Here is a 55,946-nt window from a genome sequence, read left to right as displayed (position 1 = left end):
ACGCACCACACGCGCGTCGGCCCCGGTACCCGATTCGGGTACCGGGGCCGACGCGTGCCCCGGACGGTCGCCGATCAGAAGGAGAAGTCGGCGGACCCGGAACTCTGGCCACCGGCGCAGTAGATGTCGTTGGTCGTTCCGGGAATCGGGTTCTTGAACCGCAGCGACCAGTTCGTGGTGCTCGGCAGGGCCCCGGAGGTCTCCTTGAACCGAATCGTCGTACCCGCGGCGATCCGCGCGGACGTCGGAGCCGGGCCGAAGGTGGTCGGCCCCAGTCCGAGGGCCGGGTGGTTCGAGCCCGCAAAGTCCCATACGGTGCCGACTCCCGACCCGCCCGCGCTGGTCTGGACGGTGCGGAACACGAACGGCAACGTGTTGGGGGCGACGCTGAGCGGCGGGAGCCAGGTCGTGGCCAGCTTCATCTTTTGTGCCGCGGTGCCACCCGGGTCACTGGTGGTCAGCGTCCCGGTGAAGGGCGAGGTGATCGAGCCGTAGAGAGTGCCGCTGGGGTCGAAGCAGCGGAACGAGACCGCGCGCGACTCGGGCGGGAGCGCGTAGGCCGAGGTGGACAGCGCGGTCACCGCGACCAAAGCCGCGGCAGCGCAGGTCAGGGTCCCGGTGATGAGCTTGCCGGCTTGCATGAGAAATCCTTTCGCCGTGCCGGCCGAGGCTGGGGATCGGCCGATCGCTGGGCCGTCTGCGGACCCGACGCGTGGAAAACGCCCGTCGCGGCGACCCGAAGGTCGCCACGACGGGCGCTTGGCCACCCGGATCCGAGCGTTCCGGCTCCCTGGTCGAGAGCCGGACCGATCAGAAGGTGAAGGGGTTCGGAGTGGTGGCGGGCGGAACGATGTCCTGGCTGCCGGCGCAACGGATGTCGGCCGCGGTACCCGCGAAGGTGGCCTGGATACGCACCGAGTAGTTCGTCGCGCTGGGCGCGGCGGCGGAGGTGTCCTTCAGGATCAATTGGAGGGGAGTGCTGAGACGACCGCCCACGGCGGGAACCGGCCCGAGGGTGATCGGGTTGCCCGCGTTCATCGGCAGGTTGGCCGTCCCGGAGAAACTGTAGGAGCCGGGCCCGTTCACCTGCTGCATCAGGATCGTGGTGGTCAGCGAGTTCGCCGGAATGTTGAGCGGCGCCGTGATCGACGAGGTGAGCTTCATCTTCTGCGCGTTCGGCGCGCCCGGGTCGCTGGAGGAAAGGGTGCCTGCGCCGTTGGTGGAGTACGTGATGTTGGAGTTGATGTCGACACACGTCAGATGCACACCGCGCGACTCCGGCGGAAGCGCGTTGGCGGTGCCCGACATGGCCAGCACGGCCGCGAAGGCACCCGCCGTACAGGCGATGCCGACCGATGCGACTTTGGAACGAGACATGAGGGGTGGTGCTCCTTTCACGGCTTTCCGAATGAAGACGTGCTCGCCCGAGTAACCCGAAGCAGGCAAGACGCTGCTACTGCCGGCCGGTATCTCGACATCGACAGGAGCACCGAAGCGAGCCTTACCGCGAAGGGCCCGCATTGCTCCGACCTCGGGCCTTCCGGCATAGAGAGAGTGAAGCGGCAGCAAGAAAAGAAGTCAATGCCTAATGTCCACGTATACCAGCTAAGTGATCTTCGAGAAGCTTCCAACCATTTCGACCGAGAACACTTCTCCAATCCTCATGATCATCAAATAGATATCTTTGATCATGGTGACACGCGTCACTATGACGGCGTGATTACTTAACGTGAGTATCGGCAGGAATTCCCGGTAAAGACAAACGTTCCCCCGGACCCGGAGAGGTCGCGGGGGAACGTTCGGATACGAATCTCCGACCGAAAGCGAAATCCACGGTTCCGGTGGTTTATCGCCGATCGGGCCGATCAGAAGGTGAAGTCGTCCGTCCCGGTCGCCTGCCCACCGGCGCAGTAGGTGAAGACCGTGACTCCACCCAGGTGCGATTCGATCTTCACGGACCAGTTCGTCGCGCTCGGCGCCGCGCCGGAGGTGTCCACGAGCCGCACCTTCGTACCGGCGGCCAAGCGCGATGCGGCCGGAACCGGGCCCAGCCGAATGGGATTGCCGATGTTCATCGGCGGGTTGAGCGTCCCGGAGAAGTCCCACGCGGTACCCGCGCCCGCGCCGCTGGTCTGCACCGTGCGCATCGTCGTGGTCAGCGCGTTCGGCGGAATCTGGATGGGCGCGGTCATCGGCGTGGTCAGCTTCATCTTCTGCGCCGCCGTACCCCCCGGATCGCTGGAGCCGAGTTCACCGGCACCGTTCGTCGCCCACGTGTTCCCGATGCTGTCCTGGCAGGTGAGGACGACACCCCGAAACTCCGGGGCCGCCGCGTGGGCCGTACCCGACAATGCCGCGGAGGCCGCGAGCGCACCCGCCACACACACGATGCCGGCGGACGCGAACCTGGTACGAGTCATGAGAGAACTCCTTCTCGATCGATTTCGAGGATCCGACCCACACGTGGTCGCGGGTCCGTACACCAAGGGAATGCGCTCACCTGCGCCGAGCGGACCGATAATCGATGACAGGACCGCTCAACCCCAAGCTTCGGGCCCATTTCGACAGGCCCGAGTAAAACCGTACGGTCGGCAAAAGTCAATCGAGTTTAGTTTTCCCGGAATCCGGGAAAGAATCGAAAGCAGCAGACGAAGTCGAGTTTATCGAATTCGATCTTGGTGACACGTGACACCGGCATCGGACACCATTTCGCCCTTTTATCCGGGCCCGTTTCGTCCTGCCCGCACGGTTCACATCACCGTTGTCCGGACATGCGTACGCCTGCCCGGGCGGCACGAGGCCGCCCGGGCAGGCGCGTAACGTCACCACGATCCGGATCGGATCCCATAGGGCGGGATCCGATCCGGAACCGATCAGAACGAGTAGTCGGCCGAGGCCGCGTCCTGCTTGCCGGAACACCAGATGTCGACCGGCGAGCCGGAGATGCTCGTGGTGATCTTCACCGACCAGTTCGTGGCGCTCGGGCCGGCGGCCGAGGTGTCCTTCAGACGCACGGTGGTGCCCGCGGCCAGTCGCGAAGTGCCCGCGACCGGGCCCAGGTTGATCTGGTTGCCGGTGTTCATCGGCAGGTTGACCGTGCCGGTGAAGTCGCGCACCGTGCCCGCGCCCGCACCGGTCTGGATGGTGCGGATCGTGGTGGTCAGCGAGTTGGCCGGGATGTTGATCGGCGCGGTCAGCGGCGAGACCAGCTTCATCTTCTGCGCCGCGGTACCACCCGGGTCGCTGGAGGTCAGGGTGCCGGTGCCCCCGGTGGTCCAGGTGGTGCCCGTGCTGTCCTGGCAGGTGAGGGTCACGCTGCGCGAATCGGGAACCGCGTTCGCGGTCCCGGACAGGGCCATGACCGCGGCGAACGCGGCGGCCGAGCAGGCGATTCCGGCACTGGCGAGCTTGGTGCGAGACATGGTGGAGCTCCTTTTCATCGCTTCCGAGTACCTGGTGGTGGCGCACGTTCTTCCCGGCCTGCACGCCGCAGGCGAAAACGGTGGAGCAACCGGTGGGCATCCCGAACAAGCCGATCGACGCTGCACATCGCCGACCGACACGAACGACTATCGGGATCCGGGGCGGGCCCGCTTCTTCCCCACGTCGGGACCCTCCGGCACAGCCAAGAGTGAAACTGTGGAAGCGGAAGAAGTCAATACGGTTTTGTAGATGAAGTCACCGGGCTGCGATCGTGAATCGACCGCCCTTCCTATTGACTCGGTCAAGCTCGGAAACAGGAGGTCAGGGCAGGTTTATCAAAGTTGATCATGGTGACACGTGACACCAAGATCAGCATGTTTTACGCATTGCTTCCTGTGCCTTTATTCGCTAGATGTTCGGGCAGACCGGCGACGTTCGGAGTTCACCCATCCAGGCCATTTCACCCAGCTCCCGGCCAACGTCCCGGACAACCGTCGCCGCGCACCACGAGCCACCAGCCACCTCCCACCCGGCTAGGAGAAACGTGTCCCGAATGCGAAGAATCGCTCCGCGCAGGCTGATCGCGGCCTCGGTCGTCGGCGCCATCGCGAGCACCGGCGCCCTCGTCCTCGCCCCCGCGGCGCAGGCCGCCACCGTCGACTACGGCACGCACTGCACCAACCCGTACTCGACGCCGCCGGACGGCAACGTCAAGATCGACTTGGTCGTCACCCCCGCCAAGAGCACCTACCAGGTGGGCGACGTGGTCTCGGTCGAATGGCAGTGGAAGCTCTACCCGAAGGCGCCGACGTCGATCCCGGTCGTCGGGAAGGTCCCGAAGGACTCGACCTACGCGGTCGGCACGGTGAAGTTGACGGGCGCGCAGACCGGCAACTTCGCCATCCAGGGCCCGCAGATCAACCCCGAGGCGCTGCCCGGCCAGGACCTGATCCTGAGCAACCCGGTCGGCAACTTCACGCTGACCCAGGCCGGCCAGGTCAACCTGACCCCGGACATCTACTCGACCTTCACCACGGCGGTCGGGCAGAAGGTCGAGACCAAGTGCTCGCCGATCAACCCCATCGCGGTCTCGCGCACCCTCACCGTGGACGGCCCCTCGACGGGAGCGCCCACCCTCAGCGCGAACCCCGGTGAGTTCAACGCCGGTTCCACCGTGGCGCTGTCCGGCGCCAACTGGACCGCGGGCACCCCCTCGGTCGAGCTGTGCGACGCCAACGGCGCCGCGTGCACCGCGACCAGGATCGCGGCGAACAGCCTGGTGGTGGCCAACGGCGCGCTGTCCGGCAGCATCAACACCATCGCCACCGTGCCGACCGGCAACTACAAGATCAAGGTCAAGGTCGGTGCCGGCGAGGCGCTCACCCCGGTCAAGATCAACGCGGTCGCCCGACAGGCCACGCTCAGCCCGAACCGCGGCCCCGTGGGCACCACCGTCAAGGTGACGGGCAAGAACTTCAACCCGAACCTCACCGTCATCGCGCGCGGCCAGACCGCGACCGGGTACGTGCTCGACGAGACCGCCGCATACGCGGACTCGGCCGCCGACGGCACGGTCACCATCCCCGACTTCGTGGTGAGCGACCCGAGCATCACCGCCGTCTGGATCACCGAGGGAGTGGACGAGGCGACCGGCTTCGCGCTGCCGTTCACCATCGGCGCGGCCCTGCCGGCCACCCTGTCGGCGTCGCCCGCCGCCACGCACGCCGGTGGTTCGGTTGCGGTGTCCGGCAACAACTGGACCCCGAACGGCTCCGCCACCGCGTCCCTGTGCGCGGCCGACGGCTCGGCGTGCAGCGCGGCTCGGATCAGCTCCGGCCCGATCACCATCGCGGCCGACGGCACCCTCGCCGGCAACGTGACCATCGCCGGCAACGTCGGCGAGGGTACCTACAAGCTCAAGCTGAGCGACGGCAGCAACAGCGCGCTGGCCTCGGTCACCGTGCAGCGCCGCTGGCTGGAGCTGAACAAGACCTCCGGTGCCCCGTGCACCTTCGTTCTGGTCACCGGACACGGTTATGGATCGCTCGCGTGGGTCAACGTCAACGGTCTGGCGGGCGACTCCAAGACCAGCGACTGGGCCGGCGCCTGGGCGAACGCGAACGGCGACTTCAGCATCTGGATCCTGATCACGAAGTCGAACACCACCGGCATCATCGCGTCGGAGACCTTCCACTCCGACCGCAACGCGTCGACCCCGTTCACCGTTACGGGCTGACATAGCTGCGAACCTCCCCGCCGGAGGCCGCCGTCCCTTGTGGGCGGCGGCCTTCGCCGTGCCGACAACGCCCATCACCAGCGGAAGATCGCATTCCGCTTCGGCCTTCGCGCGGTATGTCGATCATGTTGACACGTGACACCTGAACCGCCGCGAAATAGTCATTGACTTCGTCAGCAATTAACGGATGAATACGGTGTCGGACCATCTATTGCCGACTGCCACCGCATCCGTCGCATTCCGACCGGCGGCCCGCCCCGCCCCGAGAGGTGGAGGCCGCAGTGCAATTCCCGGATCGCACGATGCCGCTCCACGGCGGTAGGCATATTTCCATCCCCGCGAGGAGAATAGTGTCCCGAATGCGAAGAATCGCTCCACGCAGGCTGCTCGCCTCGACAGCCGTCGTCGCCGTCGCGTCCGCCGGCGGTCTCGTGGTCCTCGCACCGTCCGCCCAGGCGGCCCCGGTCGACTACACGACGCACTGTGTCAACAAGTACTCGCCGAACCTGCCCAATGGTCAGGTCCAGGTCGATCTGCAGGTCACCCCGGACAAGCCGACCTACGCCGTGGGCGACGAGATCACGGTCAAGTGGCACTTCACCGTGTTCCCCAAGGCCCCGCCGACCATCCCGGTGATCGGCAAGGTGCCCGCGAACTCGACCTACCTCGACGCCACGGTCAAGCTCGCCGGCGCGCAGAGCGGCACCTTCAAACTGACCGGGCCGCAGGACAACCCGGAGGCGCTGCCCGGCCAGGACCTCAAAGTCAGTGACGCCACCGGCAAGTTCACCGTGACCACGCCCGGCGACGTCAACCTGACGCCGGACATCTACTCGACATGGACCACGGCCCTGGGCCTGAAGGTGCCGACCGATTGCTCGCCGGTCGACCCGATCGCGGTCTCGCGCACCCTCAAGGTCGAAGGCACCTCGCAGGAGCCGGCCACGCTGTCCGCCCCGGCCGAGGCCAACGCCGGCGTGCCGTTCGCGCTGACCGGCGCGCACTGGCCGGCCGGCAGCCCGACGGTCGAGCTGTGCGACGCTGCCGGCGCGGCGTGCGACGCGGCCAAGATCGCCCCCGGCAACACCCTCGCGGTGGCCGACGGAGCGCTCACCGGCAACGTCGGCACAGTCGCCACGGTGCCCGCGGGCAACTACAAGATCAAGGTCAAGGTCGGCGCCGCCGAGGCGCTCGCCCCGATCAAGATCAACGCGACCGCGCGCCAGATCTCCATCAGCCCGGGCAGCGGCCCCGTGGGCACCACGGTCAAGGTCACCGGCAAAAACTTCGGGCCGAACCTCACCATCATCGCGCGCGGCCAGACCGCGACCGGGTACGTGCTCGACGAGACCGCCGCATACGCGGACTCGGCCGCCGACGGCACGGTCACCATCCCCGACTTCGTCGCCAGTGACCCGTCGATCACCGCGATCTACGTGACCGAGGGCACCGACGACACGACGGCGGTCACCACCCCGTTCCGCATCACCGTGCCCGGCGGCAACCTGGACCAGACGATCACCGGCAACGTCGTCGCCGGCGGTCTGACCATCACCCAGGAAGCCGGCGCCATCAAGCTGTCGGACATCACGCTCAACGGCCAGGCGCAGAACATGACCGGCGCGCTGAACACTGTGACCGTGAAGGACTTCCGCGGCGGCAACACCGGGTGGACCCTCACCGGCTCGGTGTCCGACTTCGGCAACGGCAACGGCGGCAAGATCGGCGCCGACAAGTTCACCTGGACCCCGAAGGTGACCACCGGCACCGGCTCGCCGAGCACCGCGGTGCCCGGTAGCGCGGGCCCGATCGGCACCGGCGCCACCCTGGCCTCGGCCCCGGCCGGGGCAAGCACGGGCGGCACCTTCTCCGCCGACGCCGACCTGTCCCTCGCCGTCCCGGCCTACCAGGCCATCGGCACCTACACCAGCACCCTGACCCTCTCGATCAGCTGACCCGCGCAGCCGAACACCCGGACGGCCCCCGCGACTTCGGTCGCGGGGGCCGTCCGCCGTGCGGGCCCGCCCCGTTCGGGGCCGGCGGCTACTCGGCCTCGGCCAGGCGCTTCAGGGCACGGTCGACGCGGGCCAGGACCCGGTCGCGGCCCAGGACCTGGAGGGATTCGAACAGCGGGAGGCCGATGGTGCGGCCGGTGACCGCGACGCGGACCGGGGCCTGGGACTTGGAGAGCTTGAGCCCGTGTGCGGCGCCGGCGGCCTCGACCGCGGCCTTGAGCGCGTCGACGTTCCACTCGGCCCGGGAGAGTTCGTCGCGGGCGCTCGCGAGCACGTCGGCCGCGCCCGGCTTCATCGCCTTGGCCCACGCCGCCTCGTCGTCGGCAGGCTCGGCCAGGAACAGGAAGTCGACGTACATCGGCACCTCGTCCAGCACCGTGATCCGGGTCTGCACCAGCGGCGCCACCTCGGCGAACACGGCCGGGTCGTACGCCTCCTTCGCCCACGGCGCCTTCGGCCCGAGCAGCCACGGCTCGCAGGCGCGCACGAAGGCGTCCGCGTCCAGCGCGCGGATGTAGTCCGCGTTGAAGGAGGACAACTTCTTCACGTCGAAGAAGGCCGACGACTTGTTCACGTCGCGCAGGTCGAACAGCTGCTCCAGCTCGGCGTACGGCCGGATCTCGATGTCGTCCTTGGGGCCCCACCCGAGCAGGAACAGGTAGTTCACCAGCGCGTCGGGCAGGTAGCCCTCGTCCAGGTAGGACTCGAGCGCCACCTTGTCCCGGCGCTTGGACAACTTCTGCCGCTTCTCGTTCACGATCACCGGCAGGTGCGCCCACTGCGGCGGGGTCGCGCCCAGCGCCTCCCACAGGAGCTGCTGCTTGGCCGCGTTGGACAGGTGCTCCTCGCCGCGGATCACCATGGTGATCTTCTGGTCGACGTCGTCGACCACGTTCGCCAGCAGGAACACCGCCGAGCCGTTGCCCCGGGCGATCACGAAGTCCTCGAGCGAGGCGTTCGGGAACTCGGTGACGCCGCGCACCAGGTCGGCCACCACCGTGACGCCCTCGTCCGGGGTACGAAAGCGCAGCGCGCGCCCGTCGCCCGCCGCCAGGCCGCGCTCGCGGCAGAAGCCGTCGTAGCCCAGGTGCTTGGAGCCGGTCCGGGCCTCCAGGTCCTCGCGAGTGCAGTCGCAGTAGTACGCGCGGCCCGCCTCGAACAGCCGGACCGCCGACTCGCGGTGCAGCGTCGTGTTCCGCGACTGGAAGTAGGGGCCCTCGAAGGCCGGGTCGGCCGGGCTGATCCCGATCGCCGCGAGCGCGCTCAGGATGCCGTCGGTCCACTCCGGCCGGTTGCGCGCCTCGTCGGTGTCCTCGATCCGCAACACGAACACGCCGCCGGCCTTGTGCGCCACGGCCCAGTTGTACAGCGCGGAACGAGCGCCACCGACGTGGAACATGCCGGTGGGAGAGGGAGCGAAGCGAACACGAACCGAAGAGGCAGACATGTGCTCCAGGGTATCGGCCGCCCGGACCGACCTCGGCCCGGTACGCCCCCGGCCCGTCGGCTCAGCGCATCGCCTCGGGCACGGGCATGTCCACCCAGACCGTCTTGCCCTGCTCCCGGTGCACGACCACGCCCCAGTCCAGCGTCAACCGGCGGATGATGTGCAGCCCGTGACCCCCCGGTCGCGTTCCGGAGTGCGGCGACCTCGCCTGTGGCGGCTCCTCGCTGCGGTCGTCCACCTCGATCCGCAGCAGTTCGCTGGTCCGCACGACCCGCAGCTCCACCGGGCCGCCCGCGTGCAGGCACGCGTTGGTGACCAACTCGACCGCGACGAGCAGCACGTCGTCGGAGGTCAGCAGCACCTGCTCGTCCTCGGAGCCACTCCATCCGTACGCGTGGAGCGTGTTGCGGATGAACGTCCGCGACCGCGCCACCGCCCCCGCCGCACCCTCGAACGGCAGTCTCCGCACCTGACGAAGCGGTGGGGTGGAGAAACAGGCCTCCCCGTCGCCGGGCGCCTGCGATCGCATGGCGCACATCTATTGGCTCACCTCGCTCACGCTGCTACGCGGTGATAGTTGCCCGCATCCCGCTGGAGGACACCAGAAGTCACGGGCTACTCTCCGACCGCCTCTGCCAGGGTCTCGTGGAAAGTGAACCCCTGTACCGCACCGGTGATCTCGAATACCCGCGCAACGGCGGGTTGAACGCCCACGAGGTGCACCGCTCCGCCCGCGGCCTGCGCACGCAGTCGGGCGGCGAGGAACGCGTTCAACCCGGTCGAATCACAAAAGTCGAGCTCGGAGCAGTCGATCACCAAACGCACACTGCCCTGTTCGACACACTCGAACAGACGGTCCCGCACCGCGGCGGCGCTGTCCACATCGATCTCACCGGCGACCGTGACGATCGAAGAGGTGCCCTGGGTGTGCACGGACACCGTCAAGCCACCCTGCATGCCAGCCTCCTGCTGCCCTTTGCCCGCCGAAGTACTCCGGCCCGGGCACACGATAGACGACCGCCCCGCCCCAGTGGAGGTCGGACGCCGATCCACGCTTCGCGCCGACCCGGCGCGGAGCCGATCCGGCGGTGCGATCCGGGCCGCCGGGCATGCGCCGAGAGGCGGGTCCGGCTGCCCGGAACCCGCCCCTCGCCGTCGTACCGATCCGGCGTCAGCCCTTCGGCGGCTCGAACTTTTGCGTGCGCTGCATCCCGGCGGCGCGGCCCTTGGCCGAGATCACCAGGGCCATCTTGCGTGAGGCCTCGTCGATCATCTCGTCGCCGAGCATCGCGGCGCCCTTCATCCCGCCCTCGGCGGAGGTGCACCAGTCGTAGGCGTCGAGAATCATCTCGGCGTGGTCGTAGTCGGCCTGGGTGGGCTGGTACAGCTCGTTCGCGGCGTCGATCTGGCCGGGGTGCAGCACCCACTTGCCGTCGAAGCCCAGCGCGGCCGAGCGGCCGGCCACCCGACGGAAACCCTCGACGTCCTTGATCTGGAGGTAGGGGCCGTCGATCGCCTGGAGGTCGTTGGCCCGCGCGGCCATCAGGATGCGCATCAGGATGTAGTGGTACGCGTCGCCCGTGTCGTAGCCCGGCGGCTGCTCGCCGACCACCAGCGACTTCATGTTGATCGACGCCATGAAGTCGGCCGGGCCGAAGATGATCGTCTCCACGCGCGGCGACGCGGCGGCGATCTCGTCCACGTTGACCAGGCCGCGGGCGTTCTCGATCTGCGCCTCGATGCCGATCCGGCCGACCTCGAGGCCGACCGTCTTCTCGATCTGGGTGAGCAGCAGGTCCAGCGCCTTGACCTGGCCCGCGTCCTGCACCTTGGGCAACATGATCGCGTCGAGGTTGGCTCCCGCGCCCTCGACCACGGTGACCACGTCGCGGTAGGTCCAGTGGGTGGTCCAGTCGTTGACCCGCACGACGCGGATCCGGTCCCCCCAGTCGCCGTTGTTCAGCGCGTCGACGATGGTGTGCCGCGCGCCCTCCTTCGCGAGCGGGGCGCAGGCGTCCTCCAAGTCGAGGAACACCTGGTCGACCGGGAGCCCCTGCGCCTTCTCGATGAAGCGCGGGTTGCTGCCGGGTACGGCCATACAGGAACGGCGGGAACGCAAGCTACGCGATGTGGCGGCCATGTCTCTGGTCCTCCCAGTGCTGCGGATCGTGCGGTCAGGTTACCGACGGGTCACCCGAAAGCGACTATGAGGTGGCGCACGTTCGGGGCCCGCGCGTTGTGGGACGCTGTGGCGCATGACGGACACCGACGGCACGCCCGAAGGCGCCCCGCCCGAAGCGGCGGCACTGCTGGAAGAGGCCGCACTGCTCGAAGAGGCCGCGAAGAAGTCCGGCCTCCTGTGGCTCACCGTCGCCCCCGCCCCGGCCCGCCCCGTCTGGCACGTGTGGCTCGACGGCGCCTCGTGGCTGGTGACCGCCCGCGAACCCGGCGCGGTGGAGCAGTTCGTGCCCGGCCTGACCGCCGCCGCGACCGTGCTGGTGGACGTGCGCAGCAAGGACAAGGGCGGCCGGCTGCCGGGCTGGACCGCCCGGGTCGCGGTGGTCGCGCCCGGCGACCCGAGCTACGAGCCGGCCGTACTCGCCCTGCACGCCGCCCGGTTGAACGCGCCCGACGGCGAGGAGCAGCCCGCGCGCTGGGCCCGGGAGTGCGACCTGGTCCGGCTCACCCCCACCGGGTCCGCCCGGGCGCTGCCCCACGACGCCGGCCGCGCGGTGCCGATCGGCTCACCCGCGGTGACCCGGGGCGCGTCCCCGCTCAACTGGTCGATCGGCCGGCTGCGCCGGCGCGCCTGAAGCCCGCGCCGACGGATCGAGCGCGACTCAGGGGAACAGCACCGGGTCGCTCCTGAGCCCCGTCGGCACCGGCGGCTTGGGCGTGCGCCCGATGTCGGGTCGGCGGGTAGTGCCCGACGAGCTCGTGGCGGGCGCGCCGGTCGACGGACGCCCGGTGGAGCCGCCTGAGCCGGTGGAGCCGTTGCCGTTGCTCGTCGACCGCCCCGGCGTGGTCAGGTCCTTGTCCACCACTTCCTTGGGGTCCGGCGCGTGCAGGTCGACCCGCTCGCCGTAGGCGAGGAAGTCGAACGCTCCGGCCTGGCGCGCGTCGGCGGCGGACTCCATGCGCAGCAGATACGGAGCGCCCTCGGTGGCCACCCAGATGACGCCGCCCGCGCCCGGCGTGCGGTTCTCCAGGGCGATCGCCCGGTGTCCGTTGACCTGCTTGACGGCGCCCTTCTCCAGCTTGCCCGGCTTGCCCATCAGCTTGGTGGTCAGCCGCTCGACGTAGGTGTTCTCGACGATGCCGCTGTACTTCTTGTCGCCGGAGGGCACCTGGACGAACTTGTCGTGGTTGCCCACCTCGGAGCCGGCGCCGTCGACCTTGGACCAGAACTTCGCGTCGCCCCGGAACCAGACCTGGTTCTGCACCCGGGTGATGTACGCGGTCGTGTTGTCCTCGACGATCTGGCCCGCGCTGCCGGTGCTGGTGAAGCGCATGTCCACACTGAACGGCTTCGCCGGCTTGCCCGCCGTGCCCGGGACCGCCAACTCCCCCTTCACGTGCACCGACTTGGCCGCGGCCGTCGCGGCCTGGGCCCGCTGCAGGATCGCCGCCGGGTCGAGCCCGTCCACCTGGTTGCCCAGCGGCGCGCCCGCCGTCGGCTCGTCCACCGGCGCCTGCCACGAGCGGTGCGCGGGCCGTCCCGGACTGCACCCGGCGACCAGCATCGTGACCGATACCGCCGCCGTCGCCACCACGAAGCCGCGTCGCACGTGATCCATCGCCTGGTTCCCTCGTCGTTCGATGTCTCGTAGGTTTCGCCGACCGCCTCGACGCCCGTCCGCGTCGTCGTGCTCCCGCGTCGTGCTCCCGGAAACGGTATCCCGGAGCCCGCGCGGCCGGGCTCAGTCGGTGCCCGGCACCGGCCCGCCGGGCTTGTCCGTGGGCTTGCCGGTCGGCTTGCCCGACGGGTCCTTGCCGTCGGTCAGCGTGCCGTAGTCCAGCACCTCGTCGGCATGGGGCAGCACCAACGGGAAGTCCTGGTCGTACTCGAACAGTTCGAGCGCTCCGCCGCTCGGCGACGGAATGTACTTGAGCGGATACGGCGTCCCGGTCAGCGCCACCCGCAACTCGCCGCCGCGCCCGCGGTCGGCCACCACCTTGAGCGTTTCGACGCCCCGCACCTTTTCCCGGCCGTCCTTCTTGAGTTTGCCGTTGAGCCGGATCAGATCGGTGATCATGTCCTGCATCCGGGTAAAGCCGGACAGTCGCGCGTAACTGGGGTCGGAGGCGGGCACCTTGACGAACTTGTCCCGCAACGCCTGCGCCGACTGCTCGACGTCCGCCCCGCCGCGCCCGTCCCGGCCCTGGTACAGCCGGGCGTCGCCGCGGACGTACAGATCCTGGCCGATGCGCAGCAGTTCGATGGTGCTGTCGGCGGTGACCACGGTGCCCACCCCGCCGTCGCGCTTGAGGCGCAGGTCGATCCTGAACTGCTGGGTCTGGATCTTCCACACCCCCTGCACGTGCACCGCTCCGGTCCCGGCCGCCGCCGCCTTGGCCTTGCCGGTGATGGCATCCGCGGACTCCGAACCGAGCCCGGTCTCCGCCTTCGAACACGCCGTGCCGGCGAGGACGCAGGCGGTCAGGAGGGCGATCGTGGTCTTCGTCTGAGGCAAGCGCACGGGCGGCACTGTACTGAGCCGGGCGGGAGGTGTCGTGATCGTGCCCACCTTCACCGGTAGCCTGACCGACTGGGATGCCCCCGGCACGAGCGGGCACACACATCGGCGGCGCGGCACATCGGCGGCGGACATCGGCGACGGAGGGACCACGGCATGGGTGCGTCATCCGGACGGGTGTTCATCTCGCACCTCGCGGGCGTGGCCGTGTTCGATCCCAACGGCGACCACGTCGGCCGGCTGCGCGACGTCGTCGTCATGCTGCGCACCGCCCAACTGCCCCCGCGGGTGCTCGGCCTGGTCGTCGAGGTGGCCACCCGGCGCCGGATCTTCGTCCCGATGACCCGGGTGACCAGCGTGGAGACCGGTGAGGTGATCACCACCGGGCTGGTCAACATGCGCCGTTTCGAGCAACGACCGAGCGAGACGCTGGTGCTCGCCGAGATGCTGGACCGGCGGGTGACGCTGGCCGAGAACGACGAGTCGGTCACCGTCCTCGACGTGGCGATGGCGCTCGGGCGCGGGCGCGACTGGCTGATCTCCAAGCTCTTCGTGCAAAAGGGCGGCACCTCGGCGCTGCGCCGCAGGCGCGGCGAGACGATCACCGTCGACTGGAACGCGGTGGTCGGCTTCGAGCGCCCCGAGGACCAGCAGGGTGCGGCGAACCTGCTCGCCACGTTCGAGCAGTTGCGCCCCGCCGACCTGGCCAACGTGCTGCACAACCTGTCCGCCAAGCGCCGTGCCGAGGTGGCCGCGGCGCTGGACGACGACCGGCTCGCCGACGTGCTGGAGGAGTTGCCCGAGGACGACCAGGTGGAGATCCTGGGCCAGCTCCAGGAGGAGCGCGCGGCCGACGTGCTGGAGGCGATGGACCCCGACGACGCGGCCGACCTGATCTCCGAGCTGCCCGAGGACACCGCGGAGCGCCTGCTGGGTCTGATGGAGCCGGAGGAGGCGGAGGACGTGCGCCGGCTGCTGACCTACGTCGAGGACACCGCCGGCGGCATGATGACCACCGAGCCGATCGTGCTGGAGCCGGGCGCGACCATCGCCGAGGCGCTGGCGCAGGTGCGCAACGCCGACCTGTCGCCGGCGCTGGCCAGTCAGGTCTACGTGTGCCGGCCGCCGACCGAGACGCCGACCGGCAAGTATCTGGGCACGGTGCACTTCCAGCGGCTGCTGCGCGATCCGCCGTTCACCCTGGTCGGCGCGGTCCTGGACACCGACCTGATGCCGCTGCGGCCGGACACCCCGCTCGCCGAGGTGACCAGCTTCCTGGCCGCCTACAACATGGTCGCCGCGCCCGTGGTGGACGAGGACGACCACCTGCTCGGCGCGGTCACCGTCGACGACGTGCTCGACCACCTGCTGCCCGAGGACTGGCGCGAGGGCGCGATACACGGAGACGGGGGTGTCCGCCGTGGCACGTGAGAGCACGAGCGCCGAAAAGCGGCGTCGTCCGCGCCTGGATCAACCGCGCGATCCGCGGCGGCGTCCGCTGCTGCCCGCGTACGACCCGGAGGCGTTCGGCCGGTTCTCCGAGCGGATCGCCCGCTTCCTGGGCACCGGCCGGTTTCTGGTCTACATGACCGCCACGGTGATCGTGTGGATCGGCTGGAACATCTTCGTGCCGCCGGCGCTGCGCTTCGACGAGTATCCGTTCATCTTCCTGACCCTGGCGCTGTCCCTCCAGGCGTCGTACGCGGCGCCGCTGATCCTGCTCGCGCAAAATCGCCAGGACGACCGGGACCGCGTCAACCTGGAGCAGGACCGGGCCCGCAACGAGCGCAACATCGCCGACACCGAGTATCTGACCCGCGAGGTCGCGGCACTGCGGATCGCCCTCGGCGAGGTGGCCACGCGCGACTTCCTGCGCTCGGAACTGCAGTCCATGCTCAAGGAGTTGGACGAGCGTCGGGAGACGGACGGCTGGCTGATGGGCCGCGAGGTCACCGACGCGCACCTGGGCCGGGCGGGCCGCCCGCCGGAGTCCGAGTAGCCTCGACCGTCTTATACAAATGTATGAGTCACTCGTATAAGACATCCGTCTAGAACGGCGCTACCATCGGACCATGGGACATCGCGAAGACCTGCTGGCCGGAGCCAAACGTTGCCTGTACGAAAAGGGCTACATGCGCACCACCGCGCGCGACATCGTCGCCGCGTCGGGGACCAACCTGGGCTCGATCGGCTACCACTACGGATCCAAGGACGCGCTGATGCAGCAGGCGCTCCTGGAGTCGATCGAGGGCTGGGGCGACGAGTTGTCCGCCGCGCTGACGGAGGCGGTAGGCACCGAGACCGCGCCGCTGGAGCGGTTCGAGGCGATCTGGGCGCGGGTGATCGACCTGATGGAGTCGCACCGCATGATGTGGGCGGCCAACTTCGAGATCCTGGCCCACCTCGACGAGTTGCCGGAGATCCACAAGGTGCTCGGCGCGGCGCAGGACGCGGGGCGCAGCGGCCTCGCCTCGGTCTTCCTCGGGGTGCCCGAGGAGGGCAACGAGCACCTGACCCGCACGGTCGGATCGTTGTGTCAGGCGCTGCTGGTGGGTGTGGTCAGCCAGTGGATGTTCGCCCCGGACACCGCCCCCACCGGGCGCGACCTCGCCGAGGGCATGCGCGTGCTCATGGGCGTGCGGCCGGCCGGCTGAACCACCGCGACGAGAGCACCACATGGGCCAGGACCCCCGCGATCAAGCCCCAGAACGCGGACCCGATGCCCCGGATGGTCACCCCGGACGCGGTGGCCAGGAAGGTGATCAGTGCCGCCTCCCGGTGCTCGTCGTCGGCCATCGCGCCGGTCAGCCCGCTCGCCAACGCGCCGAACAGCGCGACACCCGCGACCGCGGCGATCAGTTCCTTGGGCAGGCCCGCGAACACCGCGACCAGGGTCGACCCGAACATCCCGACGACCAGGTAGAACACGCCACACGCGACCCCCGCGACATAACGCCTGCGGGGGTCGCGGTGCGCCTCGGGTCCGGTACAGATCGCCGCGGTGATCGCGGCCAGGTTGATCGCGTGCGACCCGAACGGCGCGAGCAGCGTGGACACCGCGCCGGTGGAGCCGATCAACACTCGGTCGTCGGGCCGGTAGCCGGAGGCCGTCAGCACCCCCATCCCGGGCGCGTTCTGCGACGCGAGCGTGGCCACCAGGAGCGGCACGGTGATCCCGATCAGCGCGGGTACGGACAGGTGCGGCGTGGTCCACACCGGCCGGGCGATCTCGAACGAGTCCACGTGCACGTGCAACCGCGATCCGGACGCCGCGCAGCCCACCCCGACCACGAGCGCGACCAGTACCGCGTAGCGCGGCACGAAGCGCTTGGCCACCAGGTAGCCGAGCAGGACCCCGCCGCCGATCCACGGCACGGTGCGCACCGAGGTGAACACCCCGGTGCCGAACGAGAACAGGATCCCGGCGAGCATCGCCGACACCACCGCGCCGGGCACCTTGCGCATCAGGCGGCCGAACACGCCGGTCACCCCGATCACGGTGATCAGCACGCCGGTGACCACGAACGCGCCGATCGCCTCGGGATACGCGTACGAGCCCAGGCTGGTCACCAAAAGCGCGGCCCCCGGGGTGGACCACGCGGTGACGATCGGCATCCGGGTGTACAGGCTCAGGCCCAGGCAGGTCAGCCCGCTGCCGATGGACAGCGCCCACACCCACGAGCCGGTCTGCGCCGGGCTCAGCCCCGCGCCGGCCGCGGCGGAGAGCACGATCACCAGGGGCCCCGAGTAGGAGACCAGCACCGCGATCAGGCCGGCGAGCACCGCCGAGAGGGAGGCGTCGCGCCAAAGGTTGGGCCGGCGCGCGGGCGCCGCGGCCTCGGCGCCCGCGTCGGTGCCCGTCGTGGTTCGGATGGTCACCGCGCGCCCGCCTCGTGGTCAGTCGTGGTCGTAGACGGTGACCGGGACACCGCGCCCGCTCAACCGTTCGAGGATGAGCGGCTCCACCCTGCCCCACGTGCCCCCGGCCAGACCACAGCCAATTCGCGGCATGTGGACCGACGCGCCGAGTTCGAGCGCCCGCTCGCCGAGGGTGCCCAGGGCCCGGTCGATCGCGTCGTAGCGCACCGGCGGGCCCTTGCTGCCGGTACGGGTGCCGTGTTGGCCGATCAGGTTGGCCACCCACAGGTAGGTGTCCACCCGGACCAGCCGCACCGCGCCGAGTCCGAAGTCGTTGCCCGCCCGCTCGCGGTACCACCGCCGGTAGTCGGCCTCCGGCTCCGGCCACCGCTTGGACAGCGCGAGCACGAAGCCCTTGCCCCAGCCGCCCCGGTCGTTGCACACGTGCGCAATCACCTTGACGCCCTTGCCCAGCGGCGTGGTGGCATCTCCCCGGACGTACCCGATCCTCTCCACCCCCGGCACGGTAGCCGGCCGCACCGACGCGCCGGCACGGGTTTACGGGCGGGCGCGCGAGACCCCGGGAAGGCCCCGGGCGAGGCCGAACAGCCGCGCCGCGTTGTCGTGGCAGACCGCGCGCAGCCAGTCGTCGCCGAGGTCGACCCGGGTGAGCGCGGCGAGCGCGTCGGCGTAGCCGTAGGGGATGTTCGGGAAGTCGCTGCCCCACAGGATGCGATCCGCCGCGTCGAGCAGCCGGGGCCGGTCGGCCGACGGGAACGGGGCGGCCTCCTCGACGAATTCGGTGAACGCCATCGTGGTGTCCAAGTGCACCCTCGGGTAGCGCGCCGCCAGGTCCAGGAACGCGCCGTACTCCGGCATCCCCATGTGCGCGACGATCAGCGCCAGCCGCGGATGCCGGGCCAGCACCCGGGCGATCGGCTCCGGCCCGGTGTGCGCCCCGGGCACCGGCCCGGACCCGCAGTGCGCGACCACCGGCACCCCGGCGTCGGCGAGCGTGCCCCACACGTCGTCCAAAAGCGGATCGGTCGGATCCCAGCCACCGACCTGGACGTGCGCCTTGAACACCACCGCACCCGCGTCGATCGCCTCGCGCACGTACTTGGCCGCGTCGGGTTCGGCGAAGAACGTCGCCGTATGCAGACAGTCGGGGGTGCGCGCGGCGAACTCGCGCGACCACGCGTTCAGCCACGCGGCCATCGCGGGCTTGTGCGGATACAACATCGAGGTGAACGCCGAGACGCCGAAGTCGCGCAGCGTGGCGACCCGCGCGTCCTCGTCCAGGCGGTAGGTGATCGGCCACGGCCGGCCGATCAGCGGACCGGCCGCGTCGAAGTACGCCCACACCTTGTCCAGCACCTGCTTGGGCATGAAGTGCGTGTGCACGTCGATCAGCGTCGCCAGGCCCAGGGCCCGGCGGAACTCCGCCACTCGCGTCCGCTCGGCCGATATCGTCACGCGGCACCTCCCCGTCGGTTCGCAGCCCCCGCTCCGGGCCCGGATCCCGATGCTCGCAAAGGATTCCGGCGCGAGGGTCGTAAGCTCACGGTATGGCTTCTGCAACCCTGCCCTCGGCGGACGACGTCCAGGATGCCCTGGCGACCGTCCAGGACCCCGAGATCCACCGGCCCATCACCGAACTGGGCATGGTCAAATCCGTCGACATCCTGGCCGACGGTCGGGTCGAGGTCGCGGTCTATCTGACGGTCAGCGGCTGTCCGATGCGCGAGACGATCATCAGCCGGGTGGAGACCGCCGTGGCCGCGCTGCCCGGGGTGACCTCGGTCGGCGTCGAACTCGACGTGATGAGCGACACGCAGCGCAAGGAGCTGGCGAGCCGACTGCGCGGCGGCCAGGCCGAGCGCGAGGTGCCGTTCGCCAAGCCCGGCTCGCTGACCCGGGTCTACGCGGTGGCCTCCGGCAAGGGCGGCGTCGGCAAGTCCTCGGTGACGGTGAACCTGGCCGCGGCGATGGTCGGGCAGGGCCTGAAGGTCGGCGTGGTGGACGCGGACATCTACGGCCACTCGGTGCCGCGCATGCTCGGCGCCGAGGGCAAGCCCACCCAGGTCGAGAACATGATCATGCCGCCGTCGGCGCTGGGTGTGAAGGTCATCTCGATCGGCATGTTCACCCCCGGCAACGCGCCGGTGGTCTGGCGCGGGCCGATGTTGCACCGCGCGCTCCAGCAGTTCCTGGCCGACGTCTACTGGGGCGACCTCGACGTCCTGCTCCTGGACCTCCCGCCGGGCACCGGCGACATCGCCATCTCGGTCGCCCAGTTGGTGCCCAACGCGGAGATCCTGGTGGTGACCACGCCGCAGCAGGCCGCCGCCGAGGTCGCCGAGCGGGCCGGCACGATCGCGGTCGAGACCCGCCAGACGATCGCCGGCGTGATCGAGAACATGGCCGGGCTGCCCTGCCCGCACTGCGGCGAGATGGTCGACGTGTTCGGCTCCGGCGGCGGACAGCGCGTCGCCGACGGCCTGTCCGCGGCCACCGGCACGAAGGTGCCGCTGCTCGGCTCGATCCCGATCGACACCCGGCTGCGCGAGGGCGGCGACACCGGCCGCCCGGTCGTCGTCGACGCGCCCGACTCGCCCGCCGCCGTCGCGCTCGGCGCGGTCGCGGCGAAGCTCGGCGGTCGCGAGCGCGGCCTCTCCGGTCTCCAGCTCGGCCTGACCCCGCTGCGCAACTTCTAGAGCCTGTCCGGCCCCGGCACCCGTTCGGGGTCTCGGCGCGCCGATCCCGGGGGCACGCCCGCCCGTTGCGGCGCGTCCGTGACCCCGGGGCCGCGCCGGGCGCTCACGCGTCCGGCGTCGCGTACGTTCGCAGATCCACCGAGCGGGACAGGCCCAGGCCGTACGCGCTCGCGCCCCGGCCGTACACCCCCAGGTACACCCCCGCGCTCTCCCCCGCGAGCACCCAGCCGTACGCCGACTCCCGGTAGCGGAAACGCGCCGGCACCCCGTCGACCGGGATCGCCAGGTCCGTCCACCCCGGTCCGGGCAGATTGTCGGACAGGTCCCACGCGATGTTCGTCTGCTGATCCAGCCACTCCGCACGGGTCGCGCGGTCCAACTGCCACGGCCAACTGTCCGCGAGCAACGCCACCCCTGCGAGTGACGCCGCGCTCGCCTTCGACGTGGCCTCCATCTGTCCCGTGCCGTCGCCGGCCGGCCGCTTGGGCCGCTGCGGGACGGTCACCACGGACACGAACCGGCGAGGCGTGGGGTCACCGGGCCGGCGGCTGGGCAGGTCGCCGTGGCCCAGCGTGCCGTACTCGATCGTGCCCCGCCCCCGGCACACCGAGGACAACCAACGCCGCCCGTTCCAGCCCTCGTCCAGGCCGTACCAGGGAAAGTCCGAGCTCAGGTATTCCGCCAGCAGATCGGGCCTGCCGGCCCCTTCGGCGGGCAACGCCTCGCCCGCGTGGCTGATTGTGTCCATGCTCCGCCTCAGGTCCTCTCGCGCGGCGCGACGGCGCCGCGCCGGCTGCCTCGGTCTGCCATGTCGGGCGGCCACTCCCCCGAGCGATGCCGGGTGGACGAGCCGTGCGATACATGTATCCGCCGAGTCACCGACCACACACCGCCCGTGTACTCGGGCTCCATAGTGCCCGAACGCGCGGGTGCTCCGACGCCGTGTGCGGCGCCGGTCGGCCGGAATGCGGGCCGCGGATCCCCGGCCGGAGACGGGCGGGGTCGACCCTCAGGTGGCGTCGGCGTCATACGGCGGACGCTCGCCGGGCTCGACCCGGGCGGCGCCGCCGTTCTTGTGCAGCGAGGTCTTCGGCGCGGACGACTGCCCGGCCGACGGGCGGTGCGAGGTGTCGGGCACGTCCGGCTCGAAGAGGTTGCCGCTCGCCAGACCCTTGATGTCGTCGAAGTCCTTGCCGAGCGAGTCGCGCAACTCCCGGATGCCCAGATCGTCGTCGCCGTCGCCCATCAGGTTCTTGCGGACGAAGGTCTTCGGGTTCAGGTCCTCCAGGTGCATGTCCTGGAACTCCGGACCCAGTTCCTTCTTCAGGTCCGCGCGGGCCCCGGAGGAGAACTCGCGGAACTTGCGAATGGTGCGCGCCACGTCGCCGATCATCTTCGGCAGTTTCTCGGGACCGAAGATGACGATCGCGAGGATGACGAGCGCGACCATCTCGGGTGCACCGACGTCGAACACCTGGACTCCACGAGATTGCGCGAGGGGGTTCGGTCGGGTGACCGAACCCCCTCAGAGTAGTCGTCGACCCCCCGAACGGAAGGTCGCGGGCGGCACCGAACCGGTCGCTTGGCGCCTATTGGCAAAAGATGTGATCACCCGGCCATGTGTACGTCATGTCCGAGTCATCCTGCTTGGCGGCCGGCCGGCCCCTCGGGGACGGCCGGCCCCCGGGTCAGCCCGCCTGGAGGGTCATGTCGACCGAGCGCTCCGCGCCGTCACGCTCGATGGTGAGCTTGACCACGCCGCCCGGCGCCTTGGACCGGATCGCCACGATCAACTCGTTCGCGTCGTGCACCCGGCGACCGTCGATCGCCTTGATCACGTCGCCCGGTTTGAGCCCGGCCTGCTCGGCGGGTCCGCCCGGACGCACCGGCGGCGTGCCCTTGACGTCCTCCGACGCGATCCGGGCGCCGTCGCCCGTGTAGGCGACGTCGAGCGAGACGCCGATCACCGGATGCGAGGCCTTGCCGGTGTCGATCAACTGCTGCGCAACCCGGCGCGCCTGGTTGATCGGGATCGCGAAGCCGAGGCCGATGCTGCCCGCCTCCTGCTGCGCCCCGAACGGATTGCCCTGGCCACCGCCGCCGGCCGAGCGGATCGCCGAGTTGATCCCGATCACCGAACCCGCCGCGTCGATCAGCGGCCCGCCGGAGTTGCCGGGGTTGATCGGCGCGTCGGTCTGCAACGCGCTGATGTAGGAGACGTCGCTGCCGGAGGAGCCGGCGCTGACCGCGCGGTCCTTGGCGCTGATGATCCCGGAGGTGACGGTGCCCTCCAGGTTGAACGGCGCACCGATCGCGATCACCGGGTCACCGACCTGCACGGCATCGGAGTTGCCCAGCGGCAGCGGGTGCAGCCCCTGGACGCCGGACACCCGGATCACCGCGAGGTCGTAGCCGGCGTCCCGGCCGACCAGGGTCGCGGTGGTGCGCTGCCCGTCGTTGAACGTCACCGTGATCGTGCCGCCGGACGCGGCCGAGTCCACGACGTGGTTGTTGGTCAGGATGTCGCCGGCGGTGTCCAGCACGAAGCCGGTGCCGGTGGCCTCGCCGCGACCGGTCTTGGCGTGGATGTACACCACGCCGGGCAGCGTGCGGTCCGCGAGGCCGGCGATGGTGTCCTTGCCCCGGGCCGGACCGCTCTGCGGCGGGTCGCCCAGGCGGATCCTGGTGTCGTGCCGATCGGCGATCCAGGCCCCGATGCCGCCGCCGATCAACCCGGCGACGAGGGCGAGGGCCGCGGCCCACACCACCAGCCGTCGCCCGTAGCGCCGACCCAGGTCCTCCGTGGGCCCGCCCGCGCCGGTCATGTCCCCGGGGACGGCATAGCCGTACGGCACGGCCTGATAGGGCGCGTAGCCGGTCTGCGGGGCGTACGAGGGGTACGGCCCGTAGGGCCCGTAGCCCGGATGCGCGACGCCGGCCGGCACACCGTAGGCACCGGGCTGCCCCGGATATCCCGGCCACTGCCCGGTGGGCTGCTGCGGAGGCGGCCCGGCGGGCGGCGGCTGCGGCGGCGGGGCGAACGGGTCGTAGCCGGGGTCGTCCGCGGCCGGCAACTCGGCGGTGCCGTGCACCACGGGCACCTCGGCGGTCACCGCGTCCCGGACATCGGGCGTCGGCACCCCGAAAGCATCGGGTTCGGCGGCGGGATCGGCCGGCGGCGGCTCCTTGGCCAACGACGTCCGCGCGGGAAACGCGGCGGGCTCGGCATCGGCCGCGTGCGAGCCGCCGGGCGCGGCGAAGCCTTCGGTGGTCGCGCCCCGGTGACCCGGCTCGGCGCCGCCGTCGGCCGCGTCCCCGCGACCCGTCCCGGCGCCCGTGTCCGAAGCCCGCGAGTCGTCCCCGGCGGAGTCCTCCGCCCCCGACACCGGTCGGACCTCGGTGGGCGGCTCCTCGTCCGCCGCCCGGCCGGAAGCCGCAAGGCTCGCGGCCGCGCCGTCGGGTGTGTCCTCTCCGGGGTCCGTCGACACCCGCGGGCCACCGGGCGGGAAGGCCGCCGGCTCCGCGCCGAGGTCGTGCTCGGGTGCCGGTCCGGCCGGCGCGTCGTCGCCTCGCGGCGGCTCCGCTCCCCCACGGCCGTATGCGTCGCTCATCGTGTGCCTTCCTACCGCTCCCGGTGTGCCGGGGCATCCGCTGCTTCTCCGGCCCGGCCACAGTCTTGCGCGTGCCGCTCGCCGGCGTCCCGGCGGCAGCGGATACCCGTCACATCCCGCACGCGAACCCGCCCGAAAGCAGCGCGCCCGCGCGGATCCGCGCGGGCGCCCCGGACCCGGCGCATCGGCACCCGGGACCGGGGGTACGGCCTGCGGCGCGGCAGCTAGTGCCGGGCCTCGATCGTGTGGACCGGCACCGTCATGGACGCCCCCGCGAGCACCGGCTCGGAGCGTTTGACCGACTTGCCCGCAGGCAACGCGCCGGTGCTCGCGGCCTGCTCCACCAGGTAGCGCTCGACGGCCGGGGCCGCGGGTCGGCCCTCGGTGCCGCCGCTGGTCCCGCCCGGCACGAAGGCGCTGCTCAGCGCGACGGCCATCATCGAGAATGCGCCGGCCGCCGCGAACGTCAGCCGACGCCGGCTCACCGGCGGGCGCACCCGCTCGGGCATGTTGCCGGGCCGGCCCGCCCGCGGGCCGGTCGACCGCGAACGTGCGCGGGTCGAGCCCGTGGGTCGCCCGGCGGCCGGGAACATGAATCGATCGCCGCCCGCAGGCGGCGCGGGCGGCTTCTCGGCGGATTCCCCGAGCGCGAACAACCGCGCCATCAGGTCCTCGGAGGGGCCGGGTTGACGCGCGTTGCCGAGCAACTGCTTCACCTGGCGCTGCTCCTCGGCCTCCACGCGACAGTCCGCGCATTCGGCAAGGTGCGCCAGCACCTTCTCCCGGGCCTCATGGCCCAGTTCGCCGTCCACATAGGCGGCGAGCTTGTCCTCGGGGTGGCTCATGTCCCCACCTCGCATGCCCCACATCGGGTCGCGGCGCGCCCCAGCCGTGTGGCACTCACTACCCCCCTGCCCAAGCGGTCGCCGGGCTCACTGCTCACGGTCCCTCATCTCCGCACCGTGGTCCGGACCTCCGCAGCCGTCTCCTGGCCTGCCTTGTTCCGGGGAGCACGGTGCCGCAGCGCCGCACGGAGCTGGGACCGGCCGCGGTGGATGCGGCTGCGCACGGTCCCGAGTTTCACTCCGAGCGTGGTGGCGATCTCCTCGTACGACAGGCCCTCGATGTCACACAGTACGACCGCGGCGCGGAACTCCGGCGCGAGCGCGTCCAGCGCCTGCTGGACGTCCGCGTCCAGGTGGGCGTCGTCGTATGCCTGCGCGGGCGAGAGCTCACGACCGGCGAGGCGTTCGCCCGCGTCGTCGCCCAGACCCTCGAAGCGGATGCGCTGACGGCGCCGAACCATGTCGAGGAAAAGGTTCGTGGTGATGCGGTGCAGCCAACCCTCGAACGTGCCGGGCGTGTAGCTCGACAACGATCGGAACACTCGGACGAACACCTCTTGGGTGATGTCGTCCGCGTCGTGCGGGTTGCCACTGAGGCGGTAGGCGAGCCGATACACCCGCGCGGAGTGGGTGCGGACGATGTCCTCCCACGTCGGCGGGACCCATTCGGCCTGGGCTGGGCTGCTGGTTGCGTTTGCGGCTTCGGCCACGTGATCCGGCATCGGCGACGGCTCGCGAGTACAGGATTGTTCCCCGCGACGGTCGACCACTGCCACACCTCCTCTTCCGAGTAGCGCAACCACCATAAGCGTCCTGCCTGTTAAGCCCGGATAAGGGCGCCGAGCCCCGGTCCGACCCAACCTCCGGTGCCGCGAGACCACGAGCCTCGTGTTCACCTGTCTTCCGTGGGGGCCAACGAACCACATCCATACGGGGTTCCCGGGGCGGGCGCTCGGGGCCGGCTCGCCGAGGGCGGGTCGCGCGGGCCGGCTCGCCACGGGCGGGTCCGCGGCGGGAGCGGGTGGGCGGGGGCCGTCGGCCCGGGTCGTGGGCGCTGACGCGCCACGGGGTGGGGGCGTCGGCGGGGCCGGGGCCGGGGAGGTCGGGCAATCGTGCGGCGCTCCCCGGGCGGTGGGGGGACGCCTCGGTAATACGCTTGCGCTCAGGTGGCCGACCCGTCTCGAGCGCGAACGGGCGGCCGGGACAGAGGAGGAAGCCATTTCCGGCAATCGCCAGGCGAGCTGGGCGTTCGCGGAAGAGTACGTCGGCGAGGACGCCGTCCTCGCGGGCGCCCGCGCCCGCGCCCGGGAAGTCGGCGTGCTCCCGATAGGTCCCGGCGGCGGCGCCGCGCTGCGCTTCCTCGCCGCCGCGGTCGAGGCCAAGGCGGTCGCCGAGATCGGGACCGGGACCGGGGTGTCCGGCCTCTACCTGCTGCGCGGCATGCGCTCCGACGGGGTGCTCACCACGGTCGACGCCGATCCCGAGAACCAGCGGCTCGCCAAGGAGACCTTCACCGAGGCGGGCTTTCCCAGCGGGCGCGCCAGGTTCATCCCGGGCCGGGCCCTGGAGGTGCTGCCCCGGCTCGCCGACGGCGGCTACGACCTGGTGTTCTGCGACGGGGACAAGCTCGAATACCTGGACTACCTCGCCGAGGCGCTGCGGTTGTTGCGGCCCGGCGGCGTGGTCTGTTTCGACAACGCGCTGCTGCGCGACCGGGTGGCCGATCCGGCGCACCGCGACGCGGAGACCGCTGCCGTGCGCGACGTGTTGCGGGTGATCCGCGAGCACGAGTCGCTGGTGCCGGCGCTGCTCCCGGTCGGCGACGGCCTGCTGTGCGCGGCCCGTCGGGGCTGAGCCCGACCGGGCCGACATGCGACCCGCCCACGCACATGCCGACGGCCCCGGTACGAACATGAGTCTCCATGTCCGTGCCGGGGCCGTCGCATCACGACTTTCGTCGAGGGCGTCGCCCCAGGGGGTCAGCCCACGGCGTTCTTCAGCGCCTCGCTCAGGGCGCCGGCCTCATCGGCCGACAGCTCGACCACGAGCCGTCCACCGCCCTCAAGCGGAACGCGCATGACGATGCCCCGCCCTTCCTTGGTCACCTCGAGCGGGCCGTCGCCCGTCCGCGGCTTCATGGCCGCCATGCTCGTTCCCCTTCCTGCATATCGACGCACCGGTGCTCAAACCGGCCACCGGTCTTCGAGAGCATTGATCAGGGACCATTATCCCGCATCGAACGGTGGGGTGAGCAACATCGGGTCCCGTCGACCTCTCCAACCCCGTCCGTACGGCGCGGAATGGGATGGTCCGTCCCGGCTCGGAAATGCGGCTGACGGTCCGTCAGGGGCGGGGCGGGGGCCGGATCCGGCTTCCGGCATGCTGTGCACATCCCACCTGCGGCGATGTATGTGATGTGGAGGCAAGTCATGACCGACAAGGCCGAGATTGTGCGGTACGACCTCGCCGACGGAGTCGCGACCGTCACCCTGAACCGGCCCGAGGCGATGAACTCGCTCGACGAGCCGACCAAGATCGCGTTGCGCGACGCGGTCCTGCGCGCCGCCGAGGATCCGGCCGTCCGGGCGGTGCTGTTGACCGGAAGCGGTCGGGCGTTTTGCGCCGGCCAGGACCTGAAGGCGCACATCCGGCAGCTGGAGACCGGCCCCGACGCCACCTTCGCGACCGTGCGCGAGCACTACAACCCGCTCGTGACGGCGCTGGCGACGATGGCCAAGCCGGTGATCGCGGCGGTCAACGGGGTGGCCGCCGGGGCCGGCGCGGCGATCGCCTGGGCCTGCGACTTCCGGATCATGGCGGACACGGCCGGCTTCAACACCGCCTTCGCGGGGGTCGCGCTGACCGCCGACTCGGGCGCGTCCTGGACCCTGCCGCGCCTGGTCGGCCAGGCCCGGGCGATCGAGCTGCTGATGCTGCCCCGCACGATCAAGGCCGCCGAGGCACTGGAGCTGGGCCTGGCCCACCGGGTGGTCCCGGCCGAGGAGGTCCTCGACACCGCCCGCGACCTGGCCCATCGCCTGGCCGAAGGCCCGACCGTGGCCCTGGCGGCCCTGAAGGAATCGGTCGCCTACGGCGCCTCCCACTCCCTGATCGACACCCTGGCCAAGGAGGACGAACTGCAACTGCGAGCGGGTTCCTCCGAGGACCATCGGATCGCGGTGGCCGCCTTCGTCGCCAAGGAGAAGCCCACCTTCCTCGGCCGCTGACCCCCACCGCCCGGCGGGGCGCACGCGGCCCGCCGGGGTGGGCACGGGTCAGCGGGAGATGCAGGTCCTGAGGTGGTCGTTGACCAGGCCGCAGGCCTGCATCATCGCGTAGGCCGTGGTCGGGCCGACGAAGCGAAAACCCTTGCGCTTGAGTTCCTTGGCCAGGGCGGTGGACTCGTCGGTGACCGCCGGGACGTCCGAGAGGGCCTCGGGGGCCTTCCGGCGGCCGGAAGGTGCGAAGGACCACACGAGGGCGTCCAGGCCGCCCTGGAGGGCCTGTGCCGCGTGTGCATTGGCGATCGCGGCGTCGATCTTGGCCCGATTGCGGATGATGCCCTCGTCGGCGAGCAGCCGCGCGCGGTCCGTGTCGTCGAAGGCCGCCACCCGCGCGATGGAGAAGTCGGCGAAGGCGGCCCGGAAACCCTCGCGCCGACGCAGGATGGTCAACCACGACAGACCGGACTGGAACGCCTCCAGACACAGCCGCTCGAACAGCCGGTCGTCACCGTGCACCGCGACGCCCCATTCGGTGTCGTGGTACTCCCGGTAGTCCTCGGGACCGGTGGCACCCCACGGGCAGCGCAGCAGTCCGTCCGGCCCCGGAACCGGACCACCGACGACGGGGGCGGTGGCGGCGGTCATGACTTCGGCTCGCCCTTCGCCTCGTCGCCCTTGATCGCCTCATCGCCCTTCGTCTCGTCGCCCTTCGGCACGTCCTCGGCCTCGTCCTTCGCCTCGTCCACAACGGCCTCGGGCGCCGCCTCCCCAGCCGACGCGTCCACGTTCGACCCCGGCGTCTCGTCCGCGTCGGCGGCCGGTTCGACCCCCGGTTCGGCGGCCTCGGTGTCGACCGGCGTCGAGCCCGCGGCCTCGGCCCGCTCCGGCTTCTCCAGCGACAGCGTGGTGCCCGAGCCGCGTGGGGAGGGGGCGTGCCCGCTCGCGCCGAACGCGCTCGCCCCGGCGGCGGCCACGCCCGGCATCGCCGAGGCGACACCGACCGGCGTGGTGCCGGCGATCCTGTACTCCAACTCCAGGATGCGCGCGTCGCGCGCCGCGAGTTCGCCGGTGAGCCGATCCAGGACCAGGTCCACCTCGCTCATCCGGTAGCCCCGGAAGACCACCGGGAAGCGGATGTGGTCGACGTCGGCGCTCGTGAGCGGGCGGTCGCCGGGCATCCGCAGCTCGGGCTGTTCGCGGTAGGCGTCGGGAAGGGAGCCACCCGCCCCGAGCACGACCGCGGCGATGACGAGGACCACCCCGATCACCACGACAAGCTGGATCCAGAACACGGACGGCTCCCCTTCGACGGTGGTGCAGGCGCTGGAACGGTGTCGGCTCCGGGCCGTTTCGGGAAGCCCCCGGCTCGTCGCACGGGACGATCGTGCCACGATCAGGGGGTCAGGTGGCACGTGCAGGGTGTGGGCGGAGGTCGACGGGGTGACGACGCTGAGGCTGGGACGACGGGAGTTCGAGGGGGACGAGTTGGTGATCATGGCGATCATCAATCGGACACCGGACTCGTTTTTCGACAAGGGCGCGACGTTCGACGATCGGCCGGCCCTGGACGCGGTCGCCCGCGCGATCGACGAGGGCGCGGGAATCGTGGACATCGGGGGCGTGAAGGCCGGTCCGGGGGCCGAGGTGGACGTCACGGAGGAGATCCGCCGGACGGTGTCCTTCGTGGCCGAGGTGCGCCGCCGCCACCCCGACGTGGTGATCAGCGTGGACACGTGGCGCCACGAGGTCGCCGAGGCGGTCTGCGACGCGGGCGCCGACCTGCTCAATGACGCGTGGGGCGGGGTGGATCCCAAGCTGGCCGAGGTGGCCGCGAAATTCGACGCGGGCATCGTGTGCACGCACGCCGGCCGGGCGCAGCCGCGCACCCGGCCGCACCGGATCGGCTACGTCGACGTGATGGCCGACATCCTGGACGTCACGGTGGGCTTGGCCGAGCGCGCCGCGCGGCTCGGCGTGCGTCGGGACGCGATCCTGATCGACCCGGGGCACGACTTCGGCAAGAACACCCGGCACTCGTTGGAGGCCACCCGCCGGCTCGGCGAGATGGTCGACACCGGGTGGCCGGTCCTGGTCTCGCTGTCCAACAAGGACTTCGTCGGCGAGACGCTGGACAAGCCGGTGAACGAGCGGCTGCTCGGCACCCTGGCCACCACCGCGGTCAGCGCGTGGCTCGGGGCCCGGGTGTACCGCGCGCACCAGGTGGCGCAGACCCGCGAGGTGCTCGACATGGTGTCCTCGATCCACGGCACCCGGCAGCCCGCCGTGGCCCGTCGCGCCCTGGCCTGACGGGCCCGGGGCGGGTCTTCGAGCCCCCGATCGAAGACCCCGCCCCCAGCGCGCTTCCCGGAGAACGCCTTTCGGCGCCCGCCCCCACCGCGAAGGTGGGCGCGGGCGCCGAAAAGTGGGCTTCGACGACGGCGACGGCCGCCGACTCGGTGCCTCAGCAGCGCTTCCAGGGACCCTGGATGGCGTACATGGTGCCCGGGGTCTGCACGTTCGCGAACAGCGTGCGGCCGTCCTCGGAGAAGACCGGGCCGGTGAACTCGCTGTCGCCGTCCACGTCGTTGCGGGCGACCGGGTAGGTCTTGCCGTCGTCGGTCGCGCCGAGCAGGTGCTGCACGCCCTCGCCGTCCTCGGCGATGATCACGCCGCCGTGCGGCGACACGCTGATGTTGTCCGGGCCGTCGAACGGACCGTCCACGTCCGGCGTGGTGTTGACGCCGAAGCGCAGCTTCAGGGTCAGCCGCCCGCGGCGCGGGTCGTAGAACCAGATCTGCCCGTCGTGCGGGGTGCCCGGGCTCTCCTTGCGGGCGAAGCTGGTGACCACGTACGCGCCGCCGTCGCCCCACCAGATGCCCTCGATCTTGCGACCGCGGGTGATGTCGGTGTTCTGGAACTGCTTGCGGATCGAGGTGGTGCGCGCGTCGCGCTCCGGCACGGTCACCCAGTTCACCGCGTAGGTGGTACCCACCTCGGTCGCCCGCGAGAGGTCGTCCACGTGCTTGCCGCTCGCGTCCACGCAGCGCATCGCCGCGAGGGTGCCCGCGTCGTCGGCCAGCTTGCGCAGCCGGCCCCGCCCGCCGTCCCAGTGGCGCGGCGGCTCCCAGCGGTAGAGCAGTCCGTTCGGGTTGCTCGCGTCCTCGGTCAGGTACAGGTGGCCGCGGCGCGGGTCCACCGCGACCGCCTCGTGGGCGAACCGGCCGAGCGCCTTGATCGGCTTCGGGTCGCGGTTGGCGCGGCGGTCGTACGGGTCGACCTCGAAGACGTAGCCGTGGTCCTTGGTGGCGGTGCCCTGACCGGCCAGCTGCTCGGTCTCCTCGCAGGTCAGCCAGGTGTCCCAGGGGGTCACCCCGCCCGCGCAGTTGGTCGCGGTGCCGGCCACGCCGACGTACTCGCGGATGCGCCTGCCGTAACGGTTCACCTCGACCACGGTGCAACCGCCGGGCAGGCCCTCGTCGTAGACCAGGCCCGCGAGGTGCGGCACCGGCAGCGGGGTGTCCTTGAACGAACCGCCGAGCTCGTGGTTGTTCACCAGGACCGTGCCGCCGCCGCGCAGCTTGAACGCGCCGGTGCCGTCGTGGTTGCTCGGGGTGGCCTCGCCCGACTCCAGCTTGGTGACACCGGCCTCGGTGACTATCTGGTACGAGAAACCCTTGGGCAGCGCCAGGCGCCCGGCGGGGTCGTCCACCAGCGGGCCGTAGCCGACCTGGGCCGGCGGGCGGCGGTCGCCGGGGCGGGACGAGGCCGAGGCGTTCGGCGCCAGCAGCATGCCGGTGCTGCCGATGAGGGCGACACCGGCACCGGTGGTGGCGGTGCGACCGAGGAAACCCCTACGGGACAGCGACATCTGGTTTTCTCCTGTGACAGGCGGGAGATATCGGGACGCCCCTACGCTTTCGCCCGTCGGTGTCGCCCGAGTGAACACGACGGGGCTCCCGCATGCCCGTCAGGTGGCAATCGCCCCGCCGGCGGCGCGTCCTTCGGCGGCGGCCTTGTCCGCGCGTGCCTCGGCCTCCAGTTTCGAGCACTCCAGATCGGCGTCGCGGATGATCCGCACCGCCTCGTCCACGTCGTCGGTGATCCGGATCAGGTCCAGGTCGGCGGGCGACGCCTTGCCCTGGGCGATCACCACGTCGCGCACCCAGTCGACCAGTCCGGTCCAGTAGTCGCGGCCGATCAGCACCACCGGGAAGTGTGTGACCTTGCCGGTCTGCACCAGGGTGAGCGCCTCGAACAACTCGTCCAGCGTGCCGATCCCGCCCGGCAGCACGATGAAGCCCTGCGCGTACTTGACGAACATCGTCTTGCGCGCGAAGAAGTAGCGGAAGGTGATGCCGCGGTCCACGTACGGGTTCAGCCCGGACTCGAACGGCAGCTTGATGCCGACGCCCACCGACTGTCCGCCGGCGTCCCGGGCGCCCTTGTTGGCCGCCTCCATCGCGCCGGGGCCGCCGCCGGTGATCACCGCGTAGCCGGCCTCCGCCAGGGCCCGCCCGACCCGCTCGCCGATGCGGTACTCGGCCGAGCCCGGTTTGGTCCGGGCCGAGCCGAACACGCTGACCGCGCGGCCGAGGTCGGCGAGCATGCCGAACCCGTCCACGAACTCGGTCTGGATCCGCAACACCCGCCACGCCTCGGTGCCGAGGTGCCCCATGCCGGGATGTTGTTCCTCCACCTCGCTGGGCGAGGCGAACTCGGGTGGCTCCTCCGGAGCGAATCGCGCGTCCATCCGGCCACCCTGTCACGCCGAGCCGGGGCCCGATCGCATTTCCGCCCGCCCGGGTCAGCCCAGCCAGCGCCGCAGCCGCTCCTCGCCGGCCCCGATCAGCGCGATCTCCACGTGCTCGTCCCGCTTGTGCGCCAGGTTCGGATCGCCCGGCCCGTAGTTCACCGCCGGAATGCCGAGGGCGGAGAAGCGCGCGACGTCGGTCCAGCCGAACTTGGCCCGCGGCGGGGTCCCGATCGCCGCCACGAACGCCGCCGCGGCGGGCCGGTCCAGACCGGGCAGGGCGCCGGCGGCCTCGTCGGTGAGCACCACGTCGTACCCGGCGAACACGTCGCACACGTGCGCCAGCGCCTGCTCGACACTGCGATTGGGCGCGAAGCGGAAGTTGACCGTCACCGCGCACACGTCCGGGATCACGTTGCCCGCGACCCCGCCCTCGATCTTCACCGCGTTCAATCCCTCGCGGTATTCGAGGCCGTCGATCTCCACCCGCGCGCCCTCGTACGCCTGCAACCGGGCCAGGATCGGCGCCGCGGCGTGGATCGCGTTGTCGCCCAGCCACGAGCGGGCCGAGTGGGCGCGGGTGCCGGTGGTGGTCACCTTGACCCGCAACGTGCCCTGGCAGCCGCCCTCGACCGCGCCGCCGGTGGGCTCCATCAGCACCGCGAAGTCGGCGACCAGCCACTCGGGGTGGTTGTTCGCCAGCCGCAGCAGCCCGTTGCGGGCGGCCTCGACCTCCTCGCAGTCGTAGAACACGTAGGTCACGTCGCGATTGGGCTCGGGCAGGTGCGCGGCGAGTCGCAGTTGCACCGCGACGCCGCTCTTCATGTCGGAGGTGCCGCACCCGTACATCAGCGGACCCTCGATCCGGGACGGCACGTTGTCCGCGATCGGCACGGTGTCCAGGTGACCCGCGATCAGGATGCGCTCGGCGCGCCCGAGTTCGGTGCGGGCGACGACCGAGTCGCCGTCCCGGTACACGGTCAGGTGCGGGAAGGCGCGCAGCGCCTCCTCCACCGCGTCGGCAAGCACCCGCTCGTCGCCGCTGACCGACGGGATGTCGACGAGTTGCGCGGTGAGCGATGCCGCGTCCTGGGACAGATCGAGCTTCACGGTCATGCCGGAAGCCTATCGCCGTCCCCGAACGCGGCCCTCGGCTCCGAGCGTCCGCGACCGCTCGCTCAGACCTCGTGCAGCCGCTTCACGCCCGCCGCGATCCGCTCGTCGGTCGCGGTGAACGCGAGCCGCACGTGCCGATCGCCCAGCGGCCCGTAGAAGTCGCCCGGCGCGACCAGGATGCCGCGCTCGGCGAACCAGGCCACGGTCTCCCAGCAGTCCTCGTCGCGCGTGGCCCACAGGTACAGGCTCGCCTGCGAGTGCTCGATCCGGAAGCCCGCCGACTCCAGGGCGCCGCGCAGCGCCGCGCGCCGGGCCGCGTAGCGCGCCTTCTGCGCGGTCACGTGCTCGTCGTCGGCGAAGGCGACGGTCATCGCCGCCTGTACCGGGCCGGGCACGATGTGTCCCGAGTGTTTGCGCACCGCGAGCAGCTCGCGGATCACCGCGGGGTCGCCGGTGACGAACCCGGCGCGGTAGCCGGCCAGGTTGCTGCGCTTGGACAACGAGTGCACCGCGAGCAGACCCCGGTGCGAGTCGCCGCAGACGTCGGGGTGCAGTACGGACACCGCCTGGGTGTCCCAGCACAGCTCGATGTAGCACTCGTCGGAGACGACCAGCACGTCGTGCTCACGGGCCCACGCCACGATCGCGCGGGTCTCCTCGAGCGTGCGCACCGCACCGTGCGGGTTGCCCGGCGAGTTCAGCCAGATCATCCGCACCCCGGCGGGATCGGGCAGGGTGCCGTCCACCACCGGCAGCGGGGTGGCCCCGGCCAGCCGCGCGCCCACATCGTAGGTGGGGTACGCCAGCGCCGGGTGCGCGACGATGTCGCCCGGGCCGAGCCCGAGCTGGTTGGGCAGTGCCGCGACCAGTTCCTTCGTACCCATCACCGGGAGCACGGCGTCCGCACTCGCCCCGGTGACGCCGAGCCGGCGGCGCAACCACCCGGCGATCGACTCGCGCAGCTCCGGCTTGCCGAACACGGTCGGGTAGCCCGGCGCGTCGGCGGCGGCGCACAGCGCGGCGCGGATCAGCTCCGGCGTGGGGTCGACGGGGGTGCCCACCGACAGGTCGACCACGCCGTCGGGATGGGCCCGCGCGCTCGCGCCGAACGGCTCGAGCCGGTCCCAGGGGAAAACGGGGAGCAGGTCGGTGACGCGACGTGCTTCCCGGCCCCGCGCGTCGGCGGGGTCGGGAAGCGGCCGCGCACCGTTGTGCGAAGCGGTCACGACGCTCTACTCGCCGGTCGCCTGCGGCGGCAACGCGGCGATGAGCGGGTGGTCCTTGGCGATCAGACCCATCTTCGAGGCGCCGCCCGGGGAGCCGAGGTCGTCGAAGAACTCCACGTTCGCCTTGTAGTAGTCCTTCCACTGCTCCGGGGTGTCGTCCTCGTAGAAAATCGCCTCGACCGGGCAGACCGGCTCGCAGGCTCCACAGTCGACGCATTCGTCGGGGTGGATGTACAGCGCACGCTCACCCTCGTAGATGCAGTCGACGGGGCACTCCTCGATGCATGCCTTGTCCTTCAGGTCGACGCAGGGCTGCGCGATGACGTAGGTCACGTCGGGTTCCTCCTCATGCGGGCGGTACAGGGTGCGCGGGAGCGCGGCAACGTCGGTGCCCGCAACTAGTATCGCGGTGGGCCGGGGCCTACTCCTAGCAGGTGGCCCTTACCTGTGGGCCGGGAACATGTCAGCAGACGTGGGCGGACGAGGTCAGCACGGATCGGGGATGCCGGACAGGTGAAGAGGATCACACCGCGGGATGTGGGCAGACGCGTGTCGGTGCGCCGCGAACTGCCGCCCGAGGACGCCGAGGCGAGCTATTCCGACGTCGTGGGCGACCTCGTGGACTGGCGCGACGGTGTGCTGACAATCACCCGCAGGGACGGCAGTATCGCCCGGGTGGCGGAAGCGAGCATCGTCGCCGCCAAGGTGGTCCCGCCACCCGTACGGCGGCTCACCCCGGCCCGCCTGCAGGACGTGGCCAGTCGGTCCTGGCCCGCCCCCGAGGTCGCCGCCTTCGGCGAGTGGCTGCTGCGCGCGGCCGGCGGATTCACCCGGCGGGCCAACTCGGTGCTGGTCCTCGGCGAGCCCGACATGCCCTTCCCGGAGGCACTCGATCGAGTGAATGCCTGGTATTCGGCGCGCGACCTGCCGACGCTGTTCCAGGTCGCGCACGAGGACCCGTTCGACCGTTTCCTCGACGCCGCCGGGTGGCCGGCCGAGGGCGACGCACTGATGCGCACCGGGCGCCTGGTGCGCGCGGCCGACGTGCTGCGCGACGTGGACGCGGGCCGGGTCGAGGTCGGGACCACCCTCACCGACGGGTGGGTCTCGCTCTACCACCGGGTCGCGCGACACGCCGGCGGCGCCGAGCGGCACGTGCTCCAGGGGCCCCCGGGGACGCTGTTCGCGACCGTGTCCGACCCGGAGTCGGGCCGGCCGGTCGCCATCGGCCGGGTGTGCGTACTCGGCCGCTACGCGGGCTTCGCCGGCCTGGAGGTGGACCCGGCGCACCGCAGACGCGGCCACGCGCGGGCGATCGTCAAGGCGCTGACCGACCGGGCGCTCGCGGGCGGCGCGGTCACCGGCTGGCTCCAGGTGGAGTCGGACAACCGGGCGGCACGCGAGCTCTACGACGCGCTCGGCTACACCGACCACCACGGCTACCACTACCGCCGCTCCCCGGCCGCCACGTGAGCGCTCCCGGGAATCCCCGCGACCGGTTCGCGGCGGTCGTGCGGGCCGACGAGGTGGATCTGGCCGAGGCCGCGCTGCTGATGGGCGTCGAGGTCGATCCGGCGTTCGATCCGGCCGTGGGAATCGCCGAGTTGGAGCGGCTCGCGGCGGCGGTGCGGGCCGAGGCGGGGCCCGGCTTCGACCCGCCGGGGGCCGCCGCGGCGCTGGCGCGGGTGCTCGGCGGGCGGGCCCGGTTCTCCGGGCACCAGTCCGACTACGCCGACCTGCGCTCGTCGCTGCTGCATGAGGTGCTGCGCCGCCGCCGCGGGTTGCCGATCCTGCTGTCGGTGGTGTGGATCGACGTCGGCCGCCGGGCCGGGCTGCCGGTATACGGCGTCGCGTTGCCGGGACATTTCGTGGTCGGGATCGGGGATCCCGACGGCGAGTTCGAGCTGGCCGACCCGTTCCACGGCGGGGTGCCGCTGTCGGTGTCCCGGGCCCGCCGACTGGCCGCGGAGGCGGGTGGCCGGCCCGGCGATCCGACGCTGCTGCAGCCGGCGCGGCCGACCGCGATCCTGCTCCGGATGTTGAACAACATCCGCGCCTGGGCGGCGCAGCCCGAGCGCGGGATCGAGGGTGCCTGGACCCGGCTGTGGGCCGTCGAGCTGTCCCTGCTGCTGCCGCGCCACCCGGCGGCGCTGCGCCACGAGCGCGGCACACTGCTCGCCAGGACCGGCCAATTCGCGGCGGGCGCGCGGCAGCTGGAGGAGTACGCCGAACTGGTCAAGCACATCGACCCCAAGGCCGCGGAGAGCATGCTCACCGAGGCGAAGGCGGCCCGGGCCCGGCTGAACTAGGCCCTGTCCGGCGGGACTCCTCGCCGCGCTCGCCGCATCGAGAAAGCACTCGAATCGAACAACCACAAGGTTGCCTCTTCGGTTCGCCGGCACCCGGCGGCGACCAACCCGGCCCTCGACCCGACCCATCGAAATCGGCCACACCCCGCCCGGCGCGGGGCCCGCCCCGAGTGCCGTGCGACCGCACCGGGCCGGTGGCCGGCGCCACGCCCGGGTCCGCCCGCGCTCAGCCGCCGAGTACGCGCAGGAACGCCTCCGGCTCCTGGGCCATCCCGCTGCACGTGGGGTCGGCGCCGGTCTCGGTCGCGGTGCCGTCGGCGCACGGTCGGTCCCGCGCGGCGGACCACCACGCGACTCGTCCCAGGTGGTTCTGCCGGGCGAAGTCGGCGAACCGGCGCGCGTCCTCCAGGGTGAACACCTCACCCGGCACGTCGTTGCGGCCGATCATCACCGTCACCGACACCCGCCGCCAGGCCTGTTCCTGGGTCAGATGCGGCCACACCTCGCGGATCTGCGCCTGGAGTGCGTGCGCGGCGTCGGCGGCGAAGCGGCCCATCCGTCCCTGCGGCCGGGGCGCGACCCCGGCGCCGTAGTTCATCGCCTTGATGTTCACGTAGGAGACCTCGACCTGCCGCGCGGCGGCGTCCCGCAGCAGCGCCTTGGCCTCGTCGCCCAGGCCCTGGAGCGGATGCACCGGCAGCGAGTAGCCGACGTCCACCCGCCGGTCCGCCCGCCGCGCGTCCTCCTGGAGCAACCGCAGCGCCGCGTTGCGCCGCTGCACCACATCGGGGCGGACCAGCGCGCGGCCCTCGATGTCCAGATCCATCGCGTCGGTCCCGGTGGCGTCCAAAACCTGCCGATAGGCGGCCACCAGCTCCTCCGGGCTGCCGCAGGACACCGCGAGGTCGGTGCCGCCGGCGCCGCCGAAGGCGACCCTGATCGATCCGCCGGCCTCGCGCAGCGCGGCGATTCGGGCGGTGGTCGCGGGGTCGTCGAGGCGGGTCACCCCGCCCCACATCGGCCGGCAACCACCGCCGTCCACGACATAGGCGAGGGTGCGGTCGCGCACGCCCGACGATCCGGCCCGGGTGGGGTCGAGCGTCATGTCCAGGTAGGGCGCGAGGTGTTCGATCGTGCCCGAGCGCGGCGTGGCATCGGTCGGGGACGCGGTCACCGGCGGGGCCGCGGGGGGCGACGTCGTCGCGCCGCCCCGGCCGGTGCCGGTCGGGGTCGGGGTCCCGGTATGCCGGTCGAGGCCGGCGGACGGGCTCGCGGCCGGCGTCGACCCGGGCGGGCCGGTCCGCTCGTCCGGTCCGGGCCCGGCCGACCCGCCGCACGGCTTGTCGTTGATCGTGCAGGCGGTCGGCCCGTCGGCGCGGACCGGCTCGGTCGCGGTCGGGACGCCGACTCCGTCCCGGCGGACCTCGAAGCCGACCACGATGCTCTCACCCGGCCGCAGCGCCCGGTTCCAGTTCTCGTTGCGCACGGTGTAGCGGCCGGCCGCCGGTTCGAGCCGGCCGTTCCATACGGTGGCGATCCGCGTGCCCGCCGGCAGGTCGAAGCGCAGGGTCCAGCCCTCGACCGTGTCGGAGCCGGCGTTGCGCAGCACGTACTGGCCGCTGTAGCCGCTGGGCCAGGATCCGGTGCGCACGTAGTCGGCGCTGAGCAGGTGATCGGCGTCGGACGAGTCCCCGGACAGCGCCACCACCAAGGCGGCCGGCAACGCGGCGAGCACGGCACTCGCGACGGCCCAGCGGATGCGTTCCCGACGGGGACGACGGGTGCCCGGTTCGGGACCGCCTGCCCGGTGCGACCCCATGCCCATTCCTCCGACATCCTCTCCGACGGCACTCGGGCCGCCGGGCACGAGGACTCTACCGGCCTTCGGGCCCCGGTCCCATCGATCCTCCCGGGGCGCCGGCGGGAAAGATCCGTTGTCCCACAACGGGGGATGACGGTCCCACATTCCGTCGGCGACCCGTACGCCACCGGGGCGACCGCGCGATCCGGACACCCGTACCGGCGCCGGTCAGAGCCAGCCGTTGTCGTGCGCGATGCGCACCGCGTCCGCCCGGTTGCGGGCGTGCGTCTTGCCGATGCACGAGGACAGGTGGTTGCGCACGGTGCCCTCGGACAGGCGCAGCAGGGTCGCGATCTCGGACACCGTCGAGCCGCCCGACGCCGCGCGCAGCACGTCGCGCTCGCGCTCGGTCAGCGGGTCGGCGCCGACGGAGAGCGCGGTGGCCGCGAGCGTGGGGTCGATCACCCGCTCGCCGCGCAGCACCCGGCGTACGGCGTCGGCCAGTTGCGCGGCGGGTGCGTCCTTGACCAGGAACGCGTCCGCGCCCGCCTCCATCGCCCGGCGCAGATAGCCGGGGCGGCCGAACGTGGTCAGGATGACGATCCGGCAACCGGGCAGTGCGCGGCGCAACTCGGCGGCGGCGGCCAGACCGTCGCGTCCCGGCATCTCGATGTCGAGCAGCGCCACGTCGGCCCCGCTCGCCCGCACCGCCTCGACCACCTCGTCCCCGCGCGCGACCTGGGCGACGACCCGGATGTCCTCCTCCAGGCCGAGCAGCGCGGCCAGCGCCTCGCGCACCATGGCCTGGTCCTCGGCGAGCAGTACGTTGATCACGGCCCGAACGTTAGCGGGTCGCTTCCGGTGCTCCGGGGGCAATCCGGCGCTCGGCGGTCTTTCCGGGAAGCACCGGGACCGAAGCGGTCAACCCGAACCCGCGCCCGTGCTCCCCGCCGCCGACCTCGATGGTGCCGTGGGCCAGGGCGAATCGCTCGCGCAGCCCGGTCAGCCCGTTGCCCTCACCACCCGTCGCGCCGCGCCCGTCGTCGCGGATGTCCAGTCGCCAGATCGCGCCGGTGTCCAGGCGCACCGTGCAGCGCCGCGCGCCGCTGTGCCGCATCGTGTTGGTGACCGCCTCGCGCAGCGCCCAGGCGAGCACCGCCTCCGCCTCCGGGTCCGGGCACTGCGGCCACTGCTCGGGCACCACGGTCAGCTCGATGCCCACCGCGCGCGCCGCGATCCGCGCGCCCGCCAGCTCGACCGCGAAGGTCGGCCGCCGGTAGCCGCTCACCGCCTCGCGCACGTCCACCAGCGCCTGCCGGCCGACCCGCTCGATGTCGGCGACCTGTTCGGCCGCGCGGTCCACGTGCTCGGGCAGGAAGCGGCCGGCGAGTTCGCTCTTGAGGGTGATCAGCGACAACGAGTGGCCGAGCACGTCGTGCAGGTCGCGGGCCATCCGCAGGCGTTCCTCGTTGGCCGAGAGCCGGGCCACGATCTCCCGGGCCTCGCGCAGTTCGACCAGGGTCTCCAGGAGTCGGCGCACCCCGATCATCACCCCACCGGTGAGCACCGTGACGAACGCCAGGACCAGCAGGTCGTTGCCGGCAGCGCCGAGCAGCACCCCGAGCCCGAGCCCGGAGGCCGCGCAACCCAGGATCCCCCACATCGACCACGGGAAGCGCAGCCCGGCCCCCACCGACACCGCGACGTAGACCATCAGGCCGAGCCAGGCGTCGTCGAAGGTCAGGATCAGCCCGACCGCGACCGCCCACAGCAGCAGACAGGCCCCCGACTGGGCCCGCTCGGTGTCGAGCGCCCGGCGCAGCACCGCCTCCACCCGACCGAACAGGCCGAACCAGCCGACCCCGCCGAACACCAGCGCGACGTAGCAGACCACCACCACGAGCAGCCCGATCGAGCCCACCGTCAGGCGCACCGGCCCGTACCCCCCGGTGGCCAGGTCGTGCACCACCGGGGTCAGGAAGAACAACCAGAGCAACGACCACGACATCCGGATGGCCCGCCCACGCGTCGAGTCCTGCCGTGTCGCGTCCGACCACCGCATGTCACGCGCTCCTTCTCGGGAACAGGTCCCACCACGCCTCGGGACCGTCCCGTCGGGCGAGCGGCCCCGGCTCAGGCCGCCACCTTCTGCTCGTCGCGACGGTAGCGCCAGGCGGCCAGCGCGGTGAACGCGACCAGGTACACGGCGAGCACCACCACGTCGGCGACGCGGGGCCGATGCCCGGCCAGTACCTCCCAGCCCAGTTGCCCGTAGCGATACGTCGGCATCACGTGGCCGATGTCCTGGAGGACCTGCGGAAACCCGCTCAGCGGGACCCACATGCCACCCAGCACCGCCATGCCCAGGTAGACCAGCATGAACAGCGGCTGCGCGGAGTCGGGGGCGACGAGGTAGCCGAGCCCGATCCCGAGCACGGCGAACACGAACGAGCCGAACCACAGCGCGATCACGATCACGCCCCACTGCCACGCGTCCAGCCGCACCCCGCGCAGGAAGCCGGTGCCCAGCACGAGCACGATCGCGGGCAGGCCGACCACCGCCGCCGAGACGAGCTTGGAGATCACGTACTGCCGCCCGGTGAGCGTGGTCAGCCGCAACTGCCGGGTCCAGCCGCTCTGCCGCTCCGCCGCGATCCGCTGCACACCGGCGCTGAGCACCGCGCCGACCGCGCCGAACGAGGCCATCGACACCATCACGTACGCGGACACGTCGGTGCCGTCCACGTCTCCCGACTGGCTGCCGAAGATCAGGTACATCGCGACCGGATACGCCAGCGTGAAGAGCAGGTAGCGCCGGTTGCGCAACATCCTCAGCACTTCGAGTCTCATCAACGTCCTCATGCCGGGATGCCCTTTCCTTCCGCCTCGTCCGCCTGCTGGGTGATCGCCAGGAACGCCTGCTCCAGACCGAGACCGGCGACCTCCAGGCCGCGCGGACGCAGGCCGGCGGCGTAGATCGCGGCCACCGTCTCGTCGGCGTCGCCGCTGCGGATGCGCACGGTGTGGCCGCTCAGTTCGATGTGCGCGATGCCGGGCAGCGCGCGCAGCACGGCCTCGTCCTGCTCGACCGCCCGGTCCAGGTCGAACGCGATCCGGCGCAGCCCGGCCCGGGCCTTGATCTGCGCGGCGCTGGCGTCGGCGAGCAACCGCCCCCGGTGCAGCACGAGCACCCGGTCGGCGACGTTGTCCGCCTCCTCCAGGTAGTGCGTCGCGAACAACACGGTGCGGCCCAGTTCGGCCTGCTCGCGCATGCTGACCCAAAACCGCTGCCGGCTGTCCACGTCCATCCCGGTGGTGGGCTCGTCCAGGACGATCAGGTCCACCTCACCCGCGATCGCCATCGCGAAGCGCACCCGCTGGGCCTGGCCACCGGAGAGCTTGTCGACGTTCTTGTCGACCAGGTCCTCGATGCCGGCGCGACGCAGCACGTCCGCACGCGGCAGCGGGCGCGGATGCAGGTCGCGGGCCAGGCCGATCATCTCGCCGACGGTCACGTCCGGCATCAGGCCACCGGTCTGCAACATCGCGCCGACTTGACCGCGCCGGATCGCGTCGCGCGGATCGCCGCCGAACAGCGCGACCGTGCCCTCGGTGGGCCGGCTCAGCCCGAGCAACAGGTCGAGCGTGGTCGACTTGCCGGCACCGTTGGGCCCGAGCAGCGCGACGGTCTCCCCTTGGCGCAGTTCGAGGTCGAGCCCGTCCACGGCGCGCAGTTCACCGAAGCACTTGCTCACCCCGCCGAGCGCGACGGCCGGCGCGGTCGTCTGTTTCCCAGCCGTGATCGTCATGCCCCCAGCCTGGCCGACCACCCGCGGCCGGCGAAGTGGGAAACCTCCTGATCAGGGCATGACAGATGTCATGGGCGCCGCACCCCGGCCGCGGAACCGGCGCGCCCGTCCGGACCTCACCGTGTCCAACCCCCGCGAACCGCCGCCCCCGCCCGCTCCCGGGACTAGCGTGGCCGCCATGGTGCGACTGACCGACTCCCAGACCGGCAAGTCCGAACTCGTGACCACCTCGATCGGCAGGCGGGTGCGGGTGGCCTACCCGAGCCGTTCGCTGCGCGCGGCGATCATCGCCGACACCTTCCGCCGGGTCGCCGGCCGACACCACCTGACCGTGACCGTCCACCACCTGCCCTATCGCGCGCAAGTGGCGGACGCCGCGGGCTACGGCCGGTACAACATGCCGCTGCCCGCCACGGGGCAGCCCGACGGCGCGATCGACCTGTACTTCGGCGAGGACGGGGACGAGGGGCCGCGCGCCCGGGTGCACGTGTTGCATCCGGCGGCGGTGGTCGACGCCGCGCCTCGCCGGCCGGTCCCGCACCCCGAGGATCCGCTCGTGCTGCGGCTGATCCTGCTCTCGCTGGCCGCCGACGAGCCGCTGCGCGCGGACCACGCCGGGTATCACGGGGCGGCCGACGCGACGGCCGTCCTCGCCGAACTGCGCGCCCGGACCGCCACGTGCGCCGAGTCCCCGTCCGCGCCGATGCCGGCCGCGGCGATCGGGCCGATCCACGCCGCGCTCGACGCCGACCTGGACACCCGCACGGCGATCCGGCTCCTGGTCGAGCTGGCCCGCGACGAGAAGGTGGCGCCGGGGGCACGCTTCGAGGCGTTGGCACACGTCGACCGGTTCCTGGCCCTCGACCTGTCACGGGACGTGGGCCGCGCCGGGCCGTGAGGCGAGGGCGTCGCGGGGCCGGGCCGACACGGCGAAGGCGGGGCCGGATCGCCTGTAGTTGCGATCCGGCCCCGCCTCGTGCGTCCGCCGCCTCGGCAGCCGCTAGTCGTCCGACATCCGTACCGGCAGTGCGCCCGGCGGGGGTGAGTCGGCCGTGCGGCCCTGACCCTCGCCCTCGCCCGCGCCGCCGGACTTGTCACAGGTGATCTTGTCGGCCGGGTCGTACTTGGTGTGGAACTTCTCCCGGGCGGTTTCCTTGCCGCCCTGGATGAACACCCGGGTCACGTCGATCTTGAACCCGTCCGACGCGGCCTGCTCCACGCAGCCCGCCGACTTGTCCACCACCGACTTGGGCTTGACCACGTCGTACTTGGTGCCGGGCTCGGCCTTGATGTCGTCGTACTTGCGGGTGCCGAACAGCGTCACGGTCACCGTGGAATCGGTGTACGTGGACTCCAGGTAGACGTTCTTCCCGGAGTCGTTCTGGAACTTCAGGTCCAGCGACGGCCAGGCCACCGTGGCCTCGCGACCGGGCGGGTAGCGGTCGATCCAGAAGCTGTGCGGGCGGTGCATCACGTCCTTGAGCCCGGCGAAGAACACCGCGTTGAACGTGGTCGTGGCCACCTGCGAGACGCCGCCGCCGAAGTCGGTCTGGAAGCGCCCGTTGTTGATGATCGTGCCCTTGGCGAAGCCGTTCTCCGCGGTGCGCTCGCCGACCGTCTTGTTCAGGCTCCAGGTGTCGCCCGGCTTGATCACCGATCCGGTGATCAGATCGGCGGCCCGGTGGATGTTGGTCAACCGGTACGCGGCGTACGGGTAGTTCGTGGTGTAGGTCGACATCACCTCGGTGATGCCCAGCTTGTTCGCCGCCTCCGTGGTCAGCGCGGGCTCGACCGGGCCGAGGTTGACCTTCGCGGTGCGCGCCGCGCCGGACTTGGTCAACACGGACAACACCGCGTCGGCCGCCGTGGCGCCGGAGACGCCCTTGCCGGACACGGACGGCACGACGGTGACCTTGGCGCCGGCCGTGAGCTTGCCCTCCACCTTGAACGTGGCGTTCTTCGGTTTCTCGCCGACCGAGGAGAAGGTCTGGCCCAACTCCTCCTGGAGACCGTTCGCGTCGATCCTGGGCTGCAACTTCCCGGCGGCGTCCGGGACCATGGTCAGGTACTTGGCCAGCGCCGGCGGGTTCAGCTTGAAGGACTTGGTACCGGCCGTCAGGGTCACCGGCCCCGACATCGCGGGCACCGCGAACTCGCGCATCGCCCGGTCCACTTCGGCCTGGGTGACCTTGGGATCGGCGGCCTTGGTCGGCAACGCGACCGGACCGCCGCCGTGCAGGAAGGCCGCCTCGACCAGCTTGATCGCGGCGGGGGTGTCCAACACCTTGCCCTTGGCCGGCGGCACCGCGGTGGCCTGGCCGCTTGCGAACGAGATCCCGCCGTCGACCTGCGCACCGCCGGCCTCGGCGGCCAGCGCTTCCAGCGCGGCGCCCAGCTTGACCGGGTCCACCACGGTGCGCGGCTGCGTCTCCCGGGTCTTGCCGAACATCGCGGGCACCGAGGTGAGCGGGTTCATCCCGCCCTTGCTCGCCTCGCTGACGGTCGCGCGCGCGTCCAGGAGCAGCCCGGACGCGGCCGGTTCCAGCCGCAGTTCCTTGCCGCCGAGGTCGAGCATTATCGGCTTGGTGGTGCGGTCGCCGAGCTTTTGTTCGAGCGTACGCACCGCCTCGTCGCGGGACTGGCCGCCGATGTTGACGCCGAGCACCGAGGTGCCGCGCGGCACCCCGCCGCCGGCGTAGGCCAGCGACACGCCGTACACCCCACCGAGGACCGCGATCCCGGCCGCGCACGCAATCAGCGCCTTCGGCCTGCGCCGCCGGGGCGGGGCCGGGGCCGGGCGCGCCTCGTCGGTCCGCTCCTCGGCGCCGACCGGGTGCTCCGCGGCGGTCCCGGCCGCGTCGGTCGTGCCGTACTGCGGGAACCCGTGGTCGGCGGCGTCCTGTTCCTGCATCGTGCGGTATTCGTACGGGCCGTCCGAGTCGCCGTCCAGGGTCCACCGCGGTGCCTCCTGCGAGGGCAGCGGGGCCTGACCGCGCAGCACCACCGGCGGGATCGGCCGCGATCCCGGGATCTTGATGCTGACCCGGGTGGTCATCGTCTGGTCGCCCGAATCACCCGCGTCTGCGGGCATTTCCGCGTCCGTGCCGCTCCCGGCCGGCGGGGTCGGCGCGGGGCCGGCCTCCGGCGTGCCGAAGCCGGCGATCAACCGACGCCGACCCACCCGGTTCGGCAGCGCGCCGCCCTCGGGCGCCGACCGGGCCGCATCCGAGGCGCCCGGATCGATCGGGTGTACGACCGGCCGGCCGCCGGTGCGGCCGACCTCGTCCGGGCCCGGCCCCGACGCTCCCGCGCCGTGTTCGCCCGCGACGCCGTAGCCGGTGTTCGGCGGTAGCGGCCGTTGTGGCTCGTGCGCCGGCGCCGGTCCGGGCTGTCCCGGCACATACGGCGTGGCCGGCGCGTCCGCGAACGGCACGGGTCCGGGCGCACCGGTGCCCTCGGTGGTCAGGCTCCTGGCTCCGGAGGCGCCTGGGACCCGCTGCGGCAGGCCGCCCGGTCCCGGCGGCGGCGCGGCCGGCTGCCGGGGCGGCTGCGCGACGGGCGGCACATCGTCGTCCGCGCTGGGCCACGACGAACCTCCCGGCGGCCCCGCGACGGGCGCGGGCCGGGGCGGTTCGTCGTCGAACCACGACGCGAACTCGTCGTCGTCCCCGAACGGATCGGGAGACGGATGCGGAGACGACGCGGGCGCGGCGGATCGCTCGCGGGCGGCGGGCGCCGCCGACGACGGCCGCCCGCGTCCGAAGAACGGATGCGGATCACCATCGTGATCGTCGCGGCGCGGCTGCGCGCCCGGGTCGTCGGGCGTGGGGGGCTGGTCGTTACTCACGAAGAACGAGCTCTCCGACAGCTGAAGGTTGCGTGGCGGCGCACGGCCGCCCCCGCCCGGGATCGGACGGTATCCGGGAAAGTGCGACGGCGGTGCGTTGACACCCGCCGCGTGCGGGTCGTGACACGGCCTTCGAGGGATCTGGTGCTCCCCGCCGAAGGCACGTGGGCGAACTCGGCCACCGAGGTTGCCCGGTACGACGGGCCGGAGGAGTCGGTCGCGACGGCCCCATGGACAGGGCATGACACGTACCGCACCTCGGCACACACAATACTGCGCTCCTGCCACACCGTTACCCCGCACCGTCGCGTGCCTCCCGGCACGCGCCGTCGGCAAGCATGGCTGCGCAAGGGGTTCACCTCGTCCGCGTCTTCACCGATTCACCCGAAAGAAGGACGGGTTTGATACCGCCCCAGGGGTAAGTGGCGGCGGCAACACCGAAGATGGTGCCACCCAGGAGGTAGATGTACGAGAGGAAGCCGCTGACGAAGATCCAGTCGCCCTCCGGCTTGGTCCAACTCGCCAGCCACAACACGGTGAGCATCCAGGCACCGACCGGCACCGCGGCCCCGGCCTTGGCCTTCAGCAGCGAGCCGCCGGCGACGAACAGGCCGCCGCTGCCCGCGAGCGCGACGATCAACCCGGCGGGCGGGTAGGCCGCCTGGGTGAACGCCCCGATGAAGGCGATCACCACGCCGAGCAGGAACAGCACGACGTATGCCGCGACGCGGCCGGCTTTCTCTGGCACGAGGGCTACCTTACGGGCGCAGTCCGGCGAACAGGTCGTCCTCGCGGCCGTCCGGGCCGGTGGGCCCGAGGTCGCCGCGGACCAGTCGATAGTGCTCGACCGCCATGATGCTCTGGCCGATGTTGTTGGACAGCGCGAAGAAGCCGTCCTCCACCGAGACCTGGGTGGGATAGGCGCGCAGCGCCTCGAACTTGGCCTCCAAGTGGGCACCCGCGTCCACCGCCGTGGTGACCTGGTCGTCGTCGACCGCGAACGGCAACTCGTCCACCTCGACCGCGGTGAACGGTACGTCCTGCCCGGCCTCGATCATGCGCTCGATGCCGGCCTTGAGGATCGACCGGGGCATCACGTTGTAGTAGATCTTCGCGATCGTCCACGACTCGCCCTCGCCCTCGGCGTGGGTCGGGTCGGCGGCCAACTCGGCCGCGCGCAGCGCCACCCGGTGGGCCTGGATGTGGTCGGGGTGGCCGTAGCCGCCGCGCTCGTCGTAGGTGGCGAGCACCTGCGGCCGCACCTCGCGGATCACCGGCACCAGGTGCGCGGCGGCCTCCTCCACGTCGGCCTGCCAGAAGCAGTCGGGCCGCGCGTTGCTCGGCACACCCATCATCCCGGAGTCGCGGTAGCGACCCGGACCGCCGAGGAACCGCTGGTCGGAAATGCCCAGCGCCTTCATCGAGTCGGCGATCTCGGTCATCCGGTGCGCCCCGAGACCGTCCTCGCGGTCGGCCGCCAGATGGGCCAGCTCGGGCACCAGGATCTCGCCCTCCTCGCCGAGAGTGCAGGTGACGAGCGTGACGTGCACACCCTCGGCCGCGTACCGCGCCATGGACGCGCCGTTGTTGATCACTTCGTCGTCCGGGTGGGCATGGACGAGCAGCAGTCGCAGCGGGCTCTCGGTAGTGCGTTCGGTCATGCGCGACAGCCTACGCGCGCCCGCGGACACCCCCGGGACCGCCCGTTCAGGTCCCGCGCCCGGGCGGCGCCGCGTGCACCGCGACCAGGTAGTCGCCGCCGGGCACCCAGGGCTCGCGGTCCCATCCGGCGTAGCGGGTGCGGCGCACCAGGCCGGCCGCCGCGCACGCGTCCTCGTACTCGGCGGCGGTAATCGTGGCCCCGACCCCGTCCGGGCCGCCCGCGAGGCTGAATCCGCTGACCAGGATCCCGCCCGGGCGCAACATCGCGGCCAGCGCGCGCACCACCTCGGCCTCGCTGCCGGGGGTCAGGAAGATCATCACGTTGCCCGCGGCCACGACCAGGTCGAAGCTGCCGCGCCCGCCGAGCTGCAGCGGGTCCAGGTCGGCCAGATCGTCGAGCACCCAGGTCAGACCGGGCGCCGCCGCCTCGGCCTCGGCCAGCATCGACGCGTCCAGGTCGACGCCGACCACCTCGTGGCCCTGCCGGGCCAGCTCGATCGCCACCCGCCCGGTGCCGCATCCCGCGTCGAGGACGCGGGCGGGCTCGGGGAGCAGGTCGTGGCAGAACCGGGCCTCGCCGTGCAGGTCACGCCCCTCGGCCGCGAGCCGGCGAAACCGCTCGGCGTATTCGGGCCCTCGGGTGCCACCGGTATTGGCCAGCCATCGATTGGTCATGACAGACCAGCCTACAAACCCCGGCCCACAGCCGACCCGGCAGCGACCTCACGGCCCCACGCCGACGCGGCTCCCGCTCGAACGGCACCCTCAGAAATGAATCCCGTTCACCACTCCCGCGAAGCTCGTGCCCGCGTCGCGGATCGAGGGGGCCATCGACGTCGCGGAGAGATAGAAGCCGAGCAGGGCGCAGATGATCGCGTGCATCGGCTTGAGCGACGACTTCCGGACGAAGAAGACGACGGTGACACCGAGCAGCAGCACGGCGGAGACAGACACCACCACAGTCACGCACCTCCTGTGCGCAGGGACCCGCAGTTCGTGCTCGGGGAAGCCGGCCTGTGGGCCCAAAGGGACATGTCTACACACAGACTGTAAGCCAACGGTCACGAGTCGCGTTCACTCGTTCAGCGGGCGCGAGGTGGTGTTCGTACGGCTGTCCGCACTCTCCCCGGTCTCCCCTCCCCGTGTGCGTACGTCCCCGTACGCTGTGGCACATGAGCTCGGAGATCACATTTCCCCGGCAATACGCCCGCACGCAGCGCTTCACCCAAGGCGCTCCACGCAGCTTCGGCTTCGCCGACGGCCGGATCACATTCCTGCGGTCCAAAGCCGCCGACGACTCCACCACCTGTCTGTGGATCCTGGATCCGGACACCGGCGACGAGCGCCTGGTGGCCGACCCCGCGACGCTGCTCGGCGGCGCGGCCGAGGACCTGTCCGCCGAGGAGCGGGCCCGGCGCGAGCGCAGTCGCGAGGGGGCGGCCGGCATCGTCGGCTACGCGCTCGACAATGCCGGGGATCTGGCGGTATTCACCCTTTCGGGTCGACTGTTCGCCGTGTCCCTGTCCGCCGGCGAGGCGCCGCGCGAGCTGGCCGTGCCCGGTCCGGTGATCGACCCGCGCCCCTCGCCCACCGGCGAGTGGATCGCCTACGTGTCCGCCGGCACGCTGCGGGTGGTGGCCGCCGACGGCTCGGGCGATCGTGCGCTCGCCGAGCCCGACGGCGACGACGTCACCTGGGGCCTCGCCGAGTTCATCGCCGCCGAGGAGATGAACCGCTTCCGGGGCTACTGGTGGGCCCCCGACGGCTCCGCGCTGATCGCCGCACGCGTGGACAACGCGCCCGTGGACCGCTGGTGGATCAGCGACCCGGCCAACCCGGCCGCGGCGCCGAGCGAGGTGGCCTACCCGGCGGCCGGCACCGCCAACGCCGAGGTCACCGCGTGGCTGATCGGCCTCGACGGTGCCCGGACCGAGCTGACCTGGGACCACGACGCCTACCCCTACCTGGCGAGCGTGCACTGGTCGGCCGGCGGCGACCCGCTCCTGAGCCTGCAACCGCGCGACCAGAAGGTGCTGCTCACCCTCGCCGTCGACGTCGCCGCCGGGACCACCCGCGAGCTGCACCGCGAGCACGACGACGTGTGGATCGACCTGGTTCCGGGCGTGCCCGCGTGGACGCCCGACGGCCGGCTGGTCCGCCTGGTCGACGCCGACGGTGCGCGGCGTGTGGTGGTCGCCGACAAGGAGCTGACCGACCGGCGCCTGTTCGTGCGCTCGATCCTGGACGTGGCCGACGAGGACGTGCTGATCACCGCGTCGGCCGGCACCGACGCGAGCGCGCCCGAGATCGGCGAGATCCACGTCTACCGGGTCGCCCCCGACGGGGTCACCCGGGTGAGCGCCGAACCCGGCGTGCACACCGCGGTGCGCGCCGGCGACACCACGGTCCTGGTCTCCGCCACGCCGGAGCGCTTCGGCACCCGGGTCGCGGTGCTGCGCGGCGGCGCCGAGATCGCCACGGTCACCTCGCACGCGGCCACCCCGGTGCTCACCCCCCGGGTCGAACTGCTCCGCGCCGGCGCCCGCGGCATCCCGTGCGCGCTGATCCTGCCGACCGGGTTCGACCCCGCGTCCGGCGAGCGGCTGCCGATCCTGATGGACCCGTACGGCGGCCCGCACGGCCCGCGCGTGCTCGCCGCGCGCAACCCGCACCTGACCTCGCAGTGGTTCGCCGACCAGGGCTTCGCGGTGCTGGTCGCCGACGGCCGGGGCACCCCGGGCCACTCCCCCGAGTGGGAGAAGTCGGTCCACCTCGACCTCGGCCCGATCAGCCTCCAGGACCAGGTGGACGCCCTGGAGGCGGTCGCCGCCGAGCGGCCGTGGCTGGACACCACGCGGGTGGGCATCCGCGGCTGGTCCTACGGCGGCTACCTGGCCGCGCTCGCCGTGCTGCGCCGCCCCGACGTGTTCCACGCGGCGGTCGCCGGCGCGCCGGTGACCGACATGGCGCTCTACGACACGCACTACACCGAGCGCTACTACGGCATGCCCGCCGAGCAGGTCGAGGCGTACCGGCGCAGTTCACTGGTGTCCGGCTCCGAGCTGGGCGAGGTGGCGTCGACCCGACGGGCGCTGATGCTGGTGCACGGCCTCGCCGACGACAACGTGGTCGCCGCGCACACGCTGCGGCTGAGCAGCGCGCTGCTCGCGGCCGGCTATCCGCACGAGGTACTGCCGCTGTCCGGGGTCACCCACATGACCCCGCAGGAGCAGGTCGCGGAGAACCTGCTGCTGTTCCAGGTCGAGTTCCTGCACCGCTCGCTCGCCCACCCCGCGAGCGACTGACACCCGCCGCACACGACGACGCCCGCCGTCCCCGAATCGGGAACGGCGGGCGTCGTGGGTCGGCGCGCGGTTCAGGCCGCGCCGACGATGTCCTTCTCCTCGGCGAAGTGGCACGCGCTGTCGTGCGCGGCCAGTCCGTCCAGGCCGGTGCGGATCTGCAGCAGCGGCTCCTGCTCGGCGCAGATGTCCTGCGCCTTCCAGCACCGGGTGCGGAACCGGCAGCCCGACGGCGGGTTCGCCGGCGACGGCACGTCACCGGTGAGGATGATCCGCTCGCGGTGCTCGCGCCCGTCCGGGTCCGGCACCGGCACCGCCGACAGCAGCGCCTGGGTGTACGGGTGCGTCGGGTGGTCGTAGATCTGCGCGTCGGTGCCGATCTCGGCGATCCGGCCCAGGTACATCACCGCGACCCGGTCCGAGATGTGCCGCACCACGGACAGGTCGTGCGCGATGAACAGGTACGACAGACCCAGTTCGTTCTGCAGCTTCTCCAGCAGGTTGACCACCTGCGCCTGCACCGACACGTCCAGCGCGGAGACCGGCTCGTCCGCGATGATGATCTCCGGGTTGAGCGCGAGGCCCCGGGCGATCCCGATGCGCTGGCGCTGGCCGCCGGAGAACTGGTGCGGATACCGGTTGATGTGCTCCGGGTTCAGCCCGACCAGGTCGAGCAGTTCCTGCACCCGCCGCTTGCGGTCGCCACGGGGGGCGACCTCCGGGTGGATGTCGTACGGCTCGCCGACGATGTCGGCGACCGTCATCCTCGGGTTCAGCGAGGTGTACGGGTCCTGGAAGACCATCTGGATGTTGCGGCGCACCGCCTTGAGCGCGCGCCCCGACAACTTCGCCAGGTCCTCGCCCTTGTACAGGACGCTGCCCTTGGTGATCGACTCCAGGTTCATCAGCAGTCGGGCCACCGTGGACTTGCCACAACCCGACTCGCCGACCAGGCCCAGCGTCTCGCCCTTCATCAGGTCGAAGGTGACGCCGTCGACGGCCTTGACCGCGCCGATCTTCTTCTGGAAGAGGATGCCCTGGGTGATCGGGAAGTGCTTGACCAGCCCCCGCACCTGAAGGATCGGCTCGCCACTGGCCACCGGCTGAACGGCCTTGCGCACATCGGCGGCGGTCGCGCCGTTCGAGGACTCAGCCACGGACTTCTCCCTCCATCACGGTCTCCCAGAAGTGGCACGCGCTGCCCCGACCGGCCGAGATCTCGTGCAGCGGCGGAACGTCGCTGCGACAGATGTCCTGCGCGTACGGGCAGCGCGGGTTGAACGCGCAACCGGACGGGATACGCATCAGGTTCGGCGGCAGACCCTTGATCGCGTACAGCTCGCGACCCTTGTGGTCCAGGCGCGGGATCGACTCCAGCAGACCCTTGGTGTACGGGTGCGTGGGCTGGCGGTACAGCTCCCGCACCGGTGCCTGCTCGACGATCCGGCCCGCGTACATGACCGCGATCTTGTCCGCGACGTCGGCGACCACGCCGAGGTCGTGGGTGATCAGGATCAGACCCATGTTCCGCTCGCGCTGCAACTCCGCGAGCAGGTCCATGACCTGCGCCTGGACGGTCACGTCGAGTGCGGTGGTCGGCTCGTCCGCGATGATCAGCTCGGGGTCGAGCGCGAGCGCCATGGCGATCATGATGCGCTGGCGCATACCGCCGGAGAACTGGTGCGGGTAGTCGTTCACCCGATCCTTGGCCGCCGGGATGCGCACCTGATCCATCAGGTCGATCGCCTTGAGCTTGGCGTCCTTGCGGGACATGCCGCGGTGCACGGTGAACATCTCGGCCAGCTGGAAGCCGACCGAATACACCGGGTTGAGCGCGGAGAGCGCGTCCTGGAAGATCATCGAGATCTTCTGGCCGCGGATCTTCCGGCGCTCCTCCTTGGACATCTTGAGCATGTCCTTGCCGTGGAACCGGATCTCGCCGCCGGTGATGTGCCCCGGCGGCATGTCCAGGATGCCCATGATCGTCTGCGCGGTCACCGACTTGCCCGATCCGGACTCGCCGAGCACGGCGAGCGTCTCGCCGGCGCTGACGTCGTACGAGACACCGTTGATCGCCTTGGCCACACCGTCGCGGGTGCGGAACTCGACGTGCAGGTTGTCCACTTCGAGCAGCGGCGCGGTGGCTGCCGAGCCCGGTCCCTCGGGCTTGTTCTTCGTGTCGATCGTCGTCACTTGTCTGTCCCCTCCCTCAGCGGAGCTTCGGGTCGAGGGCGTCGCGCACCGCGTCGCCGAGCAGAATGAAGCTGAACACCGTGACCGACAGGAAGATCGACGGGAAGATCAGCTGGTACGGCGAGTCGCGCAGCGCGGTGGTCGCCGAGCTGATGTCCGCACCCCACGAGATCTCGGTGGGCGGCAGCCCGATACCGAGGAACGACAGCGTCGCCTCGGTGGCGATGAAGGTACCGAGCGAGATGGTCGCGACCACGATCACCGGGGCGACCGCGTTGGGCAGCACGTGCCGACTCAGGATGCGGCCGGTGCCGGCGCCGAGCGCCTTGGCGGCCACCACATAGTCGGACTTCTTCACGGTGATCACCGAACCACGCATGATGCGCGCGATCTGCATCCAACCGAAGATGCCGAGCGCCATCACCACGGTCCACACGGTGCGGTCCTTGAACGCGCTCATGAACACCAGCGCGCCGAGCAGCAGCGGGATGCCGAAGAAGATGTCGGTGACCCGGGCCAGGATCGAGTCGAGCCAGCCGCCGAAGTAGCCGGAGAGCGCGCCGACCAGACCGCCGACGATCACGATCACCGCGGTCGTCGCGACACCCACGATGATCGAGGCACGGGCACCGTAGACGGTGCGCGCGTACACGTCGCACCCCTGCACGTTGGTCCCGAACCAGTGGTCTCCCGAGGGGTCCTTGTTGGTGTCGAGGATCGGGCAGTGCCGGGGGTCGATGTCGGTGAACACACCGGGGAAGAACGCCATGAACACCAGGAAGAGCAGCAGCACGCCCGACACGTAGAAGCCGGGGCTGTGCCGCAACTCGCGCCACGCCTCCGCCCACGCGCCGCGCGGCTTGTCCTGCGGTCCCTGCACGTCCGGCGCCGAGTACGCGCCGCGCTTCTCGATGGTCACGCCCTCTTCGTCCGCCAGCATCAGGCCCGGATTCTCGATCGAACCGAACTGGGCCTGCTCGTCGCTGCCGGTGGGCAGCTGTTCGCGCTGCTGCTTGTTCATGTCAGGCATACCGGATCCTCGGGTCCAGGACGGCGTACAGCAGGTCGACGATCAGGTTCATGACCAGATAGATCATCACCAGTGCCGCCACCGCGCCGACCACTGTCGAGCTCTCGTGCTTGGTGACCGCGAGGTAGATCAGGCGGCCGACACCGTCGACGTTGAAGATGCCCTCGGTCACGATCGCGCCGGCCATCAACGCGCCGAGGTCGGCACCGAGGAAGGTCACGACGGGGATGAGCGAGTTGCGCAGCAGGTGCCGGGTGACCACGCGGCGCCGGGGCAGGCCCTTGGCGGTCGCCGTGCGGACATAGTCGGCGCGCATGTTCTCCGCGACGCTGGTCCGGGTCAGTCGGGCGACGAAGGCCAGCGAGAGCGAACCGAGCACGATGCCGGGCAGGAGCAATTGGCTCCAGGTCGCGTCGCCCACGGTCGCGGTGGCCTCGAAGATGCCCCACTCGCTGCCGAGCCAGAACTGCGCGATGGTGCCGAGCACGAAGACCGGGATCGAGATGACCACGAGCGTGCCCGCGAGGACCAGGGTGTCCGCGAGCTTGCCGCGGCGCAGGCCCGAGATCAGGCCCAGGCCGACACCGACGACGACCTCGATCGCGAACGCGATCATGGCGAGTCGGATCGACACCGGGAAGGCCCGCTTCAGCTCCTCGGACACGGGACGACCGTTGAAGCTGGTCCCGAAATTACCCTGGAGCAGGTCGGTGATGTAGTACCAGTACTGCACGATCAGCGGGTCGTTCAGGTGGAACTCTTCCCGCTTCAGGCGCACGAAGACAGGGTCGGCACCCTTGTCGCCGAACATGGCCGAGATGGGGTCGC

At 71.4% G+C, this 55,946-nt stretch carries 55 protein-coding genes (1 of these 55 cut by a window edge); 15 read left to right on the top strand and 40 right to left on the bottom strand.

The annotated features are described in order from the left end of the window. Positions 1-74 precede the first annotated feature (74 nt). From ACFXKZ_RS13775 to ACFXKZ_RS13760, 4 genes are all read right to left on the bottom strand, one after another. Entirely contained in the window at positions 75-641 is a 567-nt protein-coding gene (locus ACFXKZ_RS13775; protein WP_379999820.1) for a hypothetical protein, read from the bottom strand. Between the two features lie 169 nt (positions 642-810). Further along, positions 811-1,377 carry a hypothetical protein gene (locus tag ACFXKZ_RS13770; protein WP_379999818.1) on the bottom strand — a complete coding sequence of 189 codons (567 nt, stop codon included), beginning with the start codon at positions 1,375-1,377 and terminating at the stop codon, positions 811-813. Positions 1,378-1,865: 488 nt separating this feature from the next. After that, positions 1,866-2,420, bottom strand: coding sequence for a hypothetical protein (locus tag ACFXKZ_RS13765; RefSeq protein WP_379999816.1), 555 nt, complete (start codon positions 2,418-2,420; stop codon positions 1,866-1,868). 453 nt (positions 2,421-2,873) lie between these two features. Beyond that, the gene (locus tag ACFXKZ_RS13760) at positions 2,874-3,422 is read right to left on the bottom strand and encodes a hypothetical protein (RefSeq protein WP_379999814.1); all 549 of its coding nucleotides are present in this window, start codon (positions 3,420-3,422) and stop codon (positions 2,874-2,876) included. Between ACFXKZ_RS13760 and ACFXKZ_RS13755 the strand changes: the two genes are divergently transcribed. From ACFXKZ_RS13755 to ACFXKZ_RS13745, 3 genes are all read left to right on the top strand, one after another. After that, entirely contained in the window at positions 3,421-3,672 is a 252-nt protein-coding gene (locus ACFXKZ_RS13755; RefSeq protein WP_379999812.1) for a hypothetical protein, read from the top strand. The genes ACFXKZ_RS13760 and ACFXKZ_RS13755 overlap by 2 nt on opposite strands. Positions 3,673-3,976: 304 nt before the next feature. After that, positions 3,977-5,659 (top strand): hypothetical protein, encoded by a 1,683-nt coding sequence (locus tag ACFXKZ_RS13750; protein WP_379999810.1) that lies wholly within the window; start codon positions 3,977-3,979, stop codon positions 5,657-5,659. Positions 5,660-6,018: 359 nt separating this feature from the next. Further along, positions 6,019-7,614 (top strand): hypothetical protein, encoded by a 1,596-nt coding sequence (locus ACFXKZ_RS13745; RefSeq protein ID WP_379999808.1) that lies wholly within the window; start codon positions 6,019-6,021, stop codon positions 7,612-7,614. An 88-nt stretch (positions 7,615-7,702) separates the two neighbouring features. Here the strand turns inward: ACFXKZ_RS13745 and gltX are convergent, their stop codons facing one another. From gltX to ACFXKZ_RS13725, 4 genes are all read right to left on the bottom strand, one after another. Next, positions 7,703-9,073, bottom strand: coding sequence for a glutamate--tRNA ligase (gene gltX, locus ACFXKZ_RS13740; protein ID WP_380000036.1), 1,371 nt, complete (start codon positions 9,071-9,073; stop codon positions 7,703-7,705). Positions 9,074-9,182: 109 nt separating this feature from the next. Further along, positions 9,183-9,650 (bottom strand): ATP-binding protein, encoded by a 468-nt coding sequence (locus ACFXKZ_RS13735; RefSeq protein ID WP_379999806.1) that lies wholly within the window; start codon positions 9,648-9,650, stop codon positions 9,183-9,185. Between the two features lie 86 nt (positions 9,651-9,736). Continuing rightward, a complete protein-coding gene (locus ACFXKZ_RS13730; protein WP_379999804.1) occupies positions 9,737-10,078 on the bottom strand; it encodes an STAS domain-containing protein in 342 nt (113 codons plus the stop codon). A 214-nt stretch (positions 10,079-10,292) separates the two neighbouring features. Beyond that, positions 10,293-11,261, bottom strand: coding sequence for an HpcH/HpaI aldolase/citrate lyase family protein (locus ACFXKZ_RS13725; protein WP_379999802.1), 969 nt, complete (start codon positions 11,259-11,261; stop codon positions 10,293-10,295). A 115-nt stretch (positions 11,262-11,376) separates the two neighbouring features. Between ACFXKZ_RS13725 and ACFXKZ_RS13720 the strand changes: the two genes are divergently transcribed. Further along, positions 11,377-11,934 carry a hypothetical protein gene (locus tag ACFXKZ_RS13720; protein ID WP_379999800.1) on the top strand — a complete coding sequence of 186 codons (558 nt, stop codon included), beginning with the start codon at positions 11,377-11,379 and terminating at the stop codon, positions 11,932-11,934. A 27-nt stretch (positions 11,935-11,961) separates the two neighbouring features. Here ACFXKZ_RS13720 and ACFXKZ_RS13715 read toward each other — a convergent pair whose 3' ends face one another. Both ACFXKZ_RS13715 and ACFXKZ_RS13710 read right to left on the bottom strand, forming a co-directional pair. Next, a complete protein-coding gene (locus ACFXKZ_RS13715) occupies positions 11,962-12,918 on the bottom strand; it encodes a hypothetical protein (RefSeq protein ID WP_379999798.1) in 957 nt (318 codons plus the stop codon). A gap of 123 nt (positions 12,919-13,041) precedes the next feature. Continuing rightward, complete coding sequence (locus ACFXKZ_RS13710) at positions 13,042-13,821, bottom strand: hypothetical protein (RefSeq protein WP_379999797.1); 780 nt, start codon at positions 13,819-13,821, stop codon at positions 13,042-13,044. Between the two features lie 153 nt (positions 13,822-13,974). On the opposite strand from ACFXKZ_RS13710, the gene ACFXKZ_RS13705 reads away from it, so the two are divergent. The 3 genes from ACFXKZ_RS13705 (at position 13,975) to ACFXKZ_RS13695 (ending at position 16,472) form a co-directional block, all read left to right on the top strand. Beyond that, positions 13,975-15,249, top strand: coding sequence for a magnesium transporter MgtE N-terminal domain-containing protein (locus ACFXKZ_RS13705; RefSeq protein WP_379999795.1), 1,275 nt, complete (start codon positions 13,975-13,977; stop codon positions 15,247-15,249). Further along, the gene (locus ACFXKZ_RS13700; RefSeq protein ID WP_379999793.1) at positions 15,239-15,817 is read left to right on the top strand and encodes a DUF1003 domain-containing protein; all 579 of its coding nucleotides are present in this window, start codon (positions 15,239-15,241) and stop codon (positions 15,815-15,817) included. Before ACFXKZ_RS13705 ends, ACFXKZ_RS13700 begins: the two co-directional genes overlap by 11 nt. Before the next feature lie 73 nt (positions 15,818-15,890). Then, positions 15,891-16,472, top strand: coding sequence for a TetR/AcrR family transcriptional regulator (locus ACFXKZ_RS13695; protein WP_379999791.1), 582 nt, complete (start codon positions 15,891-15,893; stop codon positions 16,470-16,472). Here the strand turns inward: ACFXKZ_RS13695 and ACFXKZ_RS13690 are convergent. The 3 genes from ACFXKZ_RS13690 to ACFXKZ_RS13680 are packed head-to-tail and all read right to left on the bottom strand — an operon-like array spanning position 16,447 to position 19,152. After that, positions 16,447-17,697, bottom strand: coding sequence for a benzoate/H(+) symporter BenE family transporter (locus tag ACFXKZ_RS13690; protein ID WP_379999789.1), 1,251 nt, complete (start codon positions 17,695-17,697; stop codon positions 16,447-16,449). The genes ACFXKZ_RS13695 and ACFXKZ_RS13690 overlap by 26 nt on opposite strands. An 18-nt stretch (positions 17,698-17,715) precedes the next feature. Continuing rightward, positions 17,716-18,192, bottom strand: a complete 477-nt coding sequence (locus tag ACFXKZ_RS13685) for a macro domain-containing protein (protein WP_379999787.1) — start codon at positions 18,190-18,192, stop codon at positions 17,716-17,718. A 42-nt stretch (positions 18,193-18,234) separates the two neighbouring features. Beyond that, positions 18,235-19,152 (bottom strand): amidohydrolase family protein, encoded by a 918-nt coding sequence (locus ACFXKZ_RS13680; RefSeq protein ID WP_379999785.1) that lies wholly within the window; start codon positions 19,150-19,152, stop codon positions 18,235-18,237. Between the two features lie 92 nt (positions 19,153-19,244). Here ACFXKZ_RS13680 and ACFXKZ_RS13675 point away from each other — a divergent pair, with 92 nt between their 5' ends. Next, positions 19,245-20,393, top strand: a complete 1,149-nt coding sequence (locus tag ACFXKZ_RS13675) for an Mrp/NBP35 family ATP-binding protein (RefSeq protein WP_379999782.1) — start codon at positions 19,245-19,247, stop codon at positions 20,391-20,393. A 103-nt stretch (positions 20,394-20,496) separates the two neighbouring features. On the opposite strand, the gene ACFXKZ_RS13670 is transcribed toward ACFXKZ_RS13675, so the two are convergent. The 5 genes from ACFXKZ_RS13670 to sigE all read right to left on the bottom strand — a co-directional run bounded on the left by ACFXKZ_RS13670 (position 20,497) and on the right by sigE (position 25,571). Beyond that, positions 20,497-21,141, bottom strand: coding sequence for a hypothetical protein (locus ACFXKZ_RS13670; protein ID WP_379999780.1), 645 nt, complete (start codon positions 21,139-21,141; stop codon positions 20,497-20,499). A 261-nt stretch (positions 21,142-21,402) separates the two neighbouring features. After that, a complete protein-coding gene (locus tag ACFXKZ_RS13665) occupies positions 21,403-21,843 on the bottom strand; it encodes a Sec-independent protein translocase subunit TatB (protein WP_380000034.1) in 441 nt (146 codons plus the stop codon). Positions 21,844-22,081: 238 nt separating this feature from the next. Further along, positions 22,082-24,004: a trypsin-like peptidase domain-containing protein gene (locus ACFXKZ_RS13660; protein WP_379999778.1), complete on the bottom strand. Its 1,923-nt coding sequence runs from the start codon at positions 24,002-24,004 to the stop codon at positions 22,082-22,084. A gap of 224 nt (positions 24,005-24,228) precedes the next feature. After that, positions 24,229-24,849 carry an anti-sigma factor family protein gene (locus ACFXKZ_RS13655; protein WP_379999775.1) on the bottom strand — a complete coding sequence of 207 codons (621 nt, stop codon included), beginning with the start codon at positions 24,847-24,849 and terminating at the stop codon, positions 24,229-24,231. Between the two features lie 104 nt (positions 24,850-24,953). Next, positions 24,954-25,571 (bottom strand): RNA polymerase sigma factor SigE, encoded by a 618-nt coding sequence (sigE, locus tag ACFXKZ_RS13650; RefSeq protein WP_101897113.1) that lies wholly within the window; start codon positions 25,569-25,571, stop codon positions 24,954-24,956. A 496-nt stretch (positions 25,572-26,067) separates the two neighbouring features. On the opposite strand from sigE, the gene ACFXKZ_RS13645 reads away from it, so the two are divergent. Continuing rightward, positions 26,068-26,703, top strand: coding sequence for an O-methyltransferase (locus ACFXKZ_RS13645; RefSeq protein WP_078979442.1), 636 nt, complete (start codon positions 26,068-26,070; stop codon positions 26,701-26,703). A gap of 125 nt (positions 26,704-26,828) precedes the next feature. On the opposite strand, the gene ACFXKZ_RS13640 is transcribed toward ACFXKZ_RS13645, so the two are convergent. Next, positions 26,829-26,996 carry a DUF3117 domain-containing protein gene (locus ACFXKZ_RS13640; protein WP_078976897.1) on the bottom strand — a complete coding sequence of 56 codons (168 nt, stop codon included), beginning with the start codon at positions 26,994-26,996 and terminating at the stop codon, positions 26,829-26,831. Positions 26,997-27,278: 282 nt separating this feature from the next. Between ACFXKZ_RS13640 and ACFXKZ_RS13635 the strand changes: the two genes are divergently transcribed. Further along, entirely contained in the window at positions 27,279-28,076 is a 798-nt protein-coding gene (locus ACFXKZ_RS13635) for an enoyl-CoA hydratase/isomerase family protein (RefSeq protein ID WP_379999773.1), read from the top strand. A gap of 48 nt (positions 28,077-28,124) precedes the next feature. Here ACFXKZ_RS13635 and ACFXKZ_RS13630 read toward each other — a convergent pair whose 3' ends face one another. Together ACFXKZ_RS13630 and ACFXKZ_RS13625 are read right to left on the bottom strand one after the other, a co-directional pair. Then, a complete protein-coding gene (locus ACFXKZ_RS13630) occupies positions 28,125-28,718 on the bottom strand; it encodes a DNA-3-methyladenine glycosylase I (protein ID WP_379999771.1) in 594 nt (197 codons plus the stop codon). Continuing rightward, positions 28,715-29,365, bottom strand: coding sequence for a DivIVA domain-containing protein (locus ACFXKZ_RS13625; protein ID WP_379999769.1), 651 nt, complete (start codon positions 29,363-29,365; stop codon positions 28,715-28,717). Before ACFXKZ_RS13625 ends, ACFXKZ_RS13630 begins: the two co-directional genes overlap by 4 nt. A gap of 202 nt (positions 29,366-29,567) precedes the next feature. Here ACFXKZ_RS13625 and folP point away from each other — a divergent pair, with 202 nt between their 5' ends. Next, positions 29,568-30,380 (top strand): dihydropteroate synthase, encoded by an 813-nt coding sequence (gene folP / locus ACFXKZ_RS13620; protein WP_380000032.1) that lies wholly within the window; start codon positions 29,568-29,570, stop codon positions 30,378-30,380. A gap of 154 nt (positions 30,381-30,534) precedes the next feature. Here folP and ACFXKZ_RS13615 read toward each other — a convergent pair whose 3' ends face one another. The 5 genes from ACFXKZ_RS13615 to fdxA form a co-directional block, all read right to left on the bottom strand. After that, positions 30,535-31,941, bottom strand: coding sequence for an alkaline phosphatase PhoX (locus ACFXKZ_RS13615; protein ID WP_379999767.1), 1,407 nt, complete (start codon positions 31,939-31,941; stop codon positions 30,535-30,537). A 99-nt stretch (positions 31,942-32,040) separates the two neighbouring features. Further along, positions 32,041-32,823 carry a TIGR00730 family Rossman fold protein gene (locus tag ACFXKZ_RS13610; protein ID WP_379999764.1) on the bottom strand — a complete coding sequence of 261 codons (783 nt, stop codon included), beginning with the start codon at positions 32,821-32,823 and terminating at the stop codon, positions 32,041-32,043. 54 nt (positions 32,824-32,877) lie between these two features. Beyond that, positions 32,878-33,939: a succinyl-diaminopimelate desuccinylase gene (gene dapE, locus ACFXKZ_RS13605; protein ID WP_379999762.1), complete on the bottom strand. Its 1,062-nt coding sequence runs from the start codon at positions 33,937-33,939 to the stop codon at positions 32,878-32,880. 62 nt (positions 33,940-34,001) lie between these two features. Then, a complete protein-coding gene (dapC, locus tag ACFXKZ_RS13600; RefSeq protein WP_380000030.1) occupies positions 34,002-35,084 on the bottom strand; it encodes a succinyldiaminopimelate transaminase in 1,083 nt (360 codons plus the stop codon). Between the two features lie 87 nt (positions 35,085-35,171). Beyond that, positions 35,172-35,498, bottom strand: coding sequence for a ferredoxin (gene fdxA, locus ACFXKZ_RS13595; RefSeq protein WP_020556628.1), 327 nt, complete (start codon positions 35,496-35,498; stop codon positions 35,172-35,174). A gap of 204 nt (positions 35,499-35,702) precedes the next feature. Between fdxA and ACFXKZ_RS13590 the strand changes: the two genes are divergently transcribed. Then, positions 35,703-36,638: a GNAT family N-acetyltransferase gene (locus tag ACFXKZ_RS13590; RefSeq protein ID WP_379999760.1), complete on the top strand. Its 936-nt coding sequence runs from the start codon at positions 35,703-35,705 to the stop codon at positions 36,636-36,638. Continuing rightward, entirely contained in the window at positions 36,635-37,474 is an 840-nt protein-coding gene (locus ACFXKZ_RS13585; protein ID WP_379999758.1) for a SirB1 family protein, read from the top strand. Before ACFXKZ_RS13590 ends, ACFXKZ_RS13585 begins: the two co-directional genes overlap by 4 nt. A 226-nt stretch (positions 37,475-37,700) precedes the next feature. Here ACFXKZ_RS13585 and ACFXKZ_RS13580 read toward each other — a convergent pair whose 3' ends face one another. The 5 genes from ACFXKZ_RS13580 to ACFXKZ_RS13560 all read right to left on the bottom strand — a co-directional run bounded on the left by ACFXKZ_RS13580 (position 37,701) and on the right by ACFXKZ_RS13560 (position 43,084). Further along, positions 37,701-39,293, bottom strand: a complete 1,593-nt coding sequence (locus ACFXKZ_RS13580; protein ID WP_379999756.1) for a cellulose binding domain-containing protein — start codon at positions 39,291-39,293, stop codon at positions 37,701-37,703. Positions 39,294-39,503: 210 nt separating this feature from the next. Further along, complete coding sequence (locus ACFXKZ_RS13575; RefSeq protein ID WP_379999754.1) at positions 39,504-40,109, bottom strand: response regulator; 606 nt, start codon at positions 40,107-40,109, stop codon at positions 39,504-39,506. Between the two features lie 10 nt (positions 40,110-40,119). Then, a complete protein-coding gene (locus tag ACFXKZ_RS13570) occupies positions 40,120-41,337 on the bottom strand; it encodes a sensor histidine kinase (RefSeq protein WP_379999752.1) in 1,218 nt (405 codons plus the stop codon). 71 nt (positions 41,338-41,408) lie between these two features. Beyond that, positions 41,409-42,125: an ABC transporter permease gene (locus ACFXKZ_RS13565; RefSeq protein ID WP_379999750.1), complete on the bottom strand. Its 717-nt coding sequence runs from the start codon at positions 42,123-42,125 to the stop codon at positions 41,409-41,411. Between the two features lie 8 nt (positions 42,126-42,133). After that, the gene (locus ACFXKZ_RS13560; RefSeq protein ID WP_379999748.1) at positions 42,134-43,084 is read right to left on the bottom strand and encodes an ABC transporter ATP-binding protein; all 951 of its coding nucleotides are present in this window, start codon (positions 43,082-43,084) and stop codon (positions 42,134-42,136) included. Between the two features lie 178 nt (positions 43,085-43,262). Here ACFXKZ_RS13560 and ACFXKZ_RS13555 point away from each other — a divergent pair, with 178 nt between their 5' ends. Further along, positions 43,263-43,982 carry a hypothetical protein gene (locus ACFXKZ_RS13555; protein WP_379999746.1) on the top strand — a complete coding sequence of 240 codons (720 nt, stop codon included), beginning with the start codon at positions 43,263-43,265 and terminating at the stop codon, positions 43,980-43,982. 102 nt (positions 43,983-44,084) lie between these two features. Here the strand turns inward: ACFXKZ_RS13555 and ACFXKZ_RS13550 are convergent, their stop codons facing one another. From ACFXKZ_RS13550 to ACFXKZ_RS13530, 5 genes are all read right to left on the bottom strand, one after another. After that, positions 44,085-46,931 (bottom strand): VanW family protein, encoded by a 2,847-nt coding sequence (locus tag ACFXKZ_RS13550; protein ID WP_379999744.1) that lies wholly within the window; start codon positions 46,929-46,931, stop codon positions 44,085-44,087. Between the two features lie 355 nt (positions 46,932-47,286). Continuing rightward, the gene (locus ACFXKZ_RS13545) at positions 47,287-47,679 is read right to left on the bottom strand and encodes a DUF6113 family protein (RefSeq protein WP_379999742.1); all 393 of its coding nucleotides are present in this window, start codon (positions 47,677-47,679) and stop codon (positions 47,287-47,289) included. A gap of 10 nt (positions 47,680-47,689) precedes the next feature. Beyond that, a complete protein-coding gene (mshB, locus tag ACFXKZ_RS13540; protein ID WP_379999740.1) occupies positions 47,690-48,592 on the bottom strand; it encodes an N-acetyl-1-D-myo-inositol-2-amino-2-deoxy-alpha-D-glucopyranoside deacetylase in 903 nt (300 codons plus the stop codon). A gap of 46 nt (positions 48,593-48,638) precedes the next feature. After that, positions 48,639-49,268 (bottom strand): class I SAM-dependent methyltransferase, encoded by a 630-nt coding sequence (locus tag ACFXKZ_RS13535; RefSeq protein ID WP_379999738.1) that lies wholly within the window; start codon positions 49,266-49,268, stop codon positions 48,639-48,641. 90 nt (positions 49,269-49,358) lie between these two features. After that, a complete protein-coding gene (locus tag ACFXKZ_RS13530; protein ID WP_380000028.1) occupies positions 49,359-49,553 on the bottom strand; it encodes a DUF2304 domain-containing protein in 195 nt (64 codons plus the stop codon). 212 nt (positions 49,554-49,765) lie between these two features. On the opposite strand from ACFXKZ_RS13530, the gene ACFXKZ_RS13525 reads away from it, so the two are divergent. Next, positions 49,766-51,898, top strand: a complete 2,133-nt coding sequence (locus ACFXKZ_RS13525) for a prolyl oligopeptidase family serine peptidase (protein ID WP_379999736.1) — start codon at positions 49,766-49,768, stop codon at positions 51,896-51,898. Between the two features lie 71 nt (positions 51,899-51,969). Here the strand turns inward: ACFXKZ_RS13525 and ACFXKZ_RS13520 are convergent, their stop codons facing one another. The 4 genes in view from ACFXKZ_RS13520 to ACFXKZ_RS13505 are tightly spaced (at most 16 nt apart) and all read right to left on the bottom strand, a layout consistent with a single transcriptional unit that may run on beyond the window. Continuing rightward, entirely contained in the window at positions 51,970-53,052 is a 1,083-nt protein-coding gene (locus ACFXKZ_RS13520; protein ID WP_379999734.1) for an ABC transporter ATP-binding protein, read from the bottom strand. Then, positions 53,045-54,088 (bottom strand): ABC transporter ATP-binding protein, encoded by a 1,044-nt coding sequence (locus ACFXKZ_RS13515; RefSeq protein ID WP_379999732.1) that lies wholly within the window; start codon positions 54,086-54,088, stop codon positions 53,045-53,047. The genes ACFXKZ_RS13520 and ACFXKZ_RS13515 overlap by 8 nt, the downstream gene beginning before the upstream one ends. 16 nt (positions 54,089-54,104) lie before the next feature. Further along, positions 54,105-55,118, bottom strand: a complete 1,014-nt coding sequence (locus ACFXKZ_RS13510) for an ABC transporter permease (protein WP_379999730.1) — start codon at positions 55,116-55,118, stop codon at positions 54,105-54,107. Beyond that, positions 55,111-55,946: the 3' portion of an ABC transporter permease gene (locus tag ACFXKZ_RS13505; protein WP_379999728.1), read on the bottom strand. Its footprint extends 94 nt past the window's final position; only the last 836 of its 930 coding nucleotides appear in the window; the start codon falls outside the window, past its right edge; its stop codon occupies positions 55,111-55,113. Before ACFXKZ_RS13505 ends, ACFXKZ_RS13510 begins: the two co-directional genes overlap by 8 nt.

It is taken from the genome of Embleya sp. NPDC059237, from assembly GCF_042754105.1.
Lineage (GTDB): Bacteria > Actinomycetota > Actinomycetes > Streptomycetales > Streptomycetaceae > Embleya.
This window is presented reverse-complemented; position numbering and strand designations above follow the sequence as displayed.

Coding starts and splice junctions, on each gene's coding strand:
- ACFXKZ_RS13775 (WP_379999820.1), bottom strand. CDS start 641: ATGCAAGCCGGCAAGCTCATCACCGGGACCCTGACCTGCGCTGCCGCG.
- ACFXKZ_RS13770 (WP_379999818.1), bottom strand. CDS start 1,377: ATGTCTCGTTCCAAAGTCGCATCGGTCGGCATCGCCTGTACGGCGGGT.
- ACFXKZ_RS13765 (WP_379999816.1), bottom strand. CDS start 2,420: ATGACTCGTACCAGGTTCGCGTCCGCCGGCATCGTGTGTGTGGCGGGT.
- ACFXKZ_RS13755 (WP_379999812.1), top strand. CDS start 3,421: ATGGTGGAGCTCCTTTTCATCGCTTCCGAGTACCTGGTGGTGGCGCAC.
- ACFXKZ_RS13760 (WP_379999814.1), bottom strand. CDS start 3,422: ATGTCTCGCACCAAGCTCGCCAGTGCCGGAATCGCCTGCTCGGCCGCC.
- ACFXKZ_RS13750 (WP_379999810.1), top strand. CDS start 3,977: ATGCGAAGAATCGCTCCGCGCAGGCTGATCGCGGCCTCGGTCGTCGGC.
- ACFXKZ_RS13745 (WP_379999808.1), top strand. CDS start 6,019: ATGCGAAGAATCGCTCCACGCAGGCTGCTCGCCTCGACAGCCGTCGTC.
- gltX (WP_380000036.1), bottom strand. CDS start 9,073: ATGTTCCACGTCGGTGGCGCTCGTTCCGCGCTGTACAACTGGGCCGTG.
- ACFXKZ_RS13735 (WP_379999806.1), bottom strand. CDS start 9,650: ATGCGATCGCAGGCGCCCGGCGACGGGGAGGCCTGTTTCTCCACCCCA.
- ACFXKZ_RS13730 (WP_379999804.1), bottom strand. CDS start 10,078: ATGCAGGGTGGCTTGACGGTGTCCGTGCACACCCAGGGCACCTCTTCG.
- ACFXKZ_RS13725 (WP_379999802.1), bottom strand. CDS start 11,261: ATGGCCGCCACATCGCGTAGCTTGCGTTCCCGCCGTTCCTGTATGGCC.
- ACFXKZ_RS13720 (WP_379999800.1), top strand. CDS start 11,377: ATGACGGACACCGACGGCACGCCCGAAGGCGCCCCGCCCGAAGCGGCG.
- ACFXKZ_RS13715 (WP_379999798.1), bottom strand. CDS start 12,918: ATGGATCACGTGCGACGCGGCTTCGTGGTGGCGACGGCGGCGGTATCG.
- ACFXKZ_RS13705 (WP_379999795.1), top strand. CDS start 13,975: ATGGGTGCGTCATCCGGACGGGTGTTCATCTCGCACCTCGCGGGCGTG.
- ACFXKZ_RS13695 (WP_379999791.1), top strand. CDS start 15,891: ATGGGACATCGCGAAGACCTGCTGGCCGGAGCCAAACGTTGCCTGTAC.
- ACFXKZ_RS13675 (WP_379999782.1), top strand. CDS start 19,245: ATGGCTTCTGCAACCCTGCCCTCGGCGGACGACGTCCAGGATGCCCTG.
- ACFXKZ_RS13670 (WP_379999780.1), bottom strand. CDS start 21,141: ATGGACACAATCAGCCACGCGGGCGAGGCGTTGCCCGCCGAAGGGGCC.
- ACFXKZ_RS13665 (WP_380000034.1), bottom strand. CDS start 21,843: ATGGTCGCGCTCGTCATCCTCGCGATCGTCATCTTCGGTCCCGAGAAA.
- ACFXKZ_RS13660 (WP_379999778.1), bottom strand. CDS start 24,004: ATGAGCGACGCATACGGCCGTGGGGGAGCGGAGCCGCCGCGAGGCGAC.
- ACFXKZ_RS13655 (WP_379999775.1), bottom strand. CDS start 24,849: ATGAGCCACCCCGAGGACAAGCTCGCCGCCTATGTGGACGGCGAACTG.
- sigE (WP_101897113.1), bottom strand. CDS start 25,571: ATGCCGGATCACGTGGCCGAAGCCGCAAACGCAACCAGCAGCCCAGCC.
- ACFXKZ_RS13640 (WP_078976897.1), bottom strand. CDS start 26,996: ATGGCGGCCATGAAGCCGCGGACGGGCGACGGCCCGCTCGAGGTGACC.
- ACFXKZ_RS13635 (WP_379999773.1), top strand. CDS start 27,279: ATGACCGACAAGGCCGAGATTGTGCGGTACGACCTCGCCGACGGAGTC.
- ACFXKZ_RS13630 (WP_379999771.1), bottom strand. CDS start 28,718: ATGACCGCCGCCACCGCCCCCGTCGTCGGTGGTCCGGTTCCGGGGCCG.
- folP (WP_380000032.1), top strand. CDS start 29,568: ATGGCGATCATCAATCGGACACCGGACTCGTTTTTCGACAAGGGCGCG.
- ACFXKZ_RS13615 (WP_379999767.1), bottom strand. CDS start 31,941: ATGTCGCTGTCCCGTAGGGGTTTCCTCGGTCGCACCGCCACCACCGGT.
- ACFXKZ_RS13610 (WP_379999764.1), bottom strand. CDS start 32,823: ATGGACGCGCGATTCGCTCCGGAGGAGCCACCCGAGTTCGCCTCGCCC.
- dapE (WP_379999762.1), bottom strand. CDS start 33,939: ATGACCGTGAAGCTCGATCTGTCCCAGGACGCGGCATCGCTCACCGCG.
- ACFXKZ_RS13580 (WP_379999756.1), bottom strand. CDS start 39,293: ATGGGGTCGCACCGGGCAGGCGGTCCCGAACCGGGCACCCGTCGTCCC.
- ACFXKZ_RS13570 (WP_379999752.1), bottom strand. CDS start 41,337: ATGCGGTGGTCGGACGCGACACGGCAGGACTCGACGCGTGGGCGGGCC.
- ACFXKZ_RS13565 (WP_379999750.1), bottom strand. CDS start 42,125: ATGAGACTCGAAGTGCTGAGGATGTTGCGCAACCGGCGCTACCTGCTC.
- ACFXKZ_RS13560 (WP_379999748.1), bottom strand. CDS start 43,084: ATGACGATCACGGCTGGGAAACAGACGACCGCGCCGGCCGTCGCGCTC.
- ACFXKZ_RS13555 (WP_379999746.1), top strand. CDS start 43,263: ATGGTGCGACTGACCGACTCCCAGACCGGCAAGTCCGAACTCGTGACC.
- mshB (WP_379999740.1), bottom strand. CDS start 48,592: ATGACCGAACGCACTACCGAGAGCCCGCTGCGACTGCTGCTCGTCCAT.
- ACFXKZ_RS13535 (WP_379999738.1), bottom strand. CDS start 49,268: ATGACCAATCGATGGCTGGCCAATACCGGTGGCACCCGAGGGCCCGAA.
- ACFXKZ_RS13525 (WP_379999736.1), top strand. CDS start 49,766: ATGAGCTCGGAGATCACATTTCCCCGGCAATACGCCCGCACGCAGCGC.
- ACFXKZ_RS13510 (WP_379999730.1), bottom strand. CDS start 55,118: ATGCCTGACATGAACAAGCAGCAGCGCGAACAGCTGCCCACCGGCAGC.